The organism is Ramlibacter alkalitolerans (genome assembly GCF_016722765.1).
Classification (GTDB): Bacteria; Pseudomonadota; Gammaproteobacteria; order Burkholderiales; family Burkholderiaceae_C; genus Ramlibacter; species Ramlibacter alkalitolerans.
This window is the reverse complement of record NZ_JAEQND010000006.1, coordinates 339762-397432: the sequence shown is the minus strand read 5'-3', so window position 1 is coordinate 397432 and position 57671 is coordinate 339762. Positions and strand designations below refer to the sequence as shown.

Sequence of the window (57671 nt, the reverse complement as noted above, 5' to 3'; positions counted from 1 at the left end):
AGAACAGGGCGCGCATCGTCTTCAGTAGTTCAGGAGGCCGTTGATGTACAGGCCCTTCATGCGGTCGTCGCCGCCGATCTTGAAGCGGTACTGCATCGTCACGTCCCAGTAGGAACGCGGGGCCGTGTACGCGTCCTCGCGGAACCAGCGGCGCAGGCTCACGCCCGGGCCGACGCCGGACGCCGTCTTGTCCGTCGCCAGGCTCGAGTCGTACTCGACGCCGGCGAACAGGTGCGGGAACAGCACCGTGCGGCCGTCGCCGCCCACCAGGTAGCTGCGGCCCACCATCAGCGAGGCGATGCCGTAGTTGATGTCGTTCTCCAGGTAGCGACCCAGCTCGCCGTAGAAGCGCATGGTGGTCCAGTCGCGGCGGTCCACCCGCAGGTCGTTGCCGACGTCGTAGGAGTAGCCGATCTGCGCCAGCCAGTCGTCGTTGACGTTGGGGCCGAAGGTGCGGCTCAGGGACAGCATCAGGTTCTGCGTGGTCAGCGGCTTCCACCGCACCCCCACGCCGCCCTGGAAGCTGTCGCCGCCGGTGGAGCCGCCGCCGCGGTCGTCCAGGGTCATGAAGCCGCGCGCGAACAGCTCGACGAACTCCCCGTTGCGCCAGCCCCAGGGGCGGTAGTAGCCCTCCACGCCGGCCTGCGTGGTGCGCCGAGCGCCGGTGCCGCCGGTGACGCCGAAGCCCGGTTGCACGCCGCCGCCGTTGCGCATCGTGATCGAGGCGAGCACGCCCCACTTGCGCGTGAGGTCCGCCACCGTGCGCCGCGTGTCGTACAGCATCTGCGGCTCCATCCGCAGTTGCAGCCCGTTGGCCGCGTCGATCGCGCGCCTGAAATAGCCCACCGCTTCCTCGTCGTGCCGGCTCTTCATCGCGGCATAGCCGGCATCGAGCAGGGAGCCGGGCGGCAGGGCACCGCCGGCGTCGGCCTGCGCGAAGGCCTGGCGGGCCGCTTCGCTGTCGCCGATGCGGGTGGACAAGTACGCCAGGTCGAGCCGGTTCTGCGGCGTGACTTCGCCGGCCGGCACGGCGGCGAGCCGTTCGCGGGCCTCGCGCGTGCGGCCCATGTCGGCCAGCAGGCCGGCCTCCGTCTGCGCCGGCAGTTGCCCGGCCTGCAGCGCGGCCTCGGCATCCGCGTTGGCGCCGGCGACGTTGCCCACCTTGCGGCGGATGATGGAGCGCTGCGCCAGCGTCTGCGCATCGGGCCGCAGGTCCAGTGCCGCGGTGGCGGCGCGCTCGGCCTCGGCCCAGGCATCGGCCGCCAGGGCCGCGTTCATGTGCATCAACTGCCAGTCGCGCTGCGCCGGCGAAGCGGCCGTGGCGAGCCGCGCCTGCTCCAGTGCGCGCTGGACGTCCTTCTGTTCCAGCGCACGGTAGGCCGCAGTGGCGTTGGCGAAGCCCGGCGAGGGCGGCGCCGCGGCAGCCTGCAGCGTGCACGCCTGCGAAGCATCGGCCTTGCTGCAGTCGATGGCGGGCGCATTGAGAGCATAGGCCGCGCCGCCGGCCGGCCTGGCGATGCGCTGGCGCGCGAACTCGCGCCGCGGATCCGCGTCGGCATCGGTGGCCGGCAAGGCGGCGAGCACCTGCAAGGCGCGTTCGCCGTTGCCCTGCGCGAGCGCGAGGTCGGCCGCGACCAGGCGCAACTGGCGCTGCGTCGCGGCGTCCAGCCCGCGCTGCTGCAACGCCCTATCCAGGTCGGCGCCGGCTTCGGCGGGCCGGTTCAGGCCCTGGCGCGCGTAGGCACGCAGCGCCAGCGGCGCGGCGCTGTCCGGCAGCAGTGCGATCGTCTCGCTGCTCACGCGCTCGGCATCGGCGAAGCGGCGATCGCGCAGCAGCGCGTGCACCAGCACCAGCCGGTAGCCCGCGTTCTCGGGCGCCCAGCGCACGGCATCGGTGCCCTGCGCGATCGCGCCCTTCACGTCGCCGGCCTGCAGCGCCTGGTACATCGCCGCACCGGCCGCCTGCGCCCGCGTGCGCGCGAGGTCCGCGCGGGCGCGGCCCAGCGCCGCGTCGTCGCCCGCCACCTGGCCGGCACGGGCGAGCGCCTGCTCCGCCCCCGCGGCATCGCCGCTGGCCAGCAGCGACTCGCCCAGGAGCAGCCAGTAGTCGCGCCGGTCGGGCGCGAGTTGCGTGGCGCGGCGCGCGAGCTCCGCGGCGCCCGGGTAGTCGCGCCGCGCGTAGGCCTTGTAGCCGGCGTCGGCGGCCGCATGGGCGGCCTGGCTGCCGCGCGCGGCGGCGCCCGCCGCAGCCGGTTGCCCCGCCGCGGAGAAGGAAGCGAGGGCCAGCACGGCGGCCAGGGCCAGCGCGTTTCGTTGTTGTTGTGCCATGAAGGTGCGACTCAGGTGGGTTGCATGGAAGGCTTGCCGAAGAATCCCCGGTGCTGTTCCGGTTGCGCCGCCGCGCGGGCAAAGAAGCTCCTTTGTTCCTGGGCCACCGTCTCCAGCATCTCGCGCTGGATCACGCGGCGTTCCACCAGGTAGTCGCCGATGCGGCCATGCTGGTCGGGTTTGTAGTCGCGCATCGCAGCTTCGAACTCCTCGCGGCGCAGCACGCCGCGCTCGATCAGCAGGTCGCCCAGCAAGGGGCCGTGCGGGATCGCCGGCGCCTTGCCTGCGTGCCCTCCTTCGCGCAGCAGGCGCAGCGCCACCGCGACTTCGCCTTCGCGGGCGATGCGTTGCACGGGCTCTTCGCCGATCGCCTGCGTGATGTCCGCCAGCGACTGCTCCGACAGCGGGCTCGCCACGGCGAGGACGGCGCGGTTGTTCTTGTTGCGCCCCATGTGGATGGCGCGGTGGCGGATCGCCAGCTCGATGGGCAGGTCCACCGCGTGCTTGCGCACCAGGTCCGCGGTGAGGTGGGCGCGCGGCAGGTCGGCCTGGTAGGCGATGGCCTCGGCCAGCGTTTCCTCATCGAGCCAGCCGTTGGAGACCAGCACGCGACCGAGCGGCACGTCGGCGCCGGCCTGCTTTTCCAGCGCACGTTCCAGCGCACCCTGCTCCACCGCGTTCCAGGAGGTGAGCAGCTCGCCCAGGCGCTGGCGGCGGCGCGCCAGTTGCGCGCTGCTGGGGAATTCGTGCGCCGTCTTGTCCCACGCGAGGCGCGTGCCCTTGAACAGGTAGGACAGGTACATCTTCCAGGCGCGCGCCACCGCCATGCAGTTGACGAAGTTGCCGACCACCATGCGCGGCAGCGCCATCAACCCGTGTTCCCACCCGTACAGCGCCGAGGTGAAGTACACCCGGTGCGCCGCGCGGATCGCAAGGAAGAACGCGTTGACGTAGATCATCTTGCGCCAGATGCTCCCTTCCTGGAACAGCGAAGGGTAGTAGGCATGCCACCACCCGGTGGCGAGTCCGACGTGGAAGATGATGAAGTGGGCGACGAGGATGTACGCGAGGATGCTCACGAAGGAGGTGAGCACGCCCTTGCGGTCGTGCAGCAGCAGGTAGCGCGCCGCCGTCGTGCGGCCCCGCCACTTGATCTGCTCCCAGCTCTGCAGGCCGATCCCCAGCACCCAGCGTGCCTTCTGCCGGTAGGCGGCGCGGAAGTTGTCCGGGAAGTACTCGCGCACGCACAGCGGCATCTGCATCAGCAGCTCGCGCCGCTTGTTGCTGCCCCAGGCGGTGCGGTTGATGTGGAAGGTGACCGGGAACACGCCGAAGATCGACTGCATCCCCATCTGCGACAGGCGCATGCCCACGTCGTAGTCCTCGGTCAGGCTGTCGACGTTGAAGGGCTTGTTGCGCGTCGCGCCGATCAGGCCGAGCAGCGCCTTGCGCGAGAAGCAGGTGCCGACGCCCGCCGAAGGCACCATGCCGGAGACGCTCTCGCGCACCACCATTTCCTTGGCGTGGCTCTCGGCGAATTCGTCCATGTAGGTGCCGGCCACCAGCTCGTACCACTCGCGCTCCAGCGATGCCACCGGCAGCTGGATCATGTCCTTGCGCGGCAGCAGATAGTTGAAGAACTTCAGTTCGAGCGGATGGAGCACGTCCTCGCTGTCGTGCAGCACGACGCCGGCGAACTCCAGGTTCGCTTCGCGCTCGTGGTCGAAGATCGCGGCCACCACGGCGTTCAGGCAGTCGGCCTTGCTGGTCGGCCCGGGGTGCGGCACCTCGACGCGCTGCACCTGCGGATAGCGCCTGGCCATGCGCTCGACTTCGTCGATGGTCGCCTGGTCGTTCGGATAGGTGCCGACGAAGACGCGGTAGTTGCGGTACTCCATCACTTCCACCATGTTCTGCACCATGGCGGCGATCACGTCGCTTTCCTGCCAGGCCGGGACCATGATGGCCATCGGCTGCTCCGCGCGGTCCCGCAGCTGTTCGACGCTCAGGCGCCGGTACTGCGGACTGCGCTCCACCCGGGCCCGGCGGAACAGGCGCCGCGCCCAGTACCAGCAATCGATGAACAGGTCGTCCAGCGAGGACACGAAGATGACCAGCGCGAGGATCGCCGCGAGCACCTCCAGCGCGGAGTTGTAGTCGGCAATCAACAAGTCCCAATTCATACTGCTTTCCTTCCTCGCCTGCTTGCTTCGGCTGTTGGTTTGCTTGTCGGCGCGACCACGCGGCCCCGGGGCCGCGCGGTCGCTTCAACGCTCAGCGGTCACCCGCCATCGCCTTGCGGCGGCGCATGCGGCTCGCGAAGACCAGCAGGCCGACGAACAGCGCCACCAGGATGATCGGCAGCAGCCACCAGTAGCCGCGCTCGAACAGGCCCGGCGCCGCTTCCTTCATGACGCCCTGCCCCGAGGGATCGCGGGTGTTGACTTCGGTGCGCAGGCCGTTGTTGCCCATGATGGCCAGGTTGCCGCTGGAAAGCTGGATCGGCTTTTCCATGCTCGGCGCCTGCTGGCCCATCGTGCGGTACACCGCGCCGATGTCGTCGCCCTTGCCGTTGACCTCCAGGATGCCGACGCGGTTCAGGCCGCGCACGTCGAGCAGCGGTTGGTCCTTGCTGCCCGCCAGGAACAGGCGGTCGTTCTCGGGCTTCACGCCTTCGGCGACGCCGTCGGGCAGCACGTCCACGGCGAGGTAGGGACCATCGACCTTCGGATGCGAACCGTCGGCGACCGGCTGGAACTTCGCCTTCGAAGGCGACAGCCCGGTGCTGGCGGCCATGCGGATCACGCGCGGCAGCGTGCCGGTGGCGTCGTTCAGGTGCCCTTGCGGAACCAGCAGCGTGCCGCCGGAGGCGAACTTCGCCATCAGGCCGGTGAAGTCGCTCGCCGGCGCGATCGTGTCCAGCAGCATGTGGCTGGAAGGCAGCACGGAGACCGGATAGGGCTCGGGCGTCTCGCGGCATCGGTCGGAGGCGAGTTGCCGCACGAAGGACACGCGGATCACGTTGCGGGTCTGCAGCGCGTAGCGCGGCACCGGCGCGACGATGCGCTCGCGCTTGCCGTTGGCCTCCATCTCCTTGGCGCCCAGCAGCACGTCGTTCATGAACACCGAGACCACCGGCGGCGTGCGCGCGGCACTCGGCGAGGCCGCCACGTCGATCACCAGCGTGCCGGGGCCCTTGCCATCGGCGGCCACGGCGCCGATGTCGAAGGTGGCGTTCCAGTCGGCATGCGCCAGCACGTCGAAGCTCGCCGGCTTGGCGCCCAGGTACTGCAGCGACACCGCGTTGGAGTCGTTGTTCTTCGGCGTGTCGACCGCGGTCACCGTCAGGTTGGTGCCGGCGGCGGCCTGCTGCCAGATCTGCGTGAACAACGCCGCGGCCTGCGCGCCGGCATCGGGCGCGACCAGGATCACCGGGCGGCCGTTCTGGTTCGACAACGTGATCTGCTTGGAGCCGACCTGCTGGCCACCGGCGCCGCCGATGATGATGTCCGGCTCGCCGGGGCCGCTCGGCGCCGCGCCGGGCTGCGCCGGCGCCGCGCCCATGGCCTGGGTCGAGGCGCTGCCGTCGGCCGTCTTGAAGTACGGGCGCTTGCCGGCGCGCTCCAGCGCCACGCCGACGCGCCAGGCGGCGTCGTAGATCTCGGGGGCGATCTTGTTGGACTGGATCAGGATCGTCGGCCGGCTGGGCAGCGCGCCCCACGCGGTGGTCAGGTCGCGGATGCCGGAGCCGTCGTAGCGGAACACGAAGCGGCTGGTCGGCTCGATGCGCAGGATGTTGCCGGGGGTGCGCGCGTCGGCGCAGGTGTTCTCCCGCGCGACGGCCGTGCGCCAGTCGACGTTCAGGCGCACGAAGCCGCTGGGCCGCGGCTTGCCGTCCACCGGGATCTGCGCGCTGGCATCACCGCGGTCGGCCGTGAAGCCGTTGGCCACCACCGGCGCGCCGTCGATGGCGTAGACCAGCGTGGTGCGGCCGCCGTCGGCGCGCACGTAGCTCGCATCGAGCTGCAGCACCGCGCCCGAGAGGTTCACGCCGGGCGGCACCGGCAGATAGATCTCCTTGATCGTGTCCGGATAACCGAGCACCACCGGCTCGGTGAAGCCCAGGTCCTGGAAGCTGACCGTGCGCGGGACCCAGACGCCCGCGTTCTCCGCGGGCTGGAACACCGAGGTCTGCGGCGGGATGTTCGCCGGCGTCGGCTGCTGGGTCGGCCGCAGCGTGGGCTGCGAGACCTGGGGTACGTTGGCGGGTTGCGCGCCGCCCCATCCGGGGAGCAGGCACACGGCCGCCAGCACGGCGGCGGGCAGGACACGGTGGATTTTCATGCGGCACCTCTCGGGGGTGGATTGGAGCGTGGGGGATTCGACGACGGATTGCATGGCGCTTGCTTCGTCCGGCGGGTCAGGGTGCGGGGCCGCGCAGCTGGCTCGGGGCGACCCAGGTGAAGCCCAGCGCGGTGATGCCGGTGATGGTCTTCTGGAAGTCGGCCAGGCCCGGCACGCCCAGCTCCGGCTCCAGCCAGAAGGGGTGGAAGAAGAAGGAGGCGGCCCCGTCGCGGATCGTCTTCACGTACTTGGCGTTGAGGATGATGTCGTCGGCCGTGTAGTTGAAGTTCGAGGTCGGATCGATCGTGTGGATGTCGTACTCGATGTTGCCCAGGCTCTCCGGGATCACGTACTGGCCGTAGTGGTCGGTGCCCACCGCGTAGGGGAAGATCTGGCCGACGGCGAAGTCCCGGTTCTGCGCGGCGAACAGGTCCGGGCGGTCGGACGTGAAGTACACGACGCGCTGGTAGGTTTTCGGAAACAGCTGCGGCGCGGCGCGCGAGGCCAGCGGCGACTGCTCGTAGTGCGGCGCCTCCCAGGCAATCGGCTTCCAGCCGACCGCACCCATGTCGGACAGGCCGTTGTTCAGGCGACCCAGGACCCAGGCCGTGGAGTCTTCCTGCACCGGCTTGTTGTCCACGATGTTCCAGAACTCGAAGTCGTCGCCGCTCACCCCGGTGTGCGGGTTGCGCATGTTGCCGTACTGGTGGCTGAAGCCGTGCATCACGAGCTCGGCGCCACGCCCGCGGGCATAGTTGACGGCGGTGCGCAGGTTGGTCGCCTGGCTCAGCGGAATCTCCTGGGCGACGCCGCCGTTGTAGACACCGAGCGGGTCGCGGTAGCGCGGGATCACGGCGACGGAGAAGGGAATGGCCTTGGACGACAGGTAGTCGCTCAGGGTCTTCATCGACTGCACCGAGACCAGCGCGCCGACGTCCTCGAGCCGCACCATGGCCTTGTGATAGGTCTCGTGCCGGCTCCCCAGCATGTCGTGCAGCACGTCGCACAGGACCAGGTAGCGGTCCCGCGGGCCGATGAAGCTGAAGGGCAGGTCGGCCACGTACCAGAAGTTGCCCGAGCGCGTGATGTAGGGCACGGTCCGCGCGAGCTTCGGGTTGGTGATGCCCACCACCTGCTGCGCCTTGGCGGCATCGGCGATCTGCACGTGCCCGAGGTCCGGGTCCGCGTTGATGACGTTGCGGCCGGCGTCGTACTGGTAGTACTTGACGAAGTCCAGCCCCTTGTACTTGACGGTGTCGTAGAAGCCGGGGTTCGGATTGGCCGACGAAGGCTGGGCATTCATCCCGAGCAGGTCGACGAACTCCAGGCCCGTCCTGGCGGTGAAGCTGTACGTGGGGTTCCAGGCCAGCTGCCACACGTTGTACTTGAACCAGACCACCGTCTTCGTCGTGCCGGACACGTCCGCGAGCAGCGTGGCGGGCAGCGGGTTGTCGTACGCCGACCCCATGTAGAAGGTCGCGCTGTACTTCTCGACGGTGCCTGCCGTGTACTGCTGCACCGGCACCAGGTCCACCTGCGCCTGGAAGTGGCCGAGCAGGTTGCGCAGCATGATCGCGTAGGCGAGACCCAGCTTGTCCCATTGCGTGCCGCTGGGCGCGTCGTACAGCACCAGCGCCCGCGGCGGCGGCGTGGTCGTGGTGGTGGTCTGGGCTTGCGCGGCCGGCGCGCCGACCAGGCCCAGCATGCCGGCGAGGGCGGCGCAGGCCAGCAGGCCCAGGAAGAATTTGCGCAGGTGCTTCATGTCCGATCCTTCACTTCGTCTTGTTGTTCTTGTCCTTGCCGAAGAAGAAGGAGCTCGCGCCCCTGTCGGTCTTCTCGCGGCCGGGACCGGTTCCCGCACCGCCCGGCACGGACGTCGCGGCGCCCGAGCCCATGCCGGTCGCCGCCGCAGCAGCGCCCGCGCTCGTGGGCTGCGCGCCGGCGGGAGCGGCCACGCTGTCGTCGCGCGTCACGTCCTTGTGGTGGTGCATCTTGTGGTGGTGGGCGCGCACGGCACGCTTGCGCTCCGGCTCGCTCATGCCCGGTTCGGGACGGGCCATCTGCGAGCCGATCGGCAGCGGCGGCGGTGCCACCGCCGACTGCGCGTGAACGGCCCCGGCGAGGCAGGCGGCCGCCAGCAGGGCGAGCCGGATGCAGGGGGTCTTCATCGAGGACTCTCCAGGGTCAGGCCGCGACGGCGGCATCTTCTTGCGTAGGAACCAGGCGCGCCATCACGGCCTGGGCGATGCGGCGGGCGGCCTGCCCGTCGCCGAAGGGATTGACCACCTTGCGCATCAGCTCGGCGGCCAGCGGGTCGTCCAGCAGGCGCGAGGCTTCGCGTACGATGGCGTCGCGGTTCGGGCCGACGAGGCGCGCGCAGCCCGCCTCGACCGCCTCGGGCCGCTCGGTTTCGTGCCGCAGCACCAGCGTCGGCACGCCGAAGGTGGGCGCCTCCTCCTGCAGGCCGCCCGAGTCGGTGAGCAGCAGGCACGCATTCACCAGCGCCTTCTGCATGCCCAGGTAGTCGAGCGGCGCGGTGAGCGTCACGTTGTCCAGCCCCTGGAGGATCTCGTGGGCGGGCTTCTGCACCACCGGGTTCAGGTGGACCGGGAACAGCACGCGCTTGTCGGAGTGCAGGCGAGCGAGGTCGGCGACGGCGTGGAAGGTCTGCTCCATTTCCTCGCCCCAGTTCTCGCGCCGATGCGCGGTCACCAGGATGTGGCCGTCGGCCGGCCTGCCGTCGCGCACGATGCCGTGGCGCTTGCAGATCCACTGCTGCGCGTCCACCACCGTGTTGCCGGTCAGCAGGATCGCCTCGGCCGGGATGCCCTCGCGCAGCAGCGCCTCGCGGGCGCGTTCGGTGGGCGCCCAGTGCATGCACGCCACGCGGCTGATCATCTGGCGCAGGCCTTCCTCGGGGAAGGGACGCTCGAGGTTGTAGGTGCGCAGGCCGGCCTCGACGTGCGCCACCGGCACGCGGCGGTAGAAGGCCGCCAGCGCGCCGAGGAAGGCGCTTTCCGTGTCACCCTGGACGATGCACAGGTCCCAGCGCTGCCTGGCGACCAGCGCATCGAGCTGCCCGCGGCATTCGACGCTGAAGGCCTCGAGCGACGCACCGCTGCGTTCGAGCTGCACGTCCGGCGCGATGCCGAAGGAGCGCAGCATGTCCGCGGCCATGTCTCCATGCTGGCCGGTGTGCACCCACTGGACGGTGAGTTCCGGCTGCGCGCGAAGCGCGTGGTACACGGGTGCCAGCTTGATGATCTCCGGCCGCGTCCCGCAGACGATCCCGACTACTTTCTTGTTCAACGACGCCTCCCTGAGCTGCCGGACAAACGCCGGCTGTTACTTCATTGCTGCGAGACGTAACTTGATCGACGCCCCGCTTGCACGTCCGAGACACACTGCGCGTGGCTACTGGCTGCGGCCTTCCTGGGTTCCGGCAAAGTTCCCCTCAGGGAAGGAACGCCGGGCTCGGAGTGTTTCAGCCTGTGTGTTTCAAACTCGAACGGGATGTTCGGTTTGTAAGGTCAGCGGATTCGACAGTGACGCCCTCATTCGCAGGTAGGACGGTGCCTACTGCAGAGCGGTCCTCGAAAGGGCGGCAAGGACGGCGCTGAACCCGAGGCAGTCAGCGCATGGGGCTGCGAGGAGGTCTGGAACTCCGCGGCCGCTTCGGAGTGCAGGGTCCGTCGCGGCAGGCGCTGCACGGTGCGGAACAGTGCGGCTCCTGCGAACTTCGCAGGGGACAGCCCTCTCCCGCCCGCGCGCCGCAGGACCAGGACGGGTCCCTGTCCGACTCGGCGACATCAAGGGGGAGGCGCGGGCGCGACGCCAGCTTCGCGCCAGTCTCTCACCCGCGCCGGAGGACAGTCGCCGAGGCGGACAGGGACCCGTCCTGGTCCGGTCCGGAGGCCACGCGTCCCCGAGCGCCCGAACCCAAAACAAAAAGCGGCCGCAGCCGCTCCTTGTCCCGAAACGAGTAGATCGTTCTCGCTACAGCGGCATCGCACCGCTCTCCCCCGGGCATGCGGCCGGACGCTGGTCGCGCGGATACGGGCAGCGGTTCAATTCGGCAGGTTCCAGGCGCAGCAGCGTCGTGAGCACGCAGGCGCCGCTGCACACGATCCAGAACGCGAAGAACGCGAAGGTGTAGGCGGCCTGCCGCGACAGGCGGAGGTTGTGCCCGGCCCATTGCAGTTCCGCGGGATCGACCACGGCGAACACCATCAGTTCCAGCACGCAGGCGGCCATGAAGGCCGGCCATGCGATCCACATCATGCGGGTGACCATCGTTCTTCTCCCTCCCCTGGCAGCGCGCGCCTCAGGGTTGTTGCGCCGGGGCCGCGGCGTGGTTGCGGCCCTGCAGCGCCGGCAGGTTGGCCTTGTCGCGCGCAGCCAGGGTGCGGTTGATCTCGATGCCGCGGCGATAGTAGTCCGCCTCGACGACCGGGTCGGGGCTCTTCACCGCGATCCAGGCGGTGGCGAGCGCCGCCACGACGACCGTGGCCGGACCGGAAATCAGCAACCACACGTGCCCGTGCTTCCACCACGGGGCGCTGTCCTGCCTCTGCGATTCGTTCATCATGCGTTGCGCCTTTCAGGCTTTCACCGGGGGACGAGGAAGACCGACTTCTCGCGCACGCGGGCATCGGTGCCGTTGTCGATCTCGAAGTGGATGGGATGCGAGCCGGGGGCGGCGGAGCCGTAGGGCACCTGCAGCCGCACCGCGACCCAGCGCGATTCGGTGGCGCCGACCTCGACCACCCGGTCGGACGCGACCGAGAGGCCCGGCAGGCCGGTGGCGTCGAGGCGGTAGTGCTGCTTTTCCTCGCTGGCGTTCATGATCTGCAGCCGGTACACGTTCTCCAGCATGCCGCCGGCCACGATGCGCGAGAGCGCCGCGCGGTCGCGGACCACGTCCACCTTCAGCGGCGTGCGCAGGGCCAGGCTCACCATCACGGCGCTGGTCAGCACCAGCAGGATCGACGCGTACACCAGCACCCGCGGCCGCAGGATGCGGTGCAGGATCGCGTCGCGCCCGCCGCCGGAGGCCATCGCGTTCTGGGTGGAGAACCGGATCAGCCCGCGCGCATAGTTCATCTTGTCCATCACGCCGTCGCACACGTCGACGCAGGCACCGCAGCCGATGCACTCGTACTGCAGGCCCTTGCGGATGTCGATGCCGGTCGGACAGACCTGCACGCACAGGGTGCAGTCGACGCACGAGCCGAGGTTCAGCGCCACGGGGTCGGCCTTGCGCCCGCGCGAGCCGCGGGGCTCCCCGCGGCCGGTGTCGTAGCTGACGATCAGCGTGTCGCGGTCGAACATCGCGCTCTGGAAGCGCGCGTAGGGGCACATGTACTTGCAGACCTGCTCGCGCATGAAACCCGCGTTGCCGTAGGTCGCGAAGGCGTAGAAGAAGACCCAGAACACTTCCCACGAGCCCATGCGGGTCTGCAGGAATTCCATGCCCAGTTCGGTGATCGGCGTGAAGTAGCCGACGAAGGTGAAGCCGGTCCACATGGCGACCATGCCCCACAGCAGGTGCTTGAAGGACTTCTTGACCAGCTTCTCGAGGTCCATGCCCGCCGCGTCGAGCTTCATGCGGGCGCCGCGCTCGCCCTCCACCTTGCGCTCGATCCACAGGAACATCTCGGTGTAGACGGTCTGCGGGCAGGCGAAGCCGCACCACAGGCGGCCGGCGACGGCGGTGAACAGGAACAGCGACAGGGCGCTGATCACCAGCAGCCCGGTGAGGTAGATGAAGTCCTGCGGGTAGAGGACGTAGCCCAGGATGTAGAAGCGGCGGGCGCCGAGGTCGAACAGCACCGCCTGGCGATCGCCCCACTGCAGCCACGGCAGCCCGTAGAAGATGATCTGCGTCAGCCACACGAAGGCCCAGCGCCAGCGTGCGAAGGTGCCGGTCACGGACCGGGGATAGACCTTGCTCTCGGAGGCGTAGAGACCCTGGACCTGGCCGTCTGGCGCGGCCTGTACCGGGGTGATCGGGATGACTTTCATGGCGAGGAATGATGCGCGGCGGCCACGATCCGCCACTTGAGTTTGATCAAACGCAAAGAAAAAGGGCCGACGCGGCCCCTTTCCGGTGCACCGGGCGCGGGCCGCAGCCCGCCGCCCTCACCGGTCCTTGTCCTTGTCTCCGTGCTTGTCCTTGTCCCCGTGCTCGTCCTTGTCACCGTGCTTGTCCTTGTCCCGGTGCTCTTCCTTCTTGATGCCGTCATCGTGCCTGTCGTTCACGGGCTTGTTCGACAGCCCCCAGACATAGCTGGCCAGCACGTGGATCTGCGCCTCGGTCAGCTTGCCTTCCTGCGCCGGCATCTGGTTGGTCTTGCCGCCGTTGACCATGTTCATGACGGCCTGCTCGCCCCAGCCGTGCAGCCAGGTGTCGTCGCTCAGGTTGGGCGCGCCCATGGCCTGGTTGCCCTTGCCCTCCGGCCCGTGGCAGGCGGCGCAGGCGGTGAACTTGCTCTTGCCCAGCTGGGCGCGCACGGAGTCGTGCGGCGCCTTCGACAGGCTCAGCACGTAGTTGGCGACGTTCTTCACGTCGTCGGCCGTGCCGACGGCCGCGGCCATGGGCGGCATCATGCCGATGCGGCCCTTGGTGATCGTCTCCTTGATCTTCTCCGGCGTGCCGCCGTGCAGCCAGTCGGCGTCCGCCAGGTTCGGGAAGCCCTTGCTGCCGCGCGCGTCGGAGCCGTGGCACTGCGCGCAGTTGTTCATGAACAGGCGCTCGCCGATCGCCATGGCGTTCGGATCCCCGGCCAGTGCCTCCACCGGCCTGGCGGTGAACTGCGCATACAGCGGCTCGAGTTCCTTGTTCGCGGCGTCGACTTCCTTGCGGTACTCGCCGGCGGTGCTCCACTTCAGGTTGCCTTCATAGGAGCCCAGGCCCGGGTAGGCGACGAGGTACAGCAGCGAGAACACGATCGTGATGATGAACAGGCCCACCCACCACAGGGGCAGCGGGTTGTTCATCTCCGTCAGGTCCTCGTCCCAGACGTGGCCGGTGGTGTTGTCGCTGCTGGCCGCCACCTTCTTGCGCGAAGTGAACCACAGCAGCAGCGCGCAACCGAAGATGCCCGCCAGCGTGACCCCGGCAACGTAGACGGACCAGAAGCCGCTCGTGAAATCGCTCATGGTCTTGTTCTCTCAATCTTGTTCGAAGGGGATCCGCGCCGCTTCCTCGAAGCCGCTGCGGTTGCGGCGGGACCAGGCCCAGCCGACGATGCCGATGAAGGTGGCGAACGAGGCCACGGTCACGATCTCGCGCAGGATGTTGATGTCCATGGTCGGTCCCCCTACTTCAGCGCCTTACCCAGCGACTGCAGGTACGAGACCACGGCATCGAGCTCGGTCTTGCCCTTGAGTTCTGCGGGCGCCTTGGCGATCTCTTCGTCGGTGTAAGGCACACCCACGGTGCGCAGCGCCTTCATGTGGGCGGCGATGCTGGCGCCGTCGGCCGGGTTCTTCTCCAGCCACGAGTAGGCCGGCATGTTCGATTCAGGCACCACGTCGCGCGGGTTGTTCAGGTGGATGCGGTGCCACTCGTCCGAGTACTTGCCGCCCACGCGGTGCAGGTCCGGGCCCGTGCGCTTGGAACCCCACTGGAACGGGTGGTCCCACACGAATTCGCCCGCCACCGAGTAGTGGCCGTAGCGCAGCGTCTCGGAGCGGAACGGCCGGATCATCTGCGAGTGGCAGTTGTAGCAGCCTTCGCGCACGTAGATGTCGCGGCCGGCGACCTGCAGCGCGGTGAGGGGCTTCAGCCCCGCCACCGGCTCGGTCGTGGACTTCTGGAAGAACAGGGGCACGATCTCCACCAGGCCGCCGATGGCGACCACCAGCAGGATCAGCACGATCATCAGGAAGTTGCTGGTCTCGATCTTCTCGTGCGAGAAGCCGGCAGCGGAAGTTGCGTTGTCGCTCATGGTGTTCGGCTCTCTTGATCAGGCGTGGGCGACGGCGGCGGGCACGGTGATGCGGACGGCGCGGCCGTTGGCGACCGTCATCCAGGTGTTCCAGGCCATCACCAGCATGCCGGTGAGGTACAGCAGGCCGCCCGTCACGCGGATCACGTAGAAGGGATAGGTCGCCTTGACGCTTTCGACGAATGTGTAGGTGAGCGTGCCGTCGGCATTGATGGCGCGCCACATCAGGCCCTGCATCACGCCGGCGATCCACATCGCGGCGATGTACAGCACGATGCCGATGGTGGCGGTCCAGAAGTGCAGCTCGATCGCCTTGACCGAATACATCTTCTTCTGGCCGAACAGGCGCGGGATCAGGTAGTACAGCGAGCCCATCGAGATCAGGCCGACCCAGCCCAGGGCGCCGGAGTGCACGTGGCCGACCGTCCAGTCCGTGTAGTGCGACAGCGCGTTGACCGTCTTGATCGACATCATCGGGCCCTCGAACGTGCTCATGCCGTAGAAGGACAGCGACACGATCAGGAAGCGCAGCACCGGGTCGTCGCGCAGCTTGTGCCAGGCCCCCGAGAGCGTCATCACGCCGTTGATCATGCCGCCCCAGCTCGGCGCCAGCAGGATCAGGGAGAACATCATGCCGACCGACTGCGTCCAGTCCGGCAGCGCGGTGTAGTGCAGGTGGTGCGGGCCCGCCCACATGTAGGTGAAGATCAGGGCCCAGAAGTGCACGATCGACAGGCGATAGCTGTACACCGGGCGCTCGGCCTGCTTGGGGATGAAGTAGTACATCATCCCGAGGAAGCCCGCGGTCAGGAAGAAGCCGACCGCGTTATGGCCGTACCACCACTGCACCATCGCGTCCTGCACGCCGGCGTAGGCCGAATAGGACTTCATGGCACCGGCGGGAATCGCGGCGCTGTTCACCAGGTGCAGCAGGGCCACGGCGATGATGAACGCGCCGTAGAACCAGTTGGCCACGTAGATGTGGCGCACCTTGCGCATGCCGATGGTGCCGAAGAACACGATCGCGTACGAGACCCAGACCAGCGTGATCAGGATGTCGATCGGCCACTCGAGCTCCGCGTATTCCTTGCCCTGCGTGTATCCCAGCGGCAGGGAGATGGCGGCGGCGACGATCACGGCCTGCCAGCCCCAGAACATGAAGGCGGCGAGCCGGGGGGCGAACAGCGGCACCTGCGAGGTGCGCTGCACCACCCACAGCGAGGTGGCGAACAGCGCGCAGCCGCCGAACGCGAAGATCACGGCGTTCGTGTGCAGGGGCCTCAGCCGCCCGTACGAGAGCCAGGGAACGCCGAAATTCAGTTCAGGCCAGGCCAGCTGGGCCGCGATGAACACGCCGACGAGCATGCCCACCACTCCCCAGACGACGGCCATCAGCGAGAACTGCCGCACGACCGTGTCGTTGTAGATGGCAGTGGAAGCTTGTGTCATGAAGCACCTTTTTCAGATGCGACAAGTCTCCGATCCGGGTAAACCCGCCCGCTTGACGAAAATCAAGTGCCTGGGCGTTTGTTGACCAGAATCAATCTCCGCGCAGGATGCGCTCGCCTTCGGCCTCGATGCCGTCGAACTGCCCGCGCCACACGGCCCACCCGAGCGCACCCAGGATGGCGAGCGCGAGGACGACGGACAGGGGGATGAGGATGAAGAGGACGTCCATGTGAAATTCGTCAGAAAGTCGTCATCGCCGCGAAGGCGGGGATCCAGGGCCGGCCGAAGGCGGGCGCGCCATCCCGGATTCCCGCCTGCGCGGGAATGACGGGAATGGCGGCCGGTGCGCTCATGTCCGCAGCCGCGCGAGCCGCGCGGCGTTGAGCACGACGAACAGCGAGCTCGCCGCCATGCCCAGGCCCGCCAGCCACGGCGGCATCTGCCCTGCGATGGCCAGCGGCACCGAGACCGCGTTGTACAAGGCGGCCCAGCACAGGTTCTGCCGCACCACGGCGCGCGTGCGCCGCGCCTGCTGCAGGATGGCGGCCACGCCTTCGAGCTGGCCGCCCTGGATGATGAAGTCGGAGCGCGCCTGCGCCACCGGCACGGCTTCGCCCAGCGCGATGGAGAGGTCGGCGCGCGCGAGCACCGGCCCGTCGTTCATGCCGTCGCCCACCATCGCCACGCGGCGCCCCGCGGCCTGCAGGCCGGCGACGCGATCGAGCTTGTCCTGCGGGCCCTGGCCGCCCCGCGCCTGCTGCAACCCGGCGCGCTGCGCCAGGCGCTGCACCGCGGCCGACCGGTCGCCCGAGAGCACTTCGGCCTGCAGGCCCAGGCGCTGGAGGGAAGCCACGGCAGCCAGCGCGCCGCTGCGCAAGGTCTCCTCGAGTTCGAAGCTGGCCAGCCAGCCCGCCTCGTCGGCGAGGTGGACTTGGGCCAAGCCTGCTTGTTCGCTGCCGGCGACGCCGCAGAAGGCCGCCGAACCGAGGCGCAGACAGCGGCTGGCACCGCCCGCGTCCACCCTGCCCGCGACGCCGCGTCCACCGTGTTCCTGCACCGCGTGCGCCTGCAGGCCCGAATCGGGCGCGGCCGCGGCCAGCGCGCGAGAGGCCGGATGCAGCGACTGCCGCGCCAGGGCGCCGGCCAGCGCCAGCGCTTCCTGTCCGGTCACGCCGTCGCGCGTGCGCACCGCGCGCAGCGACATGCGGTCGATGGTCAGCGTGCCGGTCTTGTCGAACACCACGGTGTCGATCGAGGCGCCCGATTCCAGCGCTTCCAGCCGCTGCACCAGGATGCCGCGCCGCGCCAGCGCGCCGGCGGCGGCAAGCGTGGCCGCCGGAGTGGCCAGCGACAGTGCGCAGGGGCAGGTGACGATCAGCACGGCCACCGCCACGCCCAGCGCATGGCCCGGGCCCTGCGGCCACCACCACCAGGCCGCGGCGGCGGCGCCGAACAGCACCGCGACGAGGAAGGGCGAGGCGAAGCGGTCCGCCAGCCGCGCGATGGCGGGCTTCTCCACCGAGGCGCGCTCCATCAGGGCGACGATCTGGCCGTAGCGCGTGGCGGCCCCGGTGCGTTCCACCAGGACCACGACGGTGCCGCTCAGGTTGGCGCTGCCCGCGATCACCGGCTGGCCGACGTGGCGCGGCAGCGGCGTGGATTCGCCGGTGAGCAGGGCTTCGTCGACCTGCGTCTCGCCTTCGAGGATGCGGCCGTCGGCGGGGAACACTTCGCCGGCGCGCAGCCGGATGCGGTCGCCCGCCTGCAGCCGGCGCACGGCGATGCGTTCGGTGCTGCCGTCCGCGGCCAGCCGCTCCACCGTCTCCGGCAGGCGGCGCGCCAGCGCTTCCAGCGCGCCGGCCGTGCGATCGCGCAGCCGCTGCTCCAGCAGGCGCCCGGACAGCAGGAAGAAGACGAACATCGTGACCGAGTCGTACCAGACCTCGCCGCCCATGGGGCCGCCCGGATCGAAGGTGGCGGCGGTGCTGGCGCCGAAGGCGATCGCGATGCCGATGGCCACGGGCACGTCCATGCCGATGCGGCCATGGCGCACGTCCCGCCAGGCAGAGGCGAAGAACGGGCGGCAGGAAAAGAGCAGCACCGGCAGCGTGAGCAGCCAGGCCGCCCAGCGCAGCAGCGCGGCCACATCGGGCGTCATCTCGCCCGGTGCGGCGACATACGCGGGCACAGCGTACATCATCACCTGCATCATGCAGAAGCCGGCCACCAGCCAGCGCCACAGCATCATGCGCCGGGCCTGCCGGCGCGGCACCGCCGCGAGCTGGTCGCTGGCCGGCAGCCCGCGGTAGCCGGCGCGCTGCAGGGCCTCCAGCCATTGCGAAGGGCGGCCCTGCGCGGGCGCCCACACGATGCGCGCGGTGGCCGTGGCCCCGTTCACCTGCACGTCCTCGACGCCCGGCAGGGGCATCAGGGCCTGTTCGATGGTGAGCGAGCAGCCGGGGCAGTACATCCCTTCGACGGCCAGGTAGGACTCCCAGGCGTCGTCGCGGCCCTTCGCCGGGCGGCTGAAGGACTCCCATTCCGCCCGTTCGTCGAGCGCGCAGGCCGCCGCGCCGGCGCCGGCGCGCGCCGGGGCGGCGGCAACCGGCACCGGTGGCAGGAGGGCGGCAGCTTGCATGGGACTAGGCTAAGGTCCGCACCCCACCCTCCACTTGATGCATGTCAACCGGGTCCGGGCCCCCCGGCCTAAGCTGGCTTGGCAGGCATCTGCAGACGGGGCAGCGGCCCGCGGCCCGTGCCGACCCGTGGCAACATACCCGGGCCGGCTCTGAACGGACCGGTGCCCCTACCGCCCAAGAACAAGACGCAAGAGAACCAGCATGAAGATCCTCCTGGCTGCCGACGGCAGCACCTATACGAAGAAGGCGCTCGCCTTCCTGGTGACCAACCACGAGATCGCCGGTGGCGACGGCCACGTCGTGGTGGTCAACGTGCAGCCGGCCATGCCGCCGCGGGTGCGGAGCATGGTGGGCGCGTCCGCCGTGCAGGACTACCACCGCGAGGAAGCCGAGAAGGTGCTCAAGCCGATCGAGAAGTTCCTGCAGCGCCACGACATCCCCTACACCACGCGCTGGGCGGTCGGCAATCCCGGCGTCGAGATCGTCAAGGCCGCGAAGAAGGACAAGGCGCAGATGATCGTGATGGGCACCCACGGCCACGGGATCCTCGGTCGCGCCATCCTGGGCAGCGTCGCCCAGAACGTGCTCACGCAGATCGAGATCCCGGTCCTGCTGGTGAAATGAGGGGCCCTGCCGTGCCTTGACCGCCGTCAAGGTGCGGGTGCGGCCGGCCCCTAAGCTGGCAGCGTGAAGCTGCCACCGACCCTCACCGCCAGGCTGGTCGCCACCGGGACGGGGCTGCTGCTGCTGGCCCTGGTGTCCATCAGCCTCACCCTCTGGGTCACCTGGAACATGCAGGGCGGCGCCGCGGCCGTGAATGAAGCCGGCCGCATGCGCATGCAGACCTACCGGCTCGCGCTGGTGCTGCACACCACCGGCAACGGCGACGAGGCGCGCGCGCTGGCCCGCGGCTTCGAGGAGAGCCTTGCGCTGCTGGAAGGCGGCGATCCGTCGCGGCCGCTGTTCGTGCCCTGGTCACCGCCATCGCGCGCCCGGTTCACCGCGGTGCGCACGCGCTGGCAGGCGCTGCGCGCGCGCTGGCTGGACGGCACGCCGGACCCTGACCTGGTGCAGGAAAGCGCGGGCTTCGTCGCCCTGGTGGACGGCCTCGTCGCCGCCATCGAGGCGCAGATCTCCCGCTGGACGACGGTGCTGCAGATGTTCCAGCTCGCGCTGGTCGGCCTCGCCATCACCAGCGCGGTGCTGATGTTCTATTCGGGCTACGTGTTCGTGCTGCGGCCGCTCGCCGGCCTGAAAAAGGGGCTGGCGGCGGTGCAGTCCGGCGAGCTGCGCACCCGCGTCGAAGTGGACAGCGGCGACGAATTCGGCGAACTGGCGGCCGGCTTCAACGACATGACCCGCACCCTGCAGTCGCTGTACCTGGACCTGGAGGAGAAGGTGCGCGAAAAGACGCGTCGCGTCGAACACGAACGGCAGCGCCTGGCCGACCTGTACGAGGTCAGCGCCTTCGTCGCCGAGGCACCCACGCTCGATGCGCTGGCGCGCGGCTTCGCCGGGCACGTGCGGCGCATCGCGCGCGCCGACGCCTGCGCGGTGCGCCTGCGCGCCGAGGATCCCCGACGCTTCGTGCTGGTGGCGCACGAGCTGCTGCCCGACGACCTCGCCGCCGCGAACGCGTGCATCGAATCCGGGGCCTGCCACTGCGGCGAAGTCACGGTGCAATCGCAGACGCGCGTGATCCCGATCGCCAGCGCCGAACGACCGACGCTGGGCTACTGCGTGCGGGCGGGCTTCACCACCGTGGTCTCCGTGCCCGTGCGCATCCACGAGCGCCTGCTCGGGGAAGTGAACCTGTTCTACCGCGGACCGGTCGACCTGTCGAACGAGGACCGCGACCTGCTCGACGCGCTGGCCAGCCATTTCGCCAGCGCGCTGGCAAGCCAGCGGGCCGCCGCGCTGGAACGCGAGGCGGCCGTCGCGGAAGAGCGCGGCCTGCTCGCGCGCGAGCTGCACGACTCCATCGCGCAGGCGCTGCTGTTCATGAAGATCCAGGTGGGACTGCTGCGCCAGGCCGCGCAGCGCGGCGACCACGCGGCCGCGGAGCGCGGGATCGCCGAACTCGAGACGGGGGTGCGCGACTGCTATGCCGACGTGCGGGAACTGCTGTTGCACTTTCGCACCCGCACGAGCGAGCAGGACATCGAGCCGGCACTGCGCACCACGCTGCAGAAGTTCGAGCACCAGACCGGCCTGCCGGCGCGGCTCAGCATGCAAGGGCACGGCGTGCCGCTCGCGCCCGACGTCCAGGTGCAGGTGCTGCACATCCTGCAGGAAGCGCTGTCCAACGTGCGCAAGCACGCCCGCGCGCGCCACGTGGAACTGCGCGTGCAGCCGGCGCCGCACTGGCGCTTCGAGGTGCACGACGACGGCGCCGGCTTCGACCCGCAGCGCCCCGGCGCCGACGCGACGCGCGTGGGCCTGCGCATCATGCAGGAGCGGGCGCTGCGCATCGGCGCGCGGGTGCAGGTGCACTCCGCGCCGGGCGCGGGCTGCACGCTGGTGCTGGAACTGCCCGCCACCGGGCCGGCCGCCATGCCGGCCCCCGCCGCGCAGGCGCTGGCATGAAGGAGAATGCGATGAGTCCCGTTCGCCTCCTCGTCGTCGACGACCACACGCTGTTCCGCCGCGGCCTGGTCGCCCTGCTCGCGGCCGATGCCACGCTGCACGTGGTCGGGGAGGCCGCCGACGGGGTGGAGGCGGTCCGCAGGGCCCGCGCCCTGCAGCCGGACGTGGTGCTGCTGGACAACCACCTGCCCGGCGCCACCGGCATCCAGGCCATCGCAGAGCTACGGGACGCGGCACCGCTGGCGAAGATCGTGCTGCTGACGGTCAGCGAGGACGACCGGGACCTGCAGGCGGCGCTGCGCGCCGGAGCCCATGGCTATCTCCTCAAGACCATCGAGGGCGACGTGCTGGTCCAGGCCATCCACCGCGTGCTGCGGGGCGAGCCCGTGATCAGCCCCGAGCTCATGACCAGGCTGGTTGCCGCGCTCCAGGCATCCGGCGGTCCCGCGGCGTCGGCCCTGGCGGCGGAGGCCCCGCCGCAGCCCGAGGGCGGGGCGCAGCTGTCGCCGCGCGAACACGAAGTGCTGCAGCAGATCGCCCGGGGCGCCAGCAACAAGGAGATCGCCCGCACGCTGCTGATCGCCGAGACCACGGTGAAGATCCACGTGCAGCACATCCTGCGCAAGCTGGGGGTGAGCTCGCGGGTGCAGGCCGCCGTGCTGGCCAGCGGAGGGACCAGCCGGTTCTGAGGGCACGCTCAAAGGTGCATTTGAAAAGCACCTTTGACCCAGATCAACTCCCGGGGGGCCCGGCTCCGCGATATTTGCTGCATCCCAAATGCACCTTATATCGCAAGGAGCCCCGATGACCCAGAGCGCAGTCCGCATCGACGCCCAGTCGATCCCCCCGCACGCCCGGCACGCCACGATCTTCGCCACCTTCGCCGAGCTGGCGGACGGCCAGACGATGGAGCTGGTGAACAACCACGATCCGCGCCCGCTGTTCTTCCAGTTCCAGAACTTCGTGCCCGGCCAGTTCGACTGGAGCTACCTCGAGCAGGGTCCCGAGACCTGGCGCGTCGCCATCAAGCGCACCAAGGCCGGCTCCGCCTACGACGGCGGCAGCAGCTGCTGCGGCGGCGGCTGCGGCGGTTGAACCCACGTCCACGATGAGGAGAGAAAAAACATGAGGCACACCACCACCCTGTGGCGCTGGCTGGCACTGATCTTCGTGCTGTCCTTCGGCGCGCTCGGCTACCTGGGCTACCAGATCTACCTGACGGCGCCCCCCATTCCCAAGTCCGTGGTCAGCACCGACGGCCAGGTCCTGTTCACCGGTGAACAGGTCCAGCGCGGCCAGCAGGTCTGGCTCGCCGCCGGCGGCCAGCAGCAAGGCTCCGTCTGGGGCCACGGCGCGTATGTCGCCCCCGACTGGTCCGCCGACTGGCTGCACCGCGAAGCCGTGGCGCTGAAGGACCTGCGCGCGAAAGCCATCGCCAGGGACCCCGCGGCGCTCACCGCCACCGAGCGCGGTGCCGTCGAAGGCGCCCTGAAGGAGGAGATGCGCACGAACACGTATGACGCCGCCACCGGCACCGTCACCGTGTCGCCGCAGCGCGCCCAGGCGATCCGCCAGGTCGCGGATCACTATTCGTCCCTGTTCGGCAACGACCAGACCTTCGCCAAGCTGCGCGAGCAGTACGCCATGGTGGAGAACAACGTGCCCGCCAAGGCCGATCGCCAGGCGCTGACCGCGTTCTTCTTCTGGAGCGCCTGGGCCGCCGCCACCGACCGCCCGAACGACCCGGGCGTCTCGTACACCAGCAACTGGCCGCACGAGCCGCTGGTGGGCAACACGATGACGACCTCGTCGGCGATGTGGTCGATGGTCTCGATCATCCTGCTGCTGGCCGGCATCGCCGCCATGCTGTGGCTGCACGGCGCCAGCAAGCACGAGGAAGAAGCCGTCCCGCCCAAGGCCGACCCGCTGGTCGGCGTCAAGGCCACGCCTTCCATGAAGGCCACCCGCAAGTACTTCTTCGTCGTGATCGGCCTCATGCTGCTGCAGATCGCGATGGGCGCCATCACCGCGCACTACGCCGTCGAAGGCACTTCCTTCTTCGGCCTGCCGCTGTCGGAGATCCTGCCTTATGTGACCAGCCGCACGGTCCACACGCAGATGGGCATCTTCTGGATCGCCACCGCGTGGCTCGCCACCGGCCTGTACATCGCCCCGATGCTGGGCGGCAAGGAGCCGAAGTTCCAGAAGCTGGGCGTCGACTTCCTGTTCTACGCACTGCTCGTCATCGTGGTCGGCTCCACCGCCTTCGGCTGGCTGGGCAGCCTGCAGCGCGCCGGCACCGACTTCTCCTTCTGGATCGGCAACCAGGGCCTGGAGTTCACCTCCATGGGCCGTGTGTGGCAGTACCTGCTGTTCGTCGGCCTGATCCTGTGGGCCGTGCTCCTGGGTCGTGCCCTGTGGCCCGCGCTCAAGACGCCCAGCGAAAGCCGCGGCCTGATCGCCATGGTCTTCCTGTCGGCCACCTGCATCGGCGGCTTCTACGCGACGTCCCTCACCTGGGGCCAGAACACCCACTACTCGATGGTGGAGTACTGGAGGTGGTGGCTGGTGCACCTGTGGGTGGAAGGCTTCTTCGAAGTGTTCGCCACCGCGGTCATCGCGCTGATCTTCACCAAGCTGGGCCTGGTGCGCGCCTCGAGCGCCAACCGCGCCATCGTCGCCGAGACCATCGTCTTCCTGTTCGGCGGCATCCTGGGCACGCTGCACCACCTGTACTGGACCGGCACGCCGGTGTCCGTGATCGCGGTCGGCGCGGTGTTCTCCGCGCTGGAAGTGGTTCCGCTGACGCTGATCGGCCTGGAAGCCCTGCAGACCTGGAAGCGTTCGCAAGGCACCCCCTGGCTCGCCGCCTACAAGTGGCCCGTGCTGTACTTCGTCGCGGTGGGCTTCTGGAACACCGTCGGCGCCGGCCTGCTCGGCTTCGCGATCAACCCGCCGGCCTCGCTGTACTACGTGCAAGGCCTGAACATGACCGCGGCCCACGGCCACGCCGCCCTCTTCGGTGTGTACGGCATGCTGGGCATCGGCCTGCTCCTGTTCTGCCTGCGCGGCCTGTATGCCCGCCACCTGCACGCCGACGGCCTGCTCAAGCCCGCCTACTGGGGCCTGAACATCGGCCTGGCCATGATGGTGTTCCTGTCGCTGCTGCCCGCCGGCATCTACCAGGCGTACGCCGCGGTCACCAAGGGCCTGTGGTACGCCCGCTCGGCGGAAGTGATCCACTCGCCGGTGATGGAAACCCTGGTCTGGCTGCGCGTCCCCGGTGACATCCTGTTCTCCGTGGGTGCCGTGCTGCTGGCTGCCTATGCAGTCAAGCTGCTGCGGCGCGGAACTTCACCGCAGGTCGCGCCAGCCGGCGACGTCGCCGCGGTCGCGAGGTAAGCGTAAGCTTCAAAGGCCGGCACCAGCCGGCCTTCATCTTTCCGGGGTACCCATGAGGCTCACCACCTTCACCGACTACAGCCTGCGCGTGCTGATCTACCTGGCCACGCAGCCGGTGGAGCGCGCGACGATCGCCCAGGTCGCCACCGCGTTCCAGGTCTCGGAGAACCACCTGGTCAAGGTGGTTCACTTCCTCGGCAAGCAGGGCTGGCTCACCAACGTCCGCGGCAAGGGCGGCGGACTGGAGCTGGGCATGCCGCCGGAGGCCATGATCGTCGGCCGCGTGGTGCGCGAAACGGAGGGGCTGTCGCAACTCGCCGAGTGCTTCGGCGACACCGACGGCGATTGCGCGATCGCGCCGAACTGCCGCCTGCGCGGTGTGCTGGGCGAGGCGATCCAGGCCTTCTACGCGGTGCTGGACAAGTACACGCTCGCCCACCTGGTCAACAACCGCCAGGAGCTTGCGCAGGTGCTGTTCCACCCGCAGGCGGAGGCCAAGGCCCGGCGCGCGAGGGCCGTGTGATGAGCGACGAGAACCGCTTCATCTATGACGGGCCGCAGGAACTGCTGCCGCTCATCGTCGACGCGCTCGAACGCGTGGTCGACCCGGAAGTGGCCCTGAACATCGTCGACGTCGGCCTGGTGTACGGCGTCGTCGTCAAGGATAATCGCATCGACCTGGACGTGACCATGACCTCGGCGGCCTGCCCGGTCACGGACGTCATCGTCGACGACATCGAAACCCAGCTCGATCGGGCCCTGCCGCCCGACATGCTGATCCACGTGGAGCTGGTCTGGGAACCGCCATGGACGCCCGAGCGTATGAGCGAGCAAGCCCGCGGCTTCATGGGCTGGTGAGCCCCCGCGCCGCCCTCGGCGGCACGCTGCTCGCCTGCGTCGCCGCATCCCTGCTGGCGGGCATCGCCGGCGGACTGCTGCGCGTGGGCATCGCCCTGCCCATCGCCGTCGACGCGCCCTGGCTCACCCGCGCCGCGCTCTCGCATGCGGCGCTCATGATGTGCGGCTTCATGGGGACGGTGATCTCCATCGAGCGCGCCGTGGCCTTCAAGCATCCCGCCGCCTGGATCGCCCCGCTGGCGTCCGGCGCCGGCGGTGTCGCCGTGCTGGCCGACGCGAGCGGCCTCGCCGCCCTCTTCTTCGTGCTCGCCGCGGGCGCCTTCGTGATCGTCAACGGGCTCCTGCTGCGGCGCCAGCCCGCCGCGCACACCGCGCTGCTGCTGGCCAGCGCCGTGGCCTGGTTCACGGGCAACGTGCTGCTGGCCGTGGGCGCCAACAGCAGCACGGTCTTGCCGTGGTGGTTCGCCTTCCTGGTCGTGACCATCGCGGCGGAACGGCTGGAGATGACGCGCCTGATGCGCCGCCGCCCCGGCGCCCAGCTCATGCTGCACCTGGTGCTGGTCGCGCTCGCCTGGGGCGCCGCCATGTCGGCGCTGGCGCCGCGCATCGGCGGCGTGCTGTTCGGCGCCGCCCTGTGCGGCCTGGCCGCCTGGCTGCTCACCTTCGACATCGCGCGCCGCACGGTCAGGGCCGAAGGGCTTTCGCGCTACATGGCCGTGTGCCTCCTGAGCGGCTACGTCTGGCTCGCCATCGGCGGCCTCGCCTGGGGCGCGACGGCCCTCGGCCTGCCGGCCCGCGACAGCGCGCTGCATGCGCTGGGCCTGGGCTTCATCATCAGCATGATCATGGGCCACGCGCCGGTGATCCTGCCGGCCGTCGCCCGCGTGAAGCTGCAGTTCGGCAACTTCTTCTACCTGCCGCTGGCCGTGCTGCACCTCTCGCTGGCGGTGCGGCTCGGCCTGGGCGCAAGCAGCTTCCAGCTGCGCGCCCAGGGCGCCCTTTTCAACGCACTCGCCATCGTGCTGTTCGCCGCCACCGCGGTCGGCGCAGCGCTGGCCTGGCGGCAGCGGCACGGGCCGCGCCGCATTTCCGACGAAAGACCATGAGCTCCTTCTTCCGCATCGAGGAACCGCCCGCGCGCGCCGCGCCGCGCGGCTTCGCCCTCTGGCAACTGGGCTTCCGGCCCTTCTACCTCCTGGCCAGCGGCTTCGCCGCCGTGTCGATCCTGCTGTGGGCCCTGCAGTTCACGGGCCATCTGTCGGCGCCCTACCTGCCGGGGGCGCTGTGGCATGCGCACGAGATGCTGTTCGGCTTCGCGCTGGCGGTGATCGTCGGCTTCCTGTTCACGGCGGGCCGCAACTGGAGCGGCCGGCCCACGCCCACCGGCGGCAAGCTCGCGGCGATCGCGGCGCTCTGGCTGGCCGCGCGCGTGCTGGTGCTCACGCCCTATGGCTGGCTCTCCGCGCTCGCCAACACCGCGTTTCCGCTCGCCGCCGCGATCGCGCTGGCGATCCCCTTCTACCAGGCCAGGAACCGGCGCAACTACTTCTTCGTCGGTCTGCTGGTGCTCATGGCCGCCGCCACCCTGTGCGTGCACCTCAACCAGCTGGGCGTGGTCGCCCTGCCCGCATGGGCCGGCATCCAGATCGGACTGGACGCAGTGCTGTTCATCCTGTGCGTGATGGGTGGCCGCGTGATCCCGATGTTCACCATCAACGGCGTGCCGGGCGCGCGCGCACTGCGGCACCCGCGCCTCGAGCCGGTGGCGCTGGGCTCCGTCCTGGCCGTGCTTGCGGCGGATGCGCTGCACGCGCCGCTGTGGCTGGTGGGCGTGGTCGCCGCGGTCGCCGCCGTCGCCCACCTGGTGCGCTGGCTGCTGTGGCAACCCTGGGCCACGCTGCGCAACCCGCTGGTGTGGGTGCTGCACCTCGCGTACGCATGGATTCCCGTGCACCTCGCGTTCCGCGCGCTCAACGCCTTCGGCTGGATCGCACCTTCGGCCGCCGTGCATGCGCTGACCGTCGGCGCCATCGGCGGACTCGTGATCGGCATGCTCACGCGCACGGCCCGCGGCCACACCGCGCGGCCGCTGCGCGCCGACTGGCGCGACGTGACCTGCTACGTGCTGGTCGCCGCCGCCGCCTTCGTGCGCGTGTTCGCGCCGCTGGTGGTGCCGGCGCACATGATGGAGGCGGTGCTCTGCTCCGCCGGCCTCTGGGCGGCCGGCTTCGCGCTGTATTTCGTGGGCTACTGGAACGTGCTCACCCGCCCGCGCCTCGATGGGCAGCCGGGGTGATCCGCACGCCCTGAATTGCGTTTTCCAAGCCCTTGAGCCCGCCCGGTTCGCCCTGCGGGCTCTTTTTTTTGGCGCCTCGCCGACGGGTCTGACGGCGCGCCGCATTTGCGCTCGCATCGCTCACGCCTGGCCTGACCAGGCGCGGGCCCGGCACACAGGAACACCTCTCCGGATCCCCGGACCGGGAGCCAGTCTTGATGGCCATCAAGGAAGGCCGCCGGCCAGCGCCTATCAATGATGCGTCGAGCCTGCGTGGACGATCGCGGACCGGAGCGCAGGCAAAGGGAGCGCATGTGGTCACGGCACAAGCAGCGCCGCAACGCGGCATCGCGGGCAGCACGCCCTGGCTGGTGGCATTGGGCCTCTTCGCGGGCGCGGCACTGGGCATCGCCGGCTACGCCATGGTGTACGCGGAGGGCTTGTCCTACCTGAGTTCGGAGCCGAAGGTCTGCGCCAACTGCCACATCATGCAGGCGCAGTACGACGCCTGGCAGAAGGCCAGCCACCACCACGTCGCCGTGTGCAACGACTGCCACCTGCCGCGAGGCTTCGTCGGCCAGTACTACGCCAAGGCACGCAACGGCTTCAACCACGCCAAGGCCTACACGCTGCAGGACTTCGACGAGCCGATCGCGATCAAGGCCTTCAACAGCGACATCGTGCAGGACAACTGCCTGGCCTGCCACCGCGACCTCGTGCACGACGCCGTGATGGAGCGCGGCCCGGCGGAGGAAGCGAGCTGCGTGCACTGCCACGCGGGCGCCGGCCACGGCGAGCGCGCGGGCCTCGGCGGGCCGCAGACCTGACCAGAATACCGGAGGGCTTTTCATGAAGACTGGATCCCGACCCGTCGCCGCCGTGGCGCGCGGCATTTCCACACCGGCGCTGATGTCGATGACCGCCGTCGCCGCGCTGGCGGCGGTGGCCGTGGCGGCACTGCTGGTGAACATCAGCGAGCGCAAGCAGGAGGGGAAGGTCACCACCGCGCGCCTGGTCGAAGTGACGCAGGACACGACCGATCCCGCCCAGTGGGGCGTGAACTGGCCCAGGCAATACGACGCCTACAAGCTCACCGCGCAGACCACCCGCACCCGCTTCGGCGGGCACGGCGGCAGCGAGGCCCTGCCGCAGGAGAAGATCGACCGCGATCCGTGGCTCAAGCGCATGTTCCTCGGCTACGCGTTCTCGATCGACTACCGCGACCGCCGCGGCCACGCCTACATGCTGGTGGACCAGGAGAACACGCAGCGGCAGACCAAGCCGCAGACCGGTTCCTGCCTGCACTGCCACGGCTCGGTGATCCCGCTCTACCGGGAGCTCGGCGGCGGTGACGTGATCAAGGGCTTCGAGGCCACCTACAAGATCCCGTACAAGGAGTTGAGCAAGAAGCTGCACGACATGGGCCACGCCCAGACCGTGAGCTGCCCCGACTGCCACGACGCCAGCACGATGAAGCTGATCGTCACGCGGCCGGCGTTCCTGCAGGGGATCGAACGGCTGGCGAACTCCGGTGCGGCGACCCCCTTCGCACCGTCGATCGAGCGCTGGCGCGCCGGCGGCAGGGCCACCCCCTACGATCCGAACACGCAAGCCACGCGCAACGAGATGCGCACCTTCGTGTGCGCGCAGTGCCACATCGAGTACTACTGCTCCTCGGCGATGAAGCTGACGGCGCCCTGGGGCAAGGGCACGAACGTCGACCAGATCGAGGTGTTCTGGAACGAGACGAAGATGCCGGATGGCGGCCGCTTCTTCGACTACAAGCAGGCGGAAACCGGGGCGCCCATCCTGAAGGCGCAGCACCCCGAGTTCGAGCTGTGGAGCCAGGGCGTGCATGCCCGCAGCGGCGTGGCCTGCGCCGACTGCCACATGCCTTATGCGCGCGACGGCGCGACCAAGGTCTCCGACCACTGGGTGCGCAGCCCGCTGCTGAACATCAACCGCGCATGCCAGGGCTGCCACAGGATGTCCGAGAAGGAGATCCAGGCCCGCGTCGACCAGATCCAGCAGCGCAACTTCGACCTGATGCAGCGCGGCGGCGTGGCGATCGACGCCATGCTGGATGCGATCGTGCAGGCGAAGAAGGACGGCGCCAGCGAGCAGGAACTCGCGGCGGCGCTCGAGTTGCAGCGCAAGGCGCAGTGGCGGCTGGACTTCATCGCGGCGGAAAACTCGATGGGCTTCCATGCGCCGCAGGAAGCAGCGCGCGTGCTGGGCGAAGCGATCGACTACGCGCGCCAGGCTGAACTCGCCGCGCTGCGGCGCGGCGCGGTGCCGGTGGTGAAGGCGGCGCAGGCGCAGGCGACGGCGAGCATCGTTGCGACGGTGGTGGCGCCGGCGAAGTAGCAGCCGGGTCGTTCCGCGCACGAGGGCCTTCTTCGCAAGGCCCTTTTCTCTTGGCGGATCCGCAGGCTGGGATGCAAGCAATTGCGCCGCCCCGAAAACGAGAGAGCGGTCCGTCAGGCCGCTCTCAGCCCCGCTTGCGGCGGGGGTGACGCTCGATGCGTCAGGAGGCTCGCCGTATCCATCGGCGAGTGAAGACAGCTTACGACGCCCGCCGCCGGCCGACCTTGCGCCAGATCAAGCTGGCGGCGCGACTAGTTCCGGCGAACGATGGCGCATCGTTCTTCCGCCGCGGCAGGGCTGGTCCACGGAGGGATGTTCGCCGCGGCCCCGTGCGCCCACAGTTGCCTGGTCGACCCGCACAAGGAACCAGCCCATCGTGTCCGCCGCAACCCTTCCCGCCGCCCGCCGCGCTTCCGCGGCCCGCGCCGCGCCGTCCTCCACGCGCCGCGCGTGGTCGGTGCTCGCTGTCAGCACCCTGTCCTTCACCGTGTGCTTCATGGTGTGGATGATGTTCGGCGTCATCGGCATCCCGATCCGGAAGGCGCTGAACCTCAACGCCACCGAATTCGGCCTGCTCACCGCCATGCCGGTGCTGACCGGCTCGCTGATCCGCGTGCCCCTGGGCATCTGGACCGACCGCTTCGGCGGCCGCATCGTGCTGGCCACCCTGATGGCCGTCACGGTGCCGGCAATCTGGCTGATGGCGTCCGCCACCCAGTACTGGCACTTCCTCGTCATCGGCCTGTTCGTCGGCCTGGCGGGCGGCTCCTTCTCCGTCGGCACGCCCTACGTCGCCCGCTGGTTCCCGAAGAACCGCCAGGGTTTCGCGATGGGCGTGTACGGCGCGGGCAACTCCGGCGCGGCGGTCAACAAGTTCCTGGCCCCGGTGATCCTGGTGGCGCTCGGCTGGCAGGCGGTGCCGCAGGTGTATGCGGCCGTGATGCTGGGAACGGTGCTCCTGTTCTGGTTCTTCAGCCACAGCAACCCGAACCACCTGGTGCCCGCCACCGTCACCTTCCGCGACCAGCTCAAGGCGCTGAAGGACCCGAAGGTGCTGCGCTACTGCCAGTACTACAGCATCGTGTTCGGCGGCTATGTGGCGCTGTCGCTGTGGATGGTGCAGTACTACGTCGGCGAGTTCGGCCTCGACATCCGGGTGGCCGCCCTGCTGGCCGCGTGCTTCTCGCTGCCCGGGGGCGTGCTGCGCGCCATCGGCGGCTGGCTGTCGGACAAGTACGGCGCCCACCAGATGACGTGGTGGGTCATGTGGGTGAGCTGGATCTGCCTGTTCCTGCTCTCGTATCCGCAGACCGACCTCACGATCACCACGATCAACGGGCCCCAGAGTTTCCACATCGGCCTGAACGTCTACGCCTTCACCGGGCTGATGTTCGTGCTGGGCATCGCCTGGGCCTTCGGCAAGGCGAGCGTGTTCAAGTACATCAGCGACGACTACCCGAAGAACATCGGCACGATCTCCGGCATCGTGGGCCTGGCCGGCGGGCTCGGCGGCTTCTTCCTGCCGATCCTGTTCGGCGTGCTCATGGACCTCACCGGCATCCGTTCCAGCGCCTTCTGGCTGATGTACGGCGTGGTCTGGGTGTCCCTGATCTGGATGTACCTCACCGAAGTGCGCCGCACCGAGGTGATGGGCGACCACGCCCCCGCTTCCCCCTCGTTCTCGCATTGAGCCAAGGAGATTCGCCATGGCATTGAGCACTTCCCATGTCCCGCTCGCACGGCCGGGACGCACCCTGACGATCTGGACGCCGGAGGACAAGGCCTTCTGGGAACGCGAAGGCGAGGCCATCGCCAAGATCAACCTCTGGATCAGCGTGCCGGCCCTGTTCCTTGCCTTCGCCGTCTGGCAGGTCTGGAGCGTGGTGGCCGTGGGCCTGCCGGCGCTGGGCTTCAAGTACTCGACCAACCAGCTGTTCTGGCTGGCCGCGGCGCCGGCGCTCTCGGGCGCGACGCTGCGGATCTTCTACTCCTTCATCGTGCCGCTGGTGGGCGGCCGGCGCTGGACGGCGATCTCCACCGCCTCGCTGCTGTTCCCGGCCATCGGGATCGGCTTGGCGGTGCAGGACAACACCACGACCTATCCGACCATGCTGATGCTCGCACTGCTGTGCGGGCTGGGCGGGGGCAACTTCTCCTCCAGCATGGCCAACATCAGCTTCTTCTTCCCGAAGGAGCGCAAGGGCTCGGCGCTCGGCGTGAACGCGGGCCTCGGCAACCTCGGCGTCTCGGTGGTGCAGTTCCTCAGCCCGCTGGTGATCACGGCCGGCGTGTTCGGGGTGCTCGGGGGCGACGCGCAATCGATCGTCAAGGACGGCCAGGCGGTGAAGGTGTGGACGCAGAACGCCGCCTTCGTCTGGGTGCCGTGGATCGCGCTCGCCTCCGTGGCCGCCTGGTTCGGCATGAACGACATCGCGGATGCCAAGGCCTCCTTCGCCACGCAAGCCACGATCTTCGGCCGCAAGCACACCTGGCTGATGTGCCTGCTCTATCTCGGGACCTTCGGTTCCTTCATCGGCTATGCGGCGGGCTTCCCGCTCCTGATCAAGAGCCAGTTCCCCAGCGTCAACCCGCTGGCCTACGCGTGGATGGGGCCGCTGGTCGGCGCCGTGATCCGGCCTTTCGGCGGCTGGCTGTCGGACAAGCTCGGTGGCGCCCGGGTCACCTTCTGGAACTTCGTGGTGATGGCCTGTGCGGTGGTGGGCGTCCTGTACTTCCTGCCGGTGAACGGCCAGGGCGGCGACTTCGCCGGCTTCTTCCTCATGTTCCTGGTGCTGTTCCTCACCACGGGCATCGGCAACGGCTCGACCTTCCGCATGATCCCCGTGATCTTCCTGAACCAGGCGCTGGACGGCGTCGACAGGTCCGACCGCGATGCGATGGCGCGGGCGACGAAGGAAGGCAACACCGAAGGCGCCGCGACGCTCGGATTCACCGCCGCCTTCGCGGCCTACGGCGGCTTCTTCATTCCCAAGAGCTACGGCACCTCCATCACGATGACCGGCGGGCCGGAAGCGGCGCTGTACATCTTCATTGCGTTCTACCTGCTGTGCATTGCGGTGACCTGGTGGTTCTACGCGCGCAAGAACGCGGAGATGCCTTGCTGAAAAGAAAACGGAGTACGTCATGAGTCACTTCCTCGACCGCCTCACCTGGTTCGCGCAGCCGCGCGAGCCCTTCTCGGAGGGCCACGGCCAGACCACCAACGAAGACCGTTCCTGGGAGCACGCGTACCGGGACCGCTGGGCGCACGACAAGGTGGTGCGCAGCACCCACGGCGTGAACTGCACGGGCTCCTGCTCGTGGAAGATCTACGTCAAGGGCGGCATCGTCACCTGGGAAACGCAGCAGACGGACTACCCGCGCACCCGCTGGGACATGCCCAACCACGAGCCGCGCGGCTGCGCCCGCGGCGCCAGCTACAGCTGGTACCTCTATTCGGCCAACCGCGTGAAGTACCCGCTGGTGCGCGGCCGCCTGCTCAAGCTGTGGCGCGAGGCGCGCCGCACGCTGCCGCCGATGGCGGCCTGGGCCCGCATCGTCGGTGACGAGGCCACCCGCCGCAGCTGGCAGCAGGTGCGCGGCCTGGGCGGCTTCGTGCGTTCGAGCTGGGACGAGGTCAACGAGATCGTCGCGGCCGCCAACATCCACACGATCCGCCGGCACGGCCCGGACCGCATCATCGGCTTCTCGCCGATCCCGGCGATGTCGATGGTCAGCTACGCCGCCGGTTCGCGCTACCTGTCGCTGATCGGCGGCGTGTGCATGTCCTTCTACGACTGGTACTGCGACCTGCCGCCCGCATCGCCGCAGATCTGGGGCGAGCAGACCGACGTGCCGGAATCGGCCGACTGGTACAACAGCGGCTACATCATCGCCTGGGGCTCCAACGTCCCGCAGACGCGCACGCCCGACGCGCACTTTTTCACCGAGGTCCGCTACAAGGGCACGAAGACGGTCGCCGTCACGCCGGACTACTCGGAAGTGGCCAAGCTGGCCGACCTGTGGATGCATCCGAAGCAGGGCACCGACGCCGCGCTCGCGATGGCCATGGGCCACGTGATCCTCAAGGAGTTCTACTTCGACAGGCGCTCGGCGTATTTCGACGACTACGCCCGGCGCTATACCGACCTGCCGATGCTGGTGCTGATGAAGGAGCAGCAGCTGCCTTCGGGCGAAACCGCCCTGGTGCCGGACCGCTACCTGCGGGCCTCGGATTTCAACGGCAAGCTGGGGCAGTCGAACAACCCGGAGTGGAAGACGCTCGCCTTCGACGAGGCCGGCAAGGTGGTCTGCCCGAAGGGCGCCATCGGCTTCCGCTGGGGTCCCGACGGGCGTCCCGATGCGGGCCAGTGGAACCTGGAGGCGAAGGAAGCGCGCGGCAACGCCGAAGTGAAGCTGAAGCTGTCGGTGCGCGAAGGCGACAACGCCGAGGCGGCCGATGCGAAGGTGGCCTTCCCCTACTTCGGCGGCATCGCGCACGAGCATTTCGCTTCGAGCGAGCATGGGGACGTGCTGGTGCGCAGCGTGCCGGTGCAGCGGATCAGGCTGGGGAAGGCGGGCGAGGAGCGGTTTGCGACCGTGGCCACGGTGTTCGACCTGCAGGCGGGGCAGTATGGCGTGGCGGGCGAGTTGAGCGCCGGAGTGCCCCCACCCCAACCCTCCCCCGGAGGGGGAGGGAGTGGAGACAGGGCCTCCACTGGAGGTGACGAGGGGTATGACGTCGTCGCGCCGTATACGCCGGCGTGGGCCGAGAAGATCACCGGTGTGCCGCGCCAGCAGGTGATCATGGTCGCCCGCCAGTTCGCCGCGAACGCCGACAAGACGCACGGCCGCTCGATGGTGATCATCGGCGCCGCCATGAACCACTGGTACCACGCCGACATGAACTACCGCGGCGTGATCAACATGCTGATGCTGTGCGGCTGCATCGGCCAGTCCGGCGGCGGCTGGGCGCACTACGTCGGCCAGGAGAAGCTGCGGCCGCAGACCGGCTGGACGGCGCTGGCCTTCGCGCTGGACTGGATCCGTCCGCCGCGGCAGATGAACTCGACCTCCTTCTTCTACGCCCACACCGACCAGTGGCGCTACGAGAAGCTGGGCGTCGAGGAAGTGCTGTCGCCGCTGGCCGATCCGAAGCAGTTCGGCGGCAGCCTCATCGACTACAACGTGCGTGCCGAGCGCATGGGATGGCTGCCGTCCGCGCCGCAGCTGCAGACCAATCCGCTGCAAGTGGTGAAGGACGCCGGCGCGAGTGACGTCAGGCAGTACGTGGTGGACGCGCTCAAGTCCGGCGCGCTCAGGATGTCCTGCGAGGACCCGGACCATCCGGCCAACTGGCCGCGCAACATGTTCGTGTGGCGCTCCAACATCCTGGGCTCCTCCGGCAAGGGCCACGAGTACTTCCTCAAGCACCTGCTGGGCACCTCGCACGGCGTGCAAGGCAAGGACCTGGGGCGCGACGAGGCCAGGCCGGAGGAAGTCGTGTGGCACGCCCAGGCGCCCGAAGGCAAGCTGGACCTGGTGGTCACGCTGGACTTCCGCATGTCCACGACGTGCCTGTACTCGGACATCGTGCTGCCCACGGCGACCTGGTACGAGAAGAACGACCTCAATACCAGCGACATGCACCCGTTCATCCACCCGCTGTCGACGGCGGTGGACCCGGCCTGGGAAGCGCGCAGCGACTGGGAAATCTACAAGGGCTTCGCGAAGAAGTTCAGCGAACTGGCCGAGGGCCACCTGGGCGTGGAGAAGGAAGTGGTGCTGTCGCCGCTGATGCACGACACACCGGCCGAACTCGCCCAGCCGCTGGGCGTGGCCGACTGGAAGCGCGGCGAGTGCGAGCTGGTTCCCGGCCGGACGGCGCCGAACATCGCGGTGGTCGAGCGCGACTACCCCAACGTGTACAGGCGCTTCACGGCGCTCGGTCCCCTGATGGCCAAGGCGGGCAACGGTGGCAAGGGCATCGCCTGGAACACGCAGGATGAGGTGGTGCAACTCGGGCAGCTCAATGGCACCGTCGCGGAAGCCGGCCCCACCGAAGGCCTGCCGAAGATCGTGAGCGACATCGACGCCTGCGAGGTGATCCTGCAGCTCGCGCCCGAGACCAACGGCCACGTCGCCGTCAAGGCCTGGGAAGCGCTGGGCCAGGCCACCGGGCGCGACCACACGCACCTGGCGCTGCACCGCGAGGACGAGAAGATCCGCTTTCGCGACGTGCAGGCGCAGCCGCGCAAGATCATCTCCTCGCCGACCTGGAGCGGCCTCGAAAGCGAGAAGGTCTCGTACAACGCCGGCTACACCAACGTGCACGAGCTGATCCCGTGGCGCACGCTCACCGGGCGCCAGCAGTTCTTCCTCGACCACCCGTGGATGACGGCCTTCGGCGAGCAGTTCACGAGCTACCGGCCACCGGTGGACCTGAAGACCACGGGCGAAATCGCGGGCATCAAGCCGAACGGCAACCCCGAGATCCAGCTGAACTTCATCACGCCGCACCAGAAGTGGGGCATCCACTCGACGTACAGCGACAACCTGCTGATGCTCACGCTCAATCGCGGCGGGCCGGTGATCTGGCTGTCGGAGGACGACGCCAAGCGCGCCGGCGTCGTGGACAACGACTGGGTGGAGCTGTTCAACGTGAACGGCGCGATCACGGCGCGCGCGGTGGTGAGCCAGCGCGTCAACCCCGGCATGGTGCTCATGTACCACGCGCAGGAAAAGATCATCAACACGCCCGGCTCCGAGATCACCGGCGCCCGCGGCGGCATCCACAACTCGGTGACCCGCATCGTGGTGAAGCCCACGCACATGATCGGCGGCTACGCGCAGTTCAGCTACGGCTTCAACTACTACGGGACCATAGGCACCAACCGCGACGAGTTCGTGGTGGTGCGCAAGATGAACAAGGTGGACTGGCTGGACGAGGAAGCCAGCGTGAAGGAAGGAGCGCACGCATGAAAGTCCGCGCACAGATCGCGATGGTCCTGAACCTGGACAAGTGCATCGGCTGCCACACCTGCTCGGTGACCTGCAAGAACGTCTGGACCTCGCGCCCGGGCATGGAGTACGCCTGGTTCAACAACGTCGAGAGCAAGCCCGGCATCGGCTACCCCAAGGAATGGGAGAACCAGGGCAAGTGGCAGGGGGGCTGGACGCGCAATGCCGACGGTTCCATCGAACCGCGCCAGGGCAGCAGGCTCAAGCTGCTGATGCGCATCTTCGCCAACCCGAACCTGCCGCAGATCGACGACTACTACGAACCCTTCACCTACGACTACGAGCACCTGCAGTCGGCGCCGGAGATGAAGGCCGCGCCCACGGCGCGCCCGCGCAGCCTGATCACCGGCCAGCGCATGGAGAAGATCGAGTGGGGCCCGAACTGGGAGGAGATCCTCGGCGGCGAATTCGCCAAGAGGAGCAAGGACCAGAACCTGGCGAGCTTCGAGCAGGTGCAGAAGGACATGGTCGGCCAGTTCGAGAACACCTTCCTGATGTACCTGCCGCGCCTGTGCGAGCACTGCCTCAACCCGGCCTGCGTGGCGTCCTGCCCCTCCGGCTCGATCTACAAGCGCGAGGAGGACGGCATCGTCCTGATCGACCAGGACAAGTGCCGCGGCTGGCGCATGTGCGTCTCGGGCTGCCCGTACAAGAAGATCTACTACAACTGGCAGAGCGGCAAGGCGGAAAAGTGCGTGTTCTGCTATCCGCGCATCGAGGCCGGCCAGCCGACGGTCTGCTCGGAAACCTGCGTGGGCCGCATCCGCTACCTGGGCGTGGTGCTCTACGACGCCGACCGCATCGAGCAGGCGGCCAGCGTGGAGGACGAGCAGGACCTCTACGAGGCGCAACTGGGACTGTTCCTCGATCCCAACGAGCCGTGGGTGATCGAGCAGGCCGGGCGCGACGGCATCCCGGACGCATGGCTCGAAGCGGCGAAGTCGAGCCCGGTGTGGAAGATGGCGATGGACTGGAAGGTCGCCCTGCCGCTGCACCCCGAGTACCGCACGCTGCCCATGGTCTGGTACGTGCCGCCGCTGTCGCCGATCACCTCCGCCGCCAACGCCGGCGAGATCGGCGTCAACGGCGAGCTGCCGGACGTCTCCGAGCTGCGCATCCCGCTGCAGTACCTGGCCAACCTGCTGACCGCCGGCCGGACCGGCCCCGTGGTGCGCGCGCTCGAGCGCATGCTGGCGATGCGCGCGTACCAGCGCGGCAAGCACGTCGACGGGGTCCTCGACACGCGCGTGCTGCGGCAGGTCGGCCTGACCGAGGCGCAGGTCGAGGAGATGTACCGCACCATGGCCATCGCCAACTACGAGGACCGTTTCGTGATCCCGTCGTCGCACCGCGAGTACGCGGAGAACACGTTCGACCTCAAGGGCGGCTGCGGCTTCTCCTTCGGCAACGGCTGCTCCGACGGCGCGAGCGAGGCGAGCCTGTTCGGCGGCACGAAGAAGCGGACCATCCCGATCGCCGTGGAGAAGACATGAGCAGGACCAAGGACCTCCCCAGCTTCGCCCGGCCACCGCGCTTCGGCCATGCCGCCCGGGAGACGAAATACACGCTGCGCGCCCTTGCGCTGATGCTCGGGTATCCCGACGCGCGGCTGCGTGCCGTCCTGCCGCAGCTGGTCTGCGCCATCGACGGCGAGGCCGCCCTGCCCGCGCTGCGGCGCGCCGAGATCCAGGCCCTGGCCGGCGAGCTGCTGCGCGCCGACCCGCTGGAGGCCGAGGCGCGCTACGTGGAACTGTTCGACCGCGGCCGCAGCACCTCGCTGCACCTGTTCGAGCACGTGCACGGCGACTCGCGCGACCGCGGACCGGCCATGGTGGACCTGGTGAAGACCTACGCCACCGCCGGCCTGCACCTGGAAGGACGCGAGCTGCCGGATCACCTGTGCGTGGTGCTGGAGTTCGCCTCCACCCAGCCGCCGAAGCTCGCGAAGGCCTTCCTCGGCGAGATGGCGCACATCCTGCAGGCCATCTTCAGCGCGCTGCGCCAGCGTGACAGCGGCTACGCCTCGCTGCTCGCCGCGGTGCTCGAACTCGCGGGGCAGAAGGTCGAGGCGGTGCCGGTCGCGCCGGAGGAAAGCCTCGATGCCACCTGGGAAGAGCCGGTCGCGTTCGGCGGCTGCAGCACGCAGGGGCAGGCCGCACCGGGCCAGCCCCAACCCATCCAGATCGTGCGGCGCCCGTCGCCGCAAGGAGAGCCCGCATGAAAGCCCTAGACACTTTCCTCTTCGGCACGTATCCGTACATCTGCCTGGCGGTGTTCCTGTTCGGCAGCCTCGTGCGCTTCGACCGCGAGCAGTACACGTGGAAGAGCGACTCGTCGCAGTTGCTGCGGGCCGGGCAGCTGCGCTGGGGCAGCAACCTGTTCCACGTCGGCATCCTGTTCCTGTTCTTCGGCCACACCGTGGGCCTGCTGACGCCGCACTTCGTCTACGAGCCCTTCGTCTCCCCGGGCGCCAAGCAGCTCATGGCCATGGCCAGCGGCGGCATCGCCGGCCTGCTCGGGTTCGCTGGCGTCAGCATCCTGCTGCACCGGCGCCTGACGGAACCGCGCATCCGCATCAACTCGCGGCCGGCCGACATCGCCCTGCTGGTGCTGCTATGGCTGCAGTTCGCGCTGGGCCTCGTCACGATCCATTCCTCCGCACAGCACCTGGACGGCGGCCTGATGATGAAGTTCGGCGAGTGGGCGCAGCGCATCGTCACGTTCCGCGGCGGCGCGGCCGAACAGCTTGCGGAAGCGGGCCTGGTGTTCAGGTTGCACATGGTCCTGGGCATGACGATCTTCCTCGTGTTCCCGTTCACGCGGCTGGTGCACGTGTGGAGCGGCTTCGCCAGCGTGGCCTACGTCTGGCGCCCGTACCAGGTCGTGCGCACGAAGCGCAGGCTCGCCAAGCCGCAGCCCGGGCGCGCAGCGGCGGGCCCGACGGTGCAGGCCGTGCCCGAGTTCGAGCCGCGGAGGGCTGCGTGAGCGCCGGCGTCGCGGCAGTCAACGGCGTGGCCTTGCAGCAGGCCGGCGAGCAGGTTTCGCCCGGCGACCTGCGCGAGCGCGCCTGGAGCGAGCTGCTGCGGCAGGAAGCGGTGCGCACCGGCTGGCTGGCGGCGGAAGCCGCGTTGCAGGCACCGCGCCTGCAGGCCGACCAGGAAGCCGCCATCCACCGGATGCTGCAGGAGCAGGTGCCGCAGCGCACGCCGGACGACGAGGAATGCGCGCGCTTCCATCGCCTCCAGCCCCACCTGTTCGCCGTGGGCAGCCGGGTGCACGTGCGCCACATTCTGTTCGCCGTCACGCCGGGCGTGGCGGTGCGGGCCCTGGCCCAGCGCGCCGAAGAGGTCCTGCTGGAGCTGAGCCATCGCCAGGCTCCGCCCGAGCGCTTCGCCGAACGCGCGCGCGAACTCTCGAACTGTCCGAGCGGCGCGCAAGGGGGCGACCTGGGCTGGCTGGCGCCGGCCGACTGCGCGCCGGAGCTGGGCGCCATCTTCTTCGACGAGAAGCTCGCCAGCCTGCATCCGAAGCTGGTGCAGAGCCGCTTCGGCTTCCACATCGTGGAGATCGTCGAGCGGGCGCCGGGCCGGCCCATGCCCTACGAACAGGCGCGCGAGCGGGTCGCCGCGCTGCTGGGCCAGCGAGCGCGGCGCACGGCACTGCATCAGTACATCCGCGTGCTGGCCGGTCGCGCACGGATCGAGGGCGTCGCGCTCGAGGCGGCGGATTCGACCCTCGTGCAGTAGGAGGGAACCGCCGAAGGCTACGGGTGCAAAGGTTCACCAGCCCCATGAAACCCCGCCCCGATTGACACAGGACAACCGGACCGTAGCCTCGCACCGGTAGCCTAGCTCCCGTACCGGTTCTCACCGGAGCCACGTGGAACACATGGACAAATCCTCTGCGACTGAACTGGCCCGCGCCGCCGGCCTGAATCTCTGGAACTTCCGCGGCCGCCCCCTGCTGCCGGTCGTCCAGGGCGGCATGGGCGTCGGCATCTCGGCGGGGCGTCTCGCCGGCACCGTCGCGTCCTTCGACGGGGTCGGCACGATCTCCTCCGTCGACCTGCGCCGCCTCCATCCGGACCTGATGGAGGCCACCTGCGAGCTCGAAGGCCCTGCGGCCAAGGCGCAGATCGACGCCGCCAACAAGGAAGCCCTGCACCGCGAAATCCGCCGCGCGCGCGAGCTGGCGGGCGGCCGCGGCCTGATCGCCGTGAACGTGATGCGGGCGCTGGACCAGTACGAAACCTACGTGCGGCAGGCGCTGGAAAGCGGCGCCGATGCGCTCGTGGTGGGCGCCGGCCTGCCGCTGGACCTGCCGGAACTGGCCAAGGACTTCCCCAAGGCGACGCTGGTGCCGATCCTTTCCGACGCCCGCGGCGTGCAACTGCTGGTGCGCAAATGGGAGAAGAAGGGCCGCCTGCCCGACGCCATCGTGATCGAGCATCCGCGCCTGGCCGGGGGCCACCTGGGCGCCGCCAAGGTGGCGGACCTGAAGGACCCCCGCTTCGATTTCGAGGTCGTGCTGCCCGAGGTGCGGGAGTTCTTCCGCAAGAGCGGTTACGAGAAGGACATCCCCCTGATCGCCGCCGGAGGCATCTCCTGCCGCGAGGACATCCAGCGCCTGCAGGGCCTGGGCGCCGCGGCCGTGCAGCTCGGCACCGCGTTTGCCGTCAGCTGCGAGAGCGACGCCAGCCTGGCCTTCAAGCAGGTGCTGGCCGGTGCCAGGCCGGAAGACCTCGTCGAGTTCACCAGCGTGGCCGGCCTGCCCGCCCGCGCCGTGCGCACGCCTTGGCTCGACAAATACCTGCGGCTGCAGGAGCGCATGCAGAAGGCGGCGCACCAGAAGCCCCATTGCACGATGTGGTTCGACTGCCTCACCAAGTGCGGCCTGCGCGACGGCCACGCCGACTGGGGCCAGTTCTGCATCGACAAGGTCCTTGGCTACGCGCTCGCCGGGGATGTCCGCAAAGGACTATTCTTCCGGGGAGCGGGTCGCCTGCCCTTCGGCACCCAGATCCGTCCGGTCCAGGATTTGCTGAACCACCTGGTCGGCCACCTGGTCCCTCCCACCGTGGCCGTCCCCGCGGCCGAACTCCAGGAAGCATGAAGCGCGATCCCGCAGTCCACGAAGTCCCCACCTTGCCGCCGCAACCCATCAGCGTCGATGTGGTGCGCGAGAAGTACCTGAAGCCAGGCGAAACCAGCGAGACCGACCTGCTCAGGCGCGTCGCCAAGGCGCTGGCCAGCGTCGAGGCCGAGCCCTTGCGCGCGGAATGGGAACGGCGTTTCCTCGCCAACCTGCAGGCCGGCGCGATCGGCGCCGGGCGCATCATGAGCGCCGCCGGCACCGACCTGCAGGCCACCCTGATCAACTGCTTCGTGCAGCCCGTGGGCGACGCGATCCAGGGCCGCGACAAGGACGGCTTCCCCGGCATCTACGAAGCGCTGCGCGAAGCGGCGGAAACGATGCGCCGCGGCGGCGGCGTGGGCTACGACTTCTCGCGCATCCGCCCGCGGGGCGCCGAGGTCAAGGGCACCGGCTCGCTCGCCTCGGGCCCGTGCAGCTACATCGACGTGTTCGACCACTCGTGCTCCACCGTCGAAAGCGCAGGCGCACGGCGCGGCGCCCAGATGGGTGTGATGCGCATCGACCACCCGGACGTGCTGGAGTTCATCACCGCCAAGCGCACGCCGGGCCGCTGGAACAACTTCAACGTCTCGGTTGCGGTCACGGACGAATTCATCCGCACGCTGCAGGCCGGCGGCGACTGGCCGCTGGTGCACCAGGCCCGCCCCGGTGCCGGCCTGATCGCCCAGGGCGCGCACGTGGGCTCCGACGGCCTGTGGGTCTACAAGAGCGTGCCCGCGCAGCAGCTGTGGGACACGATCATGCGCTCGGCCTACGACTTCGCCGAGCCCGGGATCCTGTTCGTCGACACGATCAACCGCGAGAACAACCTGCGGTATGCGGAGAAGATCAGCGCGACCAACCCCTGCGTCACCGCCGACACGCGGCTGGCCACGCAGTTCGGCCTGGTTCCCATCGGCGAGCTGTACGCCAGCGGCGCCCCGATCGATGCGACCGTGGACCAGCGCACCCTCGGCGCGGCCCACAAGGGCGTGGTCACCCGCAGTGCGAAGCCTGCGTTCCAGACCGCCGAGCGGGCGCCGGTGTTCCGCGTGCGCACCGAGGACGGCTACGAAATCCGCGCCACGGAATGGCACGATTTCTACACCGCGCGCGGCAAGATCAAGTTGCGCGAGCTCGTCGTCGGCGACGAGCTGCTGGTCCAGTCCGGCAAGGGGCAGTTCGGCCAGGAAGGCAACGAGGACCTCGGCATGTTGCTGGGCCTCATGACGGGCGACGGACATTTCACCAACCGCGGCAAGGGCAACGAGGCTGCGGTCGTCGACCTCTGGGGCGAGGAACGGGTGCTGGCCGACCACGTCGGCAGCTTCGTGAACGCGCTCATAGCCTCGACCACGGGTCGTAGCTACCAGGCCTTGCCGGTCGCGGTGCCGCAGCGCAACCGCGTCTCCATCCGCTCGGTGCTGCTGGCGCGCGTGCTGGCGCAATACGGGTTCACGCGCCACACCAAGCTGAAGGTGCCGGAGGTGGTCTGGCGCGGCAGCGAGCCCTGCGTGCGCGGCTACCTGCGCGGCTTGTTCCAGACCGACGGCACGGTCAACATCTCCTCCACCAGCCAGAGCTGCTCGGTACGCCTGGCCTCGAGCCACGAGGGGCTGCTGAAGGACGTGCAGATGCTGCTGTCGAACTTCGGCGTGTTCTGTCGCATCCGCAAGCGCCGCGAGGCCGGCGAGCGCGCCATGCCGGACGGCCACGGCGGCCATCGCGGCTACCCCTGCGCCGACAACTTCGAGCTGATCATCGAGGGCGAGTCGCGCGAGCGCTTCATGGGCGAGGTCGGCTTCCTGCTGCCGGCGAAGAACGCGAAGTACGCGGCATGGCGCGCGGACAAGGCGCTGCTGAAGACGCAGCGCTTCACGTCCACGATCGCCTCGATCGAGGCCGCCGGCGAAGATCCGGTGTTCGATACGACGCAGCCTGACCACAACTCGGTCATCTTCAACGGCCTGGTCACGGGGCAGTGCGGCGAGCAGCCGCTTCCCGCCTACGGCTGCTGCGACCTCGGCCCCATCATCCTGACGAAGTTCGTGCGCCACGCCTTCGGCTTCGGCGGGCCGCCGCAGTTCGACTTCGACGGCTTCACGAAGGCCGTGGCCACCCAGGTGCGCGCGCTCGACAACGTGCTGGACCTCACCTTCTGGCCGCTCGAGGAGCAGCGCGCCGAAGCGCAGGCCAAGCGCCGCATCGGCGTCGGCTTCACCGGCCTGGGCAACGCGCTGGCCATGCTGCGCCTGCGCTACGACGCCGCCGAGGGCCGCGAGATGGCCGCGCGCATCGGCCGCAGCATGCGCGATGCCGCCTATGCCGCGTCGGTGGAACTGGCGAAGGAAAAGGGGCCGTTCTCCGTCTTCGACGCCGACCGCTACCTCGAAGCGGGCACCTTCGCCAGCCGCCTCGACGAGCCGCTGAAGGCGCAGATCCGCAAGCACGGCATCCGCAACAGCCACCTGCTGTCGATCGCGCCCACCGGCACCGTCAGCCTGGCGTTCGCCGACAACGCCTCCAACGGCATCGAGCCGCCCTTCTCGTGGACCTACCACCGCAAGAAGCGCGAGAGCGACGGCCGCACGACCGAATACACGGTGGAAGACCACGCCTGGCGGGTGTTCCGCTCGCTGGGCGGCGACACCGCGAAGCTGCCGCCCTACTTCGTCTCCGCGCTGGAGATGTCCGCGGCCGACCACCTGGCGATGATGGAGGCGGTGCAGCCGTTCGTCGACACGGCCATCTCCAAGACCGTCAACGTGCCGGCGGAGTACCCGTACGAGGACTTCCAGGGCCTGTACCTGGAAGCCTGGCGCGCCGGCTTGAAGGGCCTGGCCACCTACCGGCCCAACGACATCCTCGGCTCGGTGCTGTCCACCACGCCGGAGAAGAAGGCGCAGGAGGACTCGGCCACCCGTCCCAAGGTCGACCCGATGCGGGCGGTCATCGCGCGCCGGCCCAACGGCCAGCTCTCCGCCGTGGCGGAGAAGGTCGAATACTGGACCCAGCAGGGCCGGCAGACGCTCTACATCGTCGTCTCCTTCCTGCCGCTGGAAGACGGCCGCGAACGCGCGATCGAGTTCTTCATGCCGGTGGGCCAGAGCGGCGAGTCGCAGCAGTGGATCACGGCCAGCTTCCGCCTGCTGTCGCTGGCGGCGCGCGGCGGCTTCCTGGATCGCGCGCTGACCGACATGCGCAAGGTGGCCTGGGACCGCGGCCCCGTGCGCCTGGGCACCTACTCGAAGGCCGACGGCACCTCGGTGCCCATGTGGCACGACTCCGAAGTGGCGGCCATCGCCTACGCGGTGCAGAACATCATCGCCCGCCGCAACGGCGAGCCGGTGTCTGCGCTGGCCACGCCGCCGGCACCGCCGGTGGTGTCGGCGGCGCCCTCCACCATGGCGGGCGCCAAGTGCCCCGAGTGCGGCGCGCACGCGATGATCCGCAAGGACGGCTGCGACTTCTGCACCTCCTGCGGGCACGTGGGAGCCTGCGGGTGAGTTCCCCGCCGGATGCGGCGCTCGCCGGCGAATGGGCCGCCGCGCTCATCCACGGCCGGCGCACGGTGCTGCCGGCGGGCCTGGCCGAGCCGGCGCCGGACGCGGAGCAGTTGCGCGCCATCCTGCTCGCCGCGTCCGCGGCGCCGGATCACCACGACCTGGTGCCGTGGCGCTTCGTGATCATCCCGGCCAGCGCGCGCCCGGCGCTGGCGCAGACCTTCGAAGCGGCGCTGCGCGAGCGCGACGCCGATGCCAGCCCCGAGCAGTGCGCGAAAGCGCGCGAGAAGGCCTTCCGCTCGCCCCTGCTGCTGCTCGCCATTGCGCGCCTGCGCGACGAGGACGCGGAGATTCCGCCGCACCAGCGCTTCGTGTCCGCCGGCTGCGCGATGCAGAACATGCTGCTGATGGCGAGCGCATTGGGCTTCGGCTCGGCGCTCACCAGCGGCAAGGCGCTGGACACGCGCGTGTTCCGCGAACGGTTCGCGATCGGCCCGCACGAGGAAGCCCTGTGCTTCATCAGCATCGGCACGATCGAGGGTCCCCGCCGCAACCGCGTGCGCGCCACGCCGGAGCGCTACGTCAGCGAGTTCAAGCCATGACGCAACCGATCTCCCTGCGCTCGCTCACTGCACCCGCGGCCGCCGGCTTCGAGCAGCCCTTCGAGATGCTGGAGGCCTGCCACGAGCGCGTGCACCGCACGCTGGCGCTGCTGGCGCGCCTGCGCGCCCACCTGCGCGACAACGGCGCCGACGTGCAGGCGCAGCAGGCGGCGCGCGACGTGATGCGCTACTTCGACCTCGCCGCCCCGCAGCATCACCTGGACGAGGAGCTGCACGTGTTCCCGCCGCTGCTGGCGCAGGGCGATCCGCGCGTCGTCGAGGTCGTGCAGCGGCTGCGGGAAGACCACCTGCAGATGGAAGCGCGCTGGCAGGCGGCGCGCGAGGTGCTGGCGCTGGTGGCGGGGGCGCAGGTCGATCGCCTGTCCGAAGACCAGGATGCGCGCCTGGAAGCCTTCGCCGGCCTGTACGACGGCCACATCCGCTCCGAGGAGGAGATCGCCTATCCGGCCGCCCAGGCCGTGCTGGACGAGCCCGCCCGCGCCGCCATGAGCGAAGACATGATGCGCCGCCGCCGCACGGGCTAGCAGACCCGCGCCCCCCGGATCGGGCGGGCATGGCTACACTGCCCCAGGCTTCGCCATCGGGGTCCCATGGAAACAGTGTTCGGCATCGAAACGGTCCTGCTGTCCCGGATCCAGTTCGCCTTCACCATCGCGTTCCACATCGTCTTCCCGGCGTTCTCGATCGGGTTGTCGGCCTACATCGCCACGCTGGAGGTGGTCTGGCTCAAGACGGGCCAGCCGCACTTCCATACGCTGGCGCGCTTCTGGACCAAGATCTTCGCCGTCTCCTTCGCCATGGGCGTGGTCTCCGGCATCGTCATGGAGTACCAGATCGGCACCAACTGGAGCCGCTTCGGCGAGGTGGTCGGCAACACGCTGGCGCCGCTGTTCGCCTACGAGGTGCTGACCGCCTTCTTCCTGGAGGCGAGCTTCCTCGGCGTGATGCTGTTCGGGTGGAACCGCTTCCCCCCGTGGCTGCACACCATGGCCTGCGTATTCGTCGCGCTCGGCACCGCGCTGTCCGGCTTCTGGATCCTGGCCGCCAACAGCTGGATGCAGACCCCGGCCGGCCACGAAGTGCGCGACGGCATCGCCTACCCGGTGAGCTGGTTCCACGTCATCTTCAACCCCAGTTTCCCGTACCGCTTCGTGCACATGATGGTCGCCACCTACATCACGACCTCGATGGTGGTGGCGGCGACCGGGGCACGCTACCTGCTGGCCGGCCGCTATCCGCGGGAAGCGATGACGATGCTGCGCATGGGCCTGGGCATGCTGGCGCTGCTGGCGCCGCTGCAGGCCGTGGTGGGCGACCTGCACGGGCTCAACACGCTGGAGCACCAGCCCGCCAAGGTGGCGGCGATCGAGGCGCACTGGGAAGACACCGGCCCCGCCGACCTGGTGCTGTTCGCCTGGCCGGACATGCGGCAGGAGCGCAACCACTGGGAGATCGCCGTCCCGCGCCTGGGCAGCCTGATCCTCACCCACGACTGGAACGGCCGCTTCCAGGGCCTGCGTGAATTCCCGCGCGACCAGCGGCCGCCGGTGGCGCCGGTGTTCTTCGCCTTCCGTGCCATGGTCGGCCTGGGCCTGTTCATGATCGCGGTCGGCTGGTTTGGCGTCTGGCTGCTGTGGCGCCGGCGGATCGGAGGCCGGCGCTGGTTCCTGCGGCTGCTGCGCGTGTGCTGGCCGGTCGGCTTCGTCGCGCTGATCGCCGGCTGGGTCGTGACGGAGGTCGGCCGCCAGCCGTGGATCGCCTGGGGCATCCTGCGCACCGCCGACGCCGCTTCGCCGGTGAATGCGCTGCAGGTGTTCATCTCGCTGGCCCTCTTCGTGCTGGTGTACTTCGTCGTCTTCTCGATCGGCATCTGGTACATCAACCGCATGATCGGCAAGGGCCCGCAAGGCGAGGTGCCCGGGCCGGACACCCTGCCGAACCGGCCGCTGGCCGGCGGCCGGCCGCACGGCAACGAGGCGGTGCCCTCATGAACGGGCTGGCCGACACCCTGCCCGTCATCCTGGCGCTGGTGCTCGGGATGGCGGTGGTGCTGTATGTGGTGCTCGATGGCTTCGATCTCGGCATCGGGATGCTGTTCTTCCTCTATCCCGGCGAGGACGAGCGCGACCAGATCATGAATTCCGTTGCGCCGTTCTGGGACGGCAACGAGACCTGGCTGGTGCTCGGCGGCGTCACGCTGTGGACGGCCTTCCCCACGGCCTTCGCGATCATCCTGCCGGCCATGTACATCCCGGTGATGGTGCTGCTGCTGGCGCTGATCTTCCGCGGCGTGGCCTTCGAGTTCCGCTGGGTCGCCAAGCCGCGGCACCGGGCCTGGGACTGGTCCTTCGCGGTGGGCTCGACGCTGGGCGCGTTCGCGCAGGGGCTGGTGCTGGGCGGGATCGTGCAGGGCATTCCGGTGCGCGACCAGCAGTTCGCCGGCCATGCGCTGTCGTGGCTCTCGCCCTTCAGCATCATGTGCGGGCTGGCGGTCGTGACCGGCTACACGCTGCTGGGCGCCACCTGGCTGATGCTCAAGACCAGCGGCCCGGTGGAGGAGCGCGCGCGCAAGCTGGGGGTGCCGCTGCTGGCGGCGCTGCTCGCGTTCATCGTGGTCGTGAGCATCTGGACGCCGCTCATGTCGCCGCGCATCGCCGATCGCTGGTTCAGCGTGCCGAACGTCTTCTTCCTCGCGCAGGTGCCGGTCGCCACGCTGCTGTTCGCCTGGCTCTGCTGGCGCGGCATCCGGCGCGGCCAGCCGATCCTGCCCTTCGTGATGGCGGTGGGCCTCTTCCTGCTGGCGTTCTTCGGCCTGGTGATCTCCTGCATCCCCTACATCGTCCCGCCCTCGCTCACGATCTGGCAGGCGGCCGCGCATCCGGACTCGCAGATGTTCTACCTGGTCGGCGCCGCGATCCTGATCCCGATGATCCTGGCGTACACGGTGCTGGTGTTCTGGCTGTTCCGGGGGAAGTTGAAGCCGGGGGAGGGGTATCACTAGGATGCGTGGGCGCGTGGCTTCGCCATCCGGCCGTGGGACGTGGGTTCGCAGGCTGGCGGTGAACCGCGTCAGCGCGTGAACCCCAGCGCTTTCGCGCATCGCTGGGGTTCGCGCTTCGCGGCTCACCGCCAGCCTACGAAACGCGTGCGAAGCCGCCCATCAACGCAGCCGCACCGGTCCCGCCATCTGCTCCGGCGTCGTGAAGTACTCCGCCCACCGGCCGCGCTGCTCGCCGGCGTGCCGCAACTCGCCGCGCGCGATCGTGCGCAGGTGCACTTCGTCGGGGCCGTCCATGATGCGCAGCGCCCGGCCCCACGTGAACAGCCAGGCCAGCGGCGTGTCGGGCGACAGCCCCATCGCCCCGAACACCTGGATCGCGCGGTCCACCACGCGCATCTGCAGGCGCGCGGCCGCGACCTTGATGGCGGCGATCTGCTCGCGCAGGTCCGCAGGCGGCTGGGGCTGGTCGAGGGCCCAGGCCGTGCGCAGCACCAGCAGGCGCGCCATGTCGATCTCGATGCGCGAATCCGCCAGCCACTCCTGCACGTTGGCCTGCTGCGCCACCGGCTTGCCGAAGGCGCGCCGCTCCAGCGCGCGGTCGCAGGCCAGCGCCAGCGCCAGCTCGCACTGGCCGATGGTGCGCATGCAGTGGTGCACCCGCCCGGGCCCCAGGCGCGCCTGCGCCAGCGCGAAGCCCTCGCCCCACTCCCCCAGCAGGTTTGCCTGCGGCACGCGAACCTGCCTGAACACGATCTCGCAATGCCCTTCCGGCGCCGCATGCTGCAGGATGGGGATGTTGCGCACGACCTCGACGCCGGGCGCGTCCACGGGGACCAGCAGCAGCGAGTGCGCGCGGTGCCGTTCGCCCTCCGCCGCATCGGCATTGCGGCAGACCACGATCAGCAGCCTGCAGTCCGGGTTGGCCACGCCGGTCACGAACCACTTGCGGCCGCTCACCACCAGTTCGCGGCCCTCGCGCCGCACCTCGGTCTGCAGGTTGGTGGGATCGGACGATGCGACGTCCGGCTCCGACATCGCGAATGCGGAGCGGATCTCGCCCGCCAGCAGCGGCGCCAGCCAGCGCTCGCGCTGCGCCGTGCTGGCGTGGCGCAGCAGCAGCTCCATGTTGCCGCTGTCCGGCGCGTTGCAGTTGAACACCTCCGCCGCCCAGGGCAGCCGCCCCATGGCTTCGGCCAGCGGCGCGTAATCGAGGTGCGACAGCGCCGTGCCCGGGGCGTGCGCCGGCAGCCCCGGCAGGCACAGGTTCCACAGCCCCTCCTCGCGCGCCAGCGCGCGCAGGTCGGTCAGGAAGGCCGGCCGCTCGCCGCGCTGCGCGGCGGCATGCCAGGCGGCGTTGTGCGGCAGCAGGAAGCGCGCGTGGAAGGTCTCCAGCCGCGCCAGCCATTCGCGGGCGCGCGGCGAGGGCTCGAAATGCATGATGGCCGGCAGGAAATCGGGATCGCCCCATCTTGGTCGCGCGCCTCCTCATGCATACTGACGTGCGTCAAGCGCCGACCATCGTTTCCGCGCGGCCGTCCGGCGCAGGCGACGGGTTGCGCCGCCGGGCCGCAGCACAATTCGGCCACCCCGACAACCACCGAGGAGCGGTCCCCCGCGAGATGCCGTGCGCCTCCTGTCCGACCCCGATCTCCTCTACCCCCTGTGCCTGGTGGTGATCGCGCTCGTCATCGCCGGCGTGCTGTGGCGCATCCGCTGGTTGCGCGCACGCCGGCTGGCGCGCCGGCGCGCCGCGGGCTACCAGCTGATCGACTGCCTCAAGGCCTACACCTCCTGGATCGACTGGCATCGCGACGAAGGGGTGCAGCAGCAGACCCCCCAGGACAGCGCCCTGCCCGCCACGCTCGCGCAGGCCGTGGAGATCAAGGACGAGCACTTCCCCGAACTGACGGCGCTGATGCAGCAGTTGCTGCGCACGCACCATGAGCTGATGCACTACCTGCGCGAGGAGAACGCCCTGCGCATGGCGAAGGTCGCGCCGCTGCGCGCGCACTACGCCGATCCGCGCTACCACAACCTGCGCGACCGGCAGGATGCCGCGCTCGACAGCCTGTTCATGCGCTGCCGCCAGCTGATCGGGGATTCGGGCCAGGAGTGGCAGCGCACCCGCAGCGACTTCAGCTTCTCGGGCGACGCGACCGGGCTGTCCTCGCAACCGCCGGCCTGATCACTCCCAGGGCAGGCCTTCGAGGGCGCGGGCGCGCTCCTCGTCGCCCATGGGCTGGCCATCCTGCGTCGGCGCGAGCGCGGGCGCGCTCACCAGGCGCTGGCCGTCCCAGCGCATGCTGCGGTCAGGCGTGAGCAGCACCCAGTGGCTTTCCGGCTCGCGCTTGGCCAGCCACGCGCCGACCGTCTCGGCCACGTAATGCGCCGGCTCGTACCAGGCCACCCGGACCGACTCCTCGTGGACGGTGAGCGGGCGGAACTCCAGCCGCGCCTTCATCTTCTGGATGTCGCGCCGCACGGCCTGCGCCATCTGGCGCAGCCGCGCCAGGTCGGAGTCGGCCAGGTCGTGCCGCAGTTCGGGCTCGTAGATCAGGCGCCACAGCGACCGGTACAGCAGGTCGAAGCGCTGCGGATCGCGGTGCAGCACCACGAGTTCACTCATGCGGATGAAGGACTGGGGAATGATCGCGCGCGCCGCGCGGTTGCGGATGGCGGCGCGGCCGGACTCGAGATCTTCCTCTTCCACGGCTTGCGCAGGCGCTGCCGACCACTGCACCGTGTGCGGCGGCACCTGTTGCGCTAGCAGACGGGTGGCTTCGGCATGGAAGCCGGCGACATCGACCTGGTGATACAGCGGGACCTGCACGAGCAACTTCCTGAAGGCGGCTCCATTGTGCGCCGCGTTCACCACCCGCGGGGGCAATTGTTGCAACTTTCCGCCGCCCGCCCGGGAACCAAGTGACCGCTCGTGACCACACGCCTCAGCCGGCCGGCAGGAAGCCCTCGACGGAGAGGTAGCGCTCGCCCGTGTCGTAGTTGAAGCAGAGCACCGTCGAACCCGCCGGAATGTCCTTGAGCTTCTGCGCGACGGCGGCGAGTGCAGCGCCCGAGGAGATGCCGACGAGGATGCCTTCCTCGCGCGCGCAGCGGCGTGCCATCTCGCGGGCCGGTTCGGCGTCGACCTGGATCACGCCGTCGAGCAGTGCGGTGTCCATGATGGCGGGGACGAAGCCGGCGCCAAGCCCCTGGATCGGGTGCGGCCCGGGCTGGCCGCCGGAGAGCACCGGAGACTGCGTGGGCTCCACCGCCAGCACCTTCAGCTTCGGCCATTTCTGCTTGAGCACCTTGGCGCAGGCCGTGATGTGGCCGCCGGTGCCCACGCCCGTGATCAGGTAATCGACGCCCTGCGGGAAGTCCTCCGCGATCTCGCGGGCGGTGGTGCGCTCGTGGACCTCGAGGTTGGCGGGATTCTCGAACTGCTGCGGGATCCAGGCGTCCTTCGTCTGCTGCGCCAGTTCCTGCGCGCGCGCGATCGCGCCCTTCATGCCTTTCTCGCGCGGCGTCAGGTCGAAGGTGGCGCCATAGGCCAGCATCAGCCGCCGGCGCTCGATGGACATGCTGTCGGGCATCACCAGCACCAGCTTGTAGCCCTTGACGGCGGCCACCATGGCCAAGCCAATGCCGGTGTTGCCCGAGGTGGGCTCGATGATGGTGCCGCCGGGCTTGAGCTTGCCGCTCTTCTCCGCGTCCTCGATCATGGACAGCGCGATGCGGTCCTTGATCGAGCCGCCGGGATTCGCGCGCTCGGACTTCACCCACACCTCGTGCGAGTTGCCGAACAGGCGGTTGATCTTGATGTGCGGCGTGCGGCCGATGGTGTCGAGGACGCTGTTGGCTTTCATGCGGTGCTCCTGCTCCGGAAAGCGGCATTGTGGCGCAGGAATCGGTACTGCGCTGCCCCACCCGCCGGGTGCAACGGGTCGTGAGACTCAGGAGCGCTGGCTGACCGTGCGCAGGCAGCGCTCGCGCAGGGCGGCAATCGAATCGACATGCCGCGCACGCACGTCGGCGAGCCGCTCCTCCTGCAGGACGCCGGCCTGGGCGGGGTCGCGCCGCCAAAGCCAGTGCACCAGTTCGGAGTGCGCAATCAGCAATTCGAGCCAGTGCACCTGCACGTCCGGCAGCAAGGAGCTGTACATGCGTATGGCGTCCATCTGGTCGCTCACGTCGCGATACAGATCCATGTCGAGCCAGGTGCGAACGAGGCGCTCGCTGTCCTCGTCGTACTTCTCCAGGGCTGCGGCGAGCTGGATCAGGATGGCATCGAGGATCGGGGCGGCGGAAGCTGTCATCGCAGCGCGGGACGAGGAAAGATCCAGTGTAATTCAGCGTCCGCGTCGCGCCAGCGGGATTTGACGTAGCCCCACGCCCTCTCCGGCCCGCACGAGCCGCGCTGTGCCGGTTCCGTACCCAGCTCGCTACGTCCCTTGCTGGAACAGGCTCTTGTGTTCGTCGCGCAGCAGGTTCTTCTGCACCTTGCCCATGGTGTTGCGAGGCAGTTCCGGCACCACGAAGCAACGCTTGGGGATCTTGAAATTCGCGAGCTGCGATTTCAGCGTGGCGACGATCTGCTCACCGTCGATCTGCGTATCCGCCTTGGGCACCACGAGGGCCACGCCCACTTCCCCGAAGTCGGGATGCGGCACGCCCACCACCGCGCTTTCTGCGACGCCGGGCATGTCGTTGATGTAGCCCTCGATCTCCGCCGGGTACACGTTGTAGCCACCGCTGATGATCAGGTCCTTGCTGCGGCCGACGATCGTGACGTAGCGCAGTTCGTCGATCCTGCCCACGTCGCCGGTCTTGAACCAGCCATCCTCGGTGAACTCCTCCTTCGTCTTCTCCGGCATGCGCCAGTAGCCCTTGAAGACGTTGGGGCCCTTGACCTGGATGTTGCCGATCTCGCCGGCGGCAAGCGCGTTGCCCTGGTCGTCGCGCACGCGCACGCTCACGCCCGGCAGCGGGAAGCCGACGGTGCCGCCGCGGCGCTCGCCCTCCGCCTCGTGGTAGGGGTTGGAGGTGAGCATGATGGTTTCGCTCATGCCGTAGCGCTCGAGGATCGTGTGGCCGGTGCGCTCCTTCCAGGCGCTGAACGTCTCCATCAGCAGGGGCGCGGAGCCGGAGATGAACAGGCGCATGTTGCGGCAGGCCGGCTCGGTCAGCGCCGGTTCGGCCAGCATGCGCACGTACAGCGTGGGCACGCCCATGAACACGGTGGCATCGGGCAAGCGCTCGATCACCTTCTTCGGGTCGAACTTCGCCAGCCAGATCATCTTGCTGCCATTGAGCAGCGCGCCATGGATCGCGACGAACAGGCCGTGCACGTGGAAGATCGGCAGCGCATGGATCAGGACGTCGCCCTCGGTCCAGCCCCAGTAGTCCTTGAGCACTTCGGCGTTGGACAGCAGGTTGCCGTGCGTGAGCATCGCGCCCTTGCTGCGCCCGGTGGTGCCGCTGGTGTAGACGATGGCGGCGAGGTCGTCGGCAGATTTTTCCACCAGGGCGTGTTCGTCGGACTGCTGCGCCGCGCGCTCGAGCAGCGAGCCGCTGCGGTCGTCGCCCAGCGCGAACACGTGCTTCGTGCCGGCCTGGAACGCGATCTTGCTGACCCAGCCGAAGTTCGCCGGCGTGCACACCACGACCTCGGGTTCGGCATTGCCGACGAAGTAGTCGATCTCCGCCTTCTGGTAGGCGGTGTTCAGCGGCAGGAACACGTAGCCGGCGCGCAGCGTCGCCAGGTACAGCATCATGGCCTCGACCGACTTCTCCACCTGCACGGCGATGCGCGCGCCTTCCTGCAGGCCCAGCGAGGCGAGCAGGTTGGCGATCATCGCGGTGCCGCGATCGAGGTCGCGCCAGCTGTAATGCAGGCCGGTGTCGGTCTCCACGGCGACGCGGTCGAGGTCTTGCGGGAAGGCAGCGCGCAGCGCCGCGAACAGGTTGCGGTTTTCCATTTCGCTCGGGTCGGTCGGAATCAGAAGCGGGGTGGTCGTTTTTCGAGGAAGGCCGAGATGCCCTCGCGGTGCTCGGCGCTGGTGGCGTAATCGTACGCCCTGGCCAGGACGTCCTCCGGCAGGGGCGTGCCGGGAGGCTTGTCGGCCAGCCGCCGCAGCAGCCGCTTGTTCATGCGGGCCGCCTGCGGCGCGAGCTGCGCGACGCGTTCGGCGCTGGCGTCCACTTCGGTCGCGAGCCCTTCGTTGGGCACGACGCGGTGCAGGAAGCCGCGTGCCTTCATCTCGCGCGCATCGAGCTGCACGCCTTCGAGCAGCATCTCGCGCAGGGTGGCTTCGCCGGCGCGCGCGGCCACCAGCTGCAGTTCGCGCGGGGCCATCGGGAACCCGAGCCGGCCGATCGGCGCGCCGAAGCGGGCGCCGGTGCCAGCGATGCGGATGTCGCAGCAGCTGGCGATCTCGATGCCGGCGCCCATGCAGGCGCCTTCGATCCGCGCGATGACGGGGACCTCGCAGGCCAGCATCGCGGCCAGCCCGCCCCACACCTCGTCTTCGTGGAAGCGCCGCAGCGACTCGGGATCGAAGCGGAACGAGGGGTATTCGGCGATGTCGCCGCCGGCACAGAAGCTGCCGTTCTCGCCGCCGATGACCACGCAGCGCAGCACCGGATCCGACTGGACGCTCAGGAAGGCATCGCGCAGCTCGCGCCACATCGCACGCGACATGGCGTCGAGCTTGCCGGGGTGGGAGAGCGTGACGCGCCCGATGGCGCCCTGCGTGGCCAGCCGCACCTGTCCTGGCATCGCGCTCAATCCGCTTTGACGTTGGACGCCTTGACGACCTGCGCCCAGCGCTTGACTTCGCTGTCGATGAAGCCGGCGAACTGCTGCTGCGAGAGGTTCGGAAACTCGGCGCCCTGCCCGGCCCACACGGTCTTCAGCGCGTCGGACTGCACCGCCTTGCGGATTTCCTCGTGCATGCGCTGCTGGATCTCCGCCGGGGTGCCCTTGGGCGCCCACACGCCGTACCAGGTGGTGACCGTGTAATCCGGCAGGCCCACTTCGGAGGCGGCGGGCACGTCGGGGAAGGCCGCGACGCGCTTGTTGCCGCTGACCATCAGCGCCTTGATGCGGCCGCCCTTGATGTGCGCGGCGGAAGAGCCCAGGCCGTCGAACATCAGGTCGGCACTGCCGGTGATCAGGTCCTGCAGCGCCGGGCCGGCGCCGCGGTACGGGATGTGGGTGATGAAGGTCTTGGTCTGCAGCTTGAACAGCTCGCCCGCCAGGTGGTGCGAGGTGCCGTTGCCGGCCGAGGCGTAGTTGTACTTGCCCGGGTTGGACTTCATCAGCGCGACGAATTCCTTGAAGTCCCTGGCCGCGACGCGCTGCGGATTGACCACCAGCACCTGCGGCACGCGCGCCACCAGCGAGATCGGCACCAGGTCCTTCTGCAGGTCGTAGTCGAGCCGCGGATAGATGGAGGGGGCGATCGTGTGGTGCACCGCCCCCATGAAGAAGTTGTAGCCGTCCGGCGCGGCGCGCGAGGCGAGCGTGGCGCCGACGGTGCCGCCGGCACCGCCCTTGTTGTCGATCACCAGTTGCTGCCGCGTCTGCTGCGCGAACTGCGCGGCCAGCGGACGCGCGAAGGCATCGGTGCCGCCGCCGGCGGGGAAGGGAACGATCATCTGCACGGGCTTGGCGGGCCAGCCGGAAGCTTGGGCGTGCACGAGGGGCACCGCGCCCACGGCGCTGGCGGCAGCGGCCGCGCGCAGGACATGGCGCCGGGTCAGGCGAAGGGACTGCATCTGTTGTTCTTTCCTTTGAAAAGCGACGTGCGACTGCCTTGCGGCGGTCGCACGTAGCCCTCAACGGTACAGGTCTTCGATGGCCGCCGACATCGGGATTTCTCCCTGCGACAGGAGCGTGCGGTGCTTGTCGAGCCGCCGGATGTCGTAGAGGTAGTTGACCATGAGCCCGAACGACTGCTTGAGGCCCTTGGCGGAGGGGTCGCCGGCCCAGTTCAGGCGTTCGACGCGCGCGCCGTTGCCCAGGTGGAAGCGCGCGACCGGATCGAGCGGCTTGCCATCGTGCAGTTCCCCGCCCAGGTAGCGCGCGGCCCAGGACAGGAGTTCCTGGCGCTCGGGCGACTTCGGCCCCAGTTCCAGCGGCTTGTCCCAGGCGGCGAGCTTCTCGGGCGCCACCTGCCTGGCCAGCCAC

Annotated in this window: 49 protein-coding genes (2 of these 49 cut by a window edge); 25 read left to right on the top strand and 24 right to left on the bottom strand. The window is 69.3% G+C overall.

Features of this window, described 5'->3' with window-relative positions:
* The 16 genes from JI746_RS13035 to JI746_RS12960 form a co-directional block, all read right to left on the bottom strand.
* Positions 1-16, bottom strand: the beginning of a protein-coding gene (locus JI746_RS13035; RefSeq protein WP_201689996.1) for an alpha-amylase family protein. The gene continues 821 nt to the left of window position 1, outside the view; 16 of the gene's 837 nt are visible here — the first part of the coding sequence; its start codon is at positions 14-16; its stop codon lies beyond the left edge, outside the window.
* Positions 17-21: 5 nt separating this feature from the next.
* A complete protein-coding gene (locus JI746_RS13030) occupies positions 22-2328 on the bottom strand; it encodes an NfrA family protein (protein ID WP_201689994.1) in 2307 nt (768 codons plus the stop codon).
* An 11-nt stretch (positions 2329-2339) separates the two neighbouring features.
* Positions 2340-4511 (bottom strand): glycosyl transferase family protein, encoded by a 2172-nt coding sequence (locus tag JI746_RS13025; RefSeq protein ID WP_201689993.1) that lies wholly within the window; start codon positions 4509-4511, stop codon positions 2340-2342.
* 91 nt (positions 4512-4602) lie between these two features.
* The gene (locus JI746_RS13020) at positions 4603-6672 is read right to left on the bottom strand and encodes a hypothetical protein (RefSeq protein ID WP_201689992.1); all 2070 of its coding nucleotides are present in this window, start codon (positions 6670-6672) and stop codon (positions 4603-4605) included.
* Between the two features lie 76 nt (positions 6673-6748).
* Positions 6749-8377: a DUF2334 domain-containing protein gene (locus JI746_RS13015; protein WP_408004098.1), complete on the bottom strand. Its 1629-nt coding sequence runs from the start codon at positions 8375-8377 to the stop codon at positions 6749-6751.
* A gap of 67 nt (positions 8378-8444) precedes the next feature.
* Positions 8445-8840, bottom strand: a complete 396-nt coding sequence (locus tag JI746_RS13010; RefSeq protein WP_201689990.1) for a hypothetical protein — start codon at positions 8838-8840, stop codon at positions 8445-8447.
* A gap of 16 nt (positions 8841-8856) precedes the next feature.
* Positions 8857-9981, bottom strand: a complete 1125-nt coding sequence (gene wecB, locus JI746_RS13005) for a non-hydrolyzing UDP-N-acetylglucosamine 2-epimerase (protein WP_201689989.1) — start codon at positions 9979-9981, stop codon at positions 8857-8859.
* Positions 9982-10668: 687 nt separating this feature from the next.
* Positions 10669-10965 carry a hypothetical protein gene (locus tag JI746_RS13000; protein WP_201689988.1) on the bottom strand — a complete coding sequence of 99 codons (297 nt, stop codon included), beginning with the start codon at positions 10963-10965 and terminating at the stop codon, positions 10669-10671.
* Between the two features lie 31 nt (positions 10966-10996).
* The gene (locus JI746_RS12995; protein ID WP_236599784.1) at positions 10997-11260 is read right to left on the bottom strand and encodes a FixH family protein; all 264 of its coding nucleotides are present in this window, start codon (positions 11258-11260) and stop codon (positions 10997-10999) included.
* Positions 11261-11280: 20 nt separating this feature from the next.
* Complete coding sequence (ccoG, locus tag JI746_RS12990; protein ID WP_201689986.1) at positions 11281-12696, bottom strand: cytochrome c oxidase accessory protein CcoG; 1416 nt, start codon at positions 12694-12696, stop codon at positions 11281-11283.
* Positions 12697-12813: 117 nt separating this feature from the next.
* Positions 12814-13833, bottom strand: a complete 1020-nt coding sequence (ccoP, locus tag JI746_RS12985) for a cytochrome-c oxidase, cbb3-type subunit III (protein WP_201689984.1) — start codon at positions 13831-13833, stop codon at positions 12814-12816.
* Between the two features lie 12 nt (positions 13834-13845).
* The gene (locus JI746_RS12980; protein WP_201689982.1) at positions 13846-13983 is read right to left on the bottom strand and encodes a cbb3-type cytochrome oxidase subunit 3; all 138 of its coding nucleotides are present in this window, start codon (positions 13981-13983) and stop codon (positions 13846-13848) included.
* An 11-nt stretch (positions 13984-13994) separates the two neighbouring features.
* Entirely contained in the window at positions 13995-14624 is a 630-nt protein-coding gene (gene ccoO / locus JI746_RS12975) for a cytochrome-c oxidase, cbb3-type subunit II (protein WP_201689981.1), read from the bottom strand.
* A gap of 18 nt (positions 14625-14642) precedes the next feature.
* Entirely contained in the window at positions 14643-16073 is a 1431-nt protein-coding gene (ccoN, locus tag JI746_RS12970) for a cytochrome-c oxidase, cbb3-type subunit I (protein ID WP_201689980.1), read from the bottom strand.
* 91 nt (positions 16074-16164) lie between these two features.
* Positions 16165-16302 (bottom strand): cbb3-type cytochrome oxidase assembly protein CcoS, encoded by a 138-nt coding sequence (gene ccoS, locus JI746_RS12965; RefSeq protein ID WP_201689979.1) that lies wholly within the window; start codon positions 16300-16302, stop codon positions 16165-16167.
* Positions 16303-16422: 120 nt separating this feature from the next.
* Positions 16423-18711 carry a heavy metal translocating P-type ATPase gene (locus JI746_RS12960; protein ID WP_201689978.1) on the bottom strand — a complete coding sequence of 763 codons (2289 nt, stop codon included), beginning with the start codon at positions 18709-18711 and terminating at the stop codon, positions 16423-16425.
* A gap of 202 nt (positions 18712-18913) precedes the next feature.
* Here JI746_RS12960 and JI746_RS12955 point away from each other — a divergent pair, with 202 nt between their 5' ends.
* From JI746_RS12955 to cydB, 24 genes are all read left to right on the top strand, one after another.
* Positions 18914-19336: a universal stress protein gene (locus JI746_RS12955; protein ID WP_201689977.1), complete on the top strand. Its 423-nt coding sequence runs from the start codon at positions 18914-18916 to the stop codon at positions 19334-19336.
* Positions 19337-19399: 63 nt separating this feature from the next.
* On the top strand, positions 19400-21298 hold the full coding sequence (locus JI746_RS12950; RefSeq protein WP_201689976.1) for a type IV pili methyl-accepting chemotaxis transducer N-terminal domain-containing protein: 1899 nt from the start codon (positions 19400-19402) through the stop codon (positions 21296-21298).
* A gap of 11 nt (positions 21299-21309) precedes the next feature.
* Complete coding sequence (locus JI746_RS12945) at positions 21310-21987, top strand: response regulator (RefSeq protein WP_236599783.1); 678 nt, start codon at positions 21310-21312, stop codon at positions 21985-21987.
* A gap of 115 nt (positions 21988-22102) precedes the next feature.
* Positions 22103-22393, top strand: a complete 291-nt coding sequence (locus JI746_RS12940) for a DUF2249 domain-containing protein (RefSeq protein WP_201689972.1) — start codon at positions 22103-22105, stop codon at positions 22391-22393.
* 30 nt (positions 22394-22423) lie between these two features.
* A complete protein-coding gene (locus JI746_RS12935; protein WP_201689970.1) occupies positions 22424-24700 on the top strand; it encodes a nitric-oxide reductase large subunit in 2277 nt (758 codons plus the stop codon).
* 52 nt (positions 24701-24752) lie between these two features.
* Positions 24753-25223: an Rrf2 family transcriptional regulator gene (locus JI746_RS12930; protein ID WP_201689968.1), complete on the top strand. Its 471-nt coding sequence runs from the start codon at positions 24753-24755 to the stop codon at positions 25221-25223.
* Positions 25223-25558: a metal-sulfur cluster assembly factor gene (locus tag JI746_RS12925; RefSeq protein WP_201689966.1), complete on the top strand. Its 336-nt coding sequence runs from the start codon at positions 25223-25225 to the stop codon at positions 25556-25558. The genes JI746_RS12930 and JI746_RS12925 overlap by 1 nt, the downstream gene beginning before the upstream one ends.
* Positions 25555-26664 (top strand): hypothetical protein, encoded by a 1110-nt coding sequence (locus JI746_RS12920; protein ID WP_201689964.1) that lies wholly within the window; start codon positions 25555-25557, stop codon positions 26662-26664. Before JI746_RS12925 ends, JI746_RS12920 begins: the two co-directional genes overlap by 4 nt.
* On the top strand, positions 26661-27854 hold the full coding sequence (locus tag JI746_RS12915) for an NnrS family protein (RefSeq protein ID WP_201689962.1): 1194 nt from the start codon (positions 26661-26663) through the stop codon (positions 27852-27854). The genes JI746_RS12920 and JI746_RS12915 overlap by 4 nt, the downstream gene beginning before the upstream one ends.
* A gap of 293 nt (positions 27855-28147) precedes the next feature.
* Positions 28148-28660 (top strand): cytochrome c nitrite reductase small subunit, encoded by a 513-nt coding sequence (nrfH, locus tag JI746_RS12910; RefSeq protein WP_201689960.1) that lies wholly within the window; start codon positions 28148-28150, stop codon positions 28658-28660.
* A 22-nt stretch (positions 28661-28682) separates the two neighbouring features.
* On the top strand, positions 28683-30200 hold the full coding sequence (locus JI746_RS12905; protein ID WP_201689958.1) for an ammonia-forming cytochrome c nitrite reductase subunit c552: 1518 nt from the start codon (positions 28683-28685) through the stop codon (positions 30198-30200).
* 376 nt (positions 30201-30576) lie between these two features.
* On the top strand, positions 30577-31890 hold the full coding sequence (locus tag JI746_RS12900) for an MFS transporter (RefSeq protein ID WP_201689956.1): 1314 nt from the start codon (positions 30577-30579) through the stop codon (positions 31888-31890).
* A gap of 16 nt (positions 31891-31906) precedes the next feature.
* Positions 31907-33325: an MFS transporter gene (locus JI746_RS12895; RefSeq protein WP_201689954.1), complete on the top strand. Its 1419-nt coding sequence runs from the start codon at positions 31907-31909 to the stop codon at positions 33323-33325.
* A gap of 19 nt (positions 33326-33344) precedes the next feature.
* The gene (locus tag JI746_RS12890; RefSeq protein ID WP_201689952.1) at positions 33345-37181 is read left to right on the top strand and encodes a nitrate reductase subunit alpha; all 3837 of its coding nucleotides are present in this window, start codon (positions 33345-33347) and stop codon (positions 37179-37181) included.
* Positions 37178-38713 carry a nitrate reductase subunit beta gene (narH, locus tag JI746_RS12885; protein WP_201689951.1) on the top strand — a complete coding sequence of 512 codons (1536 nt, stop codon included), beginning with the start codon at positions 37178-37180 and terminating at the stop codon, positions 38711-38713. Before JI746_RS12890 ends, narH begins: the two co-directional genes overlap by 4 nt.
* Entirely contained in the window at positions 38710-39441 is a 732-nt protein-coding gene (narJ, locus tag JI746_RS12880; protein WP_201689950.1) for a nitrate reductase molybdenum cofactor assembly chaperone, read from the top strand. Before narH ends, narJ begins: the two co-directional genes overlap by 4 nt.
* On the top strand, positions 39438-40205 hold the full coding sequence (gene narI / locus JI746_RS12875) for a respiratory nitrate reductase subunit gamma (RefSeq protein WP_201689948.1): 768 nt from the start codon (positions 39438-39440) through the stop codon (positions 40203-40205). The genes narJ and narI overlap by 4 nt, the downstream gene beginning before the upstream one ends.
* Positions 40202-40966, top strand: a complete 765-nt coding sequence (locus tag JI746_RS12870; RefSeq protein WP_201689946.1) for a peptidylprolyl isomerase — start codon at positions 40202-40204, stop codon at positions 40964-40966. The genes narI and JI746_RS12870 overlap by 4 nt, the downstream gene beginning before the upstream one ends.
* Before the next feature lie 142 nt (positions 40967-41108).
* Entirely contained in the window at positions 41109-42332 is a 1224-nt protein-coding gene (locus JI746_RS12865; RefSeq protein WP_201689945.1) for an NAD(P)H-dependent flavin oxidoreductase, read from the top strand.
* Positions 42329-45859: an LAGLIDADG family homing endonuclease gene (locus JI746_RS12860; RefSeq protein ID WP_201689944.1), complete on the top strand. Its 3531-nt coding sequence runs from the start codon at positions 42329-42331 to the stop codon at positions 45857-45859. Before JI746_RS12865 ends, JI746_RS12860 begins: the two co-directional genes overlap by 4 nt.
* A complete protein-coding gene (locus JI746_RS12855) occupies positions 45856-46458 on the top strand; it encodes a nitroreductase family protein (RefSeq protein ID WP_201689943.1) in 603 nt (200 codons plus the stop codon). Before JI746_RS12860 ends, JI746_RS12855 begins: the two co-directional genes overlap by 4 nt.
* Positions 46455-47003 carry a hemerythrin domain-containing protein gene (locus JI746_RS12850; protein WP_201689942.1) on the top strand — a complete coding sequence of 183 codons (549 nt, stop codon included), beginning with the start codon at positions 46455-46457 and terminating at the stop codon, positions 47001-47003. Before JI746_RS12855 ends, JI746_RS12850 begins: the two co-directional genes overlap by 4 nt.
* Positions 47004-47069: 66 nt before the next feature.
* Positions 47070-48470 (top strand): cytochrome ubiquinol oxidase subunit I, encoded by a 1401-nt coding sequence (locus JI746_RS12845; RefSeq protein ID WP_201689941.1) that lies wholly within the window; start codon positions 47070-47072, stop codon positions 48468-48470.
* The gene (gene cydB, locus JI746_RS12840; RefSeq protein ID WP_201689940.1) at positions 48467-49480 is read left to right on the top strand and encodes a cytochrome d ubiquinol oxidase subunit II; all 1014 of its coding nucleotides are present in this window, start codon (positions 48467-48469) and stop codon (positions 49478-49480) included. Before JI746_RS12845 ends, cydB begins: the two co-directional genes overlap by 4 nt.
* 159 nt (positions 49481-49639) lie before the next feature.
* Here the strand turns inward: cydB and JI746_RS12835 are convergent, their stop codons facing one another.
* Positions 49640-50917 carry an acyl-CoA dehydrogenase family protein gene (locus JI746_RS12835; protein ID WP_201689938.1) on the bottom strand — a complete coding sequence of 426 codons (1278 nt, stop codon included), beginning with the start codon at positions 50915-50917 and terminating at the stop codon, positions 49640-49642.
* A gap of 187 nt (positions 50918-51104) precedes the next feature.
* Here JI746_RS12835 and JI746_RS12830 point away from each other — a divergent pair, with 187 nt between their 5' ends.
* Positions 51105-51665, top strand: a complete 561-nt coding sequence (locus JI746_RS12830; protein ID WP_201689936.1) for a hypothetical protein — start codon at positions 51105-51107, stop codon at positions 51663-51665.
* Here JI746_RS12830 and JI746_RS12825 read toward each other — a convergent pair whose 3' ends face one another.
* The 7 genes from JI746_RS12825 to JI746_RS12795 all read right to left on the bottom strand — a co-directional run.
* Positions 51666-52310: a DUF4130 domain-containing protein gene (locus JI746_RS12825; protein WP_201689934.1), complete on the bottom strand. Its 645-nt coding sequence runs from the start codon at positions 52308-52310 to the stop codon at positions 51666-51668. It lies immediately after the preceding gene.
* 115 nt (positions 52311-52425) lie between these two features.
* Complete coding sequence (gene cysK, locus JI746_RS12820) at positions 52426-53346, bottom strand: cysteine synthase A (protein ID WP_201689933.1); 921 nt, start codon at positions 53344-53346, stop codon at positions 52426-52428.
* Positions 53347-53433: 87 nt separating this feature from the next.
* Positions 53434-53796 carry a hypothetical protein gene (locus JI746_RS12815; protein WP_201689932.1) on the bottom strand — a complete coding sequence of 121 codons (363 nt, stop codon included), beginning with the start codon at positions 53794-53796 and terminating at the stop codon, positions 53434-53436.
* 126 nt (positions 53797-53922) lie between these two features.
* A complete protein-coding gene (locus tag JI746_RS12810; RefSeq protein ID WP_201689931.1) occupies positions 53923-55458 on the bottom strand; it encodes a malonate--CoA ligase in 1536 nt (511 codons plus the stop codon).
* Between the two features lie 20 nt (positions 55459-55478).
* Positions 55479-56258 (bottom strand): enoyl-CoA hydratase/isomerase family protein, encoded by a 780-nt coding sequence (locus JI746_RS12805; protein ID WP_201689930.1) that lies wholly within the window; start codon positions 56256-56258, stop codon positions 55479-55481.
* A gap of 5 nt (positions 56259-56263) precedes the next feature.
* Positions 56264-57259 carry a Bug family tripartite tricarboxylate transporter substrate binding protein gene (locus JI746_RS12800; protein ID WP_201689929.1) on the bottom strand — a complete coding sequence of 332 codons (996 nt, stop codon included), beginning with the start codon at positions 57257-57259 and terminating at the stop codon, positions 56264-56266.
* A 60-nt stretch (positions 57260-57319) separates the two neighbouring features.
* On the bottom strand, positions 57320-57671 hold the 3' portion of the coding sequence (locus tag JI746_RS12795) for a malonyl-CoA decarboxylase (protein WP_201689928.1). 1052 nt of this gene lie beyond the right edge of the window; only the last 352 of its 1404 coding nucleotides appear in the window; its start codon lies beyond the right edge, outside the window; it ends in the stop codon at positions 57320-57322.

Excerpts from the sequence above, each read along its gene's own strand:
- JI746_RS13030 (WP_201689994.1), bottom strand. The coding sequence starts at position 2,328 with ATGGCACAACAACAACGAAACGCGCTGGCCCTGGCCGCCGTGCTGGCC.
- JI746_RS13025 (WP_201689993.1), bottom strand. The coding sequence starts at position 4,511 with ATGAATTGGGACTTGTTGATTGCCGACTACAACTCCGCGCTGGAGGTG.
- JI746_RS13020 (WP_201689992.1), bottom strand. The coding sequence starts at position 6,672 with ATGAAAATCCACCGTGTCCTGCCCGCCGCCGTGCTGGCGGCCGTGTGC.
- JI746_RS13015 (WP_408004098.1), bottom strand. The coding sequence starts at position 8,377 with ATGCTGGGCCTGGTCGGCGCGCCGGCCGCGCAAGCCCAGACCACCACC.
- JI746_RS13010 (WP_201689990.1), bottom strand. The coding sequence starts at position 8,840 with ATGAAGACCCCCTGCATCCGGCTCGCCCTGCTGGCGGCCGCCTGCCTC.
- JI746_RS13000 (WP_201689988.1), bottom strand. The coding sequence starts at position 10,965 with ATGGTCACCCGCATGATGTGGATCGCATGGCCGGCCTTCATGGCCGCC.
- JI746_RS12995 (WP_236599784.1), bottom strand. The coding sequence starts at position 11,260 with ATGATGAACGAATCGCAGAGGCAGGACAGCGCCCCGTGGTGGAAGCAC.
- ccoG (WP_201689986.1), bottom strand. The coding sequence starts at position 12,696 with ATGAAAGTCATCCCGATCACCCCGGTACAGGCCGCGCCAGACGGCCAG.
- ccoP (WP_201689984.1), bottom strand. The coding sequence starts at position 13,833 with ATGAGCGATTTCACGAGCGGCTTCTGGTCCGTCTACGTTGCCGGGGTC.
- JI746_RS12980 (WP_201689982.1), bottom strand. The coding sequence starts at position 13,983 with ATGGACATCAACATCCTGCGCGAGATCGTGACCGTGGCCTCGTTCGCC.
- ccoO (WP_201689981.1), bottom strand. The coding sequence starts at position 14,624 with ATGAGCGACAACGCAACTTCCGCTGCCGGCTTCTCGCACGAGAAGATC.
- ccoN (WP_201689980.1), bottom strand. The coding sequence starts at position 16,073 with ATGACACAAGCTTCCACTGCCATCTACAACGACACGGTCGTGCGGCAG.
- ccoS (WP_201689979.1), bottom strand. The coding sequence starts at position 16,302 with ATGGACGTCCTCTTCATCCTCATCCCCCTGTCCGTCGTCCTCGCGCTC.
- JI746_RS12960 (WP_201689978.1), bottom strand. The coding sequence starts at position 18,711 with ATGCAAGCTGCCGCCCTCCTGCCACCGGTGCCGGTTGCCGCCGCCCCG.
- JI746_RS12955 (WP_201689977.1), top strand. The coding sequence starts at position 18,914 with ATGAAGATCCTCCTGGCTGCCGACGGCAGCACCTATACGAAGAAGGCG.
- JI746_RS12945 (WP_236599783.1), top strand. The coding sequence starts at position 21,310 with ATGAGTCCCGTTCGCCTCCTCGTCGTCGACGACCACACGCTGTTCCGC.
- JI746_RS12940 (WP_201689972.1), top strand. The coding sequence starts at position 22,103 with ATGACCCAGAGCGCAGTCCGCATCGACGCCCAGTCGATCCCCCCGCAC.
- JI746_RS12935 (WP_201689970.1), top strand. The coding sequence starts at position 22,424 with ATGAGGCACACCACCACCCTGTGGCGCTGGCTGGCACTGATCTTCGTG.
- JI746_RS12930 (WP_201689968.1), top strand. The coding sequence starts at position 24,753 with ATGAGGCTCACCACCTTCACCGACTACAGCCTGCGCGTGCTGATCTAC.
- JI746_RS12925 (WP_201689966.1), top strand. The coding sequence starts at position 25,223 with ATGAGCGACGAGAACCGCTTCATCTATGACGGGCCGCAGGAACTGCTG.
- JI746_RS12915 (WP_201689962.1), top strand. The coding sequence starts at position 26,661 with ATGAGCTCCTTCTTCCGCATCGAGGAACCGCCCGCGCGCGCCGCGCCG.
- JI746_RS12905 (WP_201689958.1), top strand. The coding sequence starts at position 28,683 with ATGAAGACTGGATCCCGACCCGTCGCCGCCGTGGCGCGCGGCATTTCC.
- JI746_RS12895 (WP_201689954.1), top strand. The coding sequence starts at position 31,907 with ATGGCATTGAGCACTTCCCATGTCCCGCTCGCACGGCCGGGACGCACC.
- JI746_RS12890 (WP_201689952.1), top strand. The coding sequence starts at position 33,345 with ATGAGTCACTTCCTCGACCGCCTCACCTGGTTCGCGCAGCCGCGCGAG.
- narH (WP_201689951.1), top strand. The coding sequence starts at position 37,178 with ATGAAAGTCCGCGCACAGATCGCGATGGTCCTGAACCTGGACAAGTGC.
- narJ (WP_201689950.1), top strand. The coding sequence starts at position 38,710 with ATGAGCAGGACCAAGGACCTCCCCAGCTTCGCCCGGCCACCGCGCTTC.
- narI (WP_201689948.1), top strand. The coding sequence starts at position 39,438 with ATGAAAGCCCTAGACACTTTCCTCTTCGGCACGTATCCGTACATCTGC.
- JI746_RS12865 (WP_201689945.1), top strand. The coding sequence starts at position 41,109 with ATGGACAAATCCTCTGCGACTGAACTGGCCCGCGCCGCCGGCCTGAAT.
- JI746_RS12860 (WP_201689944.1), top strand. The coding sequence starts at position 42,329 with ATGAAGCGCGATCCCGCAGTCCACGAAGTCCCCACCTTGCCGCCGCAA.
- JI746_RS12850 (WP_201689942.1), top strand. The coding sequence starts at position 46,455 with ATGACGCAACCGATCTCCCTGCGCTCGCTCACTGCACCCGCGGCCGCC.
- JI746_RS12845 (WP_201689941.1), top strand. The coding sequence starts at position 47,070 with ATGGAAACAGTGTTCGGCATCGAAACGGTCCTGCTGTCCCGGATCCAG.
- cydB (WP_201689940.1), top strand. The coding sequence starts at position 48,467 with ATGAACGGGCTGGCCGACACCCTGCCCGTCATCCTGGCGCTGGTGCTC.
- JI746_RS12835 (WP_201689938.1), bottom strand. The coding sequence starts at position 50,917 with ATGCATTTCGAGCCCTCGCCGCGCGCCCGCGAATGGCTGGCGCGGCTG.
- cysK (WP_201689933.1), bottom strand. The coding sequence starts at position 53,346 with ATGAAAGCCAACAGCGTCCTCGACACCATCGGCCGCACGCCGCACATC.
- JI746_RS12815 (WP_201689932.1), bottom strand. The coding sequence starts at position 53,796 with ATGACAGCTTCCGCCGCCCCGATCCTCGATGCCATCCTGATCCAGCTC.
- JI746_RS12810 (WP_201689931.1), bottom strand. The coding sequence starts at position 55,458 with ATGGAAAACCGCAACCTGTTCGCGGCGCTGCGCGCTGCCTTCCCGCAA.
- JI746_RS12805 (WP_201689930.1), bottom strand. The coding sequence starts at position 56,258 with ATGCCAGGACAGGTGCGGCTGGCCACGCAGGGCGCCATCGGGCGCGTC.
- JI746_RS12800 (WP_201689929.1), bottom strand. The coding sequence starts at position 57,259 with ATGCAGTCCCTTCGCCTGACCCGGCGCCATGTCCTGCGCGCGGCCGCT.